The 55,382-nt window shown below is 73.7% G+C and carries 52 protein-coding genes and 1 pseudogene (1 of these 53 running past the window's edge); 26 read left to right on the top strand and 27 right to left on the bottom strand.

Going from position 1 to position 55,382, the window contains the following annotated elements; all coding sequences use genetic code 11:
- On the bottom strand, window positions 1-407 hold the 5' portion of the coding sequence (locus ACIHEI_RS29240) for a DIP1984 family protein (RefSeq protein ID WP_396608776.1). It extends 67 nt beyond the left edge of the window; 407 of the gene's 474 nt are visible here — the first part of the coding sequence; it begins with the start codon at window positions 405-407; its stop codon lies beyond the left edge, outside the window.
- A gap of 40 nt (window positions 408-447) precedes the next feature.
- Here ACIHEI_RS29240 and ACIHEI_RS29235 point away from each other — a divergent pair, with 40 nt between their 5' ends.
- The 12 genes from ACIHEI_RS29235 (at window position 448) to ACIHEI_RS29180 (ending at window position 14,900) form a co-directional block, all read left to right on the top strand.
- Window positions 448-660, top strand: coding sequence for a hypothetical protein (locus ACIHEI_RS29235; RefSeq protein WP_392955039.1), 213 nt, complete (start codon window positions 448-450; stop codon window positions 658-660).
- Between the two features lie 81 nt (window positions 661-741).
- The gene (locus ACIHEI_RS29230; protein WP_396608775.1) at window positions 742-1,875 is read left to right on the top strand and encodes a glycosyltransferase family 4 protein; all 1,134 of its coding nucleotides are present in this window, start codon (window positions 742-744) and stop codon (window positions 1,873-1,875) included.
- 259 nt (window positions 1,876-2,134) lie between these two features.
- Window positions 2,135-4,009, top strand: a complete 1,875-nt coding sequence (locus ACIHEI_RS29225; protein ID WP_396608774.1) for an AAA family ATPase — start codon at window positions 2,135-2,137, stop codon at window positions 4,007-4,009.
- Entirely contained in the window at window positions 4,006-5,091 is a 1,086-nt protein-coding gene (locus ACIHEI_RS29220; protein WP_396608773.1) for a glycosyltransferase, read from the top strand. Before ACIHEI_RS29225 ends, ACIHEI_RS29220 begins: the two co-directional genes overlap by 4 nt.
- A gap of 22 nt (window positions 5,092-5,113) precedes the next feature.
- Window positions 5,114-6,148 carry a GNAT family N-acetyltransferase gene (locus ACIHEI_RS29215; protein WP_396608772.1) on the top strand — a complete coding sequence of 345 codons (1,035 nt, stop codon included), beginning with the start codon at window positions 5,114-5,116 and terminating at the stop codon, window positions 6,146-6,148.
- The gene (locus ACIHEI_RS29210) at window positions 6,148-7,662 is read left to right on the top strand and encodes a hypothetical protein (protein ID WP_396608771.1); all 1,515 of its coding nucleotides are present in this window, start codon (window positions 6,148-6,150) and stop codon (window positions 7,660-7,662) included. The genes ACIHEI_RS29215 and ACIHEI_RS29210 overlap by 1 nt, the downstream gene beginning before the upstream one ends.
- Window positions 7,659-8,861 carry a DegT/DnrJ/EryC1/StrS family aminotransferase gene (locus ACIHEI_RS29205; protein WP_392955049.1) on the top strand — a complete coding sequence of 401 codons (1,203 nt, stop codon included), beginning with the start codon at window positions 7,659-7,661 and terminating at the stop codon, window positions 8,859-8,861. Before ACIHEI_RS29210 ends, ACIHEI_RS29205 begins: the two co-directional genes overlap by 4 nt.
- A gap of 151 nt (window positions 8,862-9,012) precedes the next feature.
- A complete protein-coding gene (mscL, locus tag ACIHEI_RS29200) occupies window positions 9,013-9,465 on the top strand; it encodes a large conductance mechanosensitive channel protein MscL (RefSeq protein ID WP_396608770.1) in 453 nt (150 codons plus the stop codon).
- Window positions 9,466-9,653: 188 nt separating this feature from the next.
- On the top strand, window positions 9,654-10,424 hold the full coding sequence (locus ACIHEI_RS29195) for a hypothetical protein (protein ID WP_396608769.1): 771 nt from the start codon (window positions 9,654-9,656) through the stop codon (window positions 10,422-10,424).
- A 166-nt stretch (window positions 10,425-10,590) separates the two neighbouring features.
- On the top strand, window positions 10,591-11,235 hold the full coding sequence (locus ACIHEI_RS29190; protein WP_392955053.1) for a hypothetical protein: 645 nt from the start codon (window positions 10,591-10,593) through the stop codon (window positions 11,233-11,235).
- A gap of 219 nt (window positions 11,236-11,454) precedes the next feature.
- Window positions 11,455-12,357 carry an MOSC domain-containing protein gene (locus ACIHEI_RS29185; RefSeq protein WP_396608768.1) on the top strand — a complete coding sequence of 301 codons (903 nt, stop codon included), beginning with the start codon at window positions 11,455-11,457 and terminating at the stop codon, window positions 12,355-12,357.
- Between the two features lie 131 nt (window positions 12,358-12,488).
- Complete coding sequence (locus ACIHEI_RS29180; RefSeq protein ID WP_392955057.1) at window positions 12,489-14,900, top strand: right-handed parallel beta-helix repeat-containing protein; 2,412 nt, start codon at window positions 12,489-12,491, stop codon at window positions 14,898-14,900.
- A 17-nt stretch (window positions 14,901-14,917) separates the two neighbouring features.
- Here ACIHEI_RS29180 and ACIHEI_RS29175 read toward each other — a convergent pair whose 3' ends face one another.
- Window positions 14,918-15,637 (bottom strand): SDR family oxidoreductase, encoded by a 720-nt coding sequence (locus tag ACIHEI_RS29175; RefSeq protein ID WP_392955059.1) that lies wholly within the window; start codon window positions 15,635-15,637, stop codon window positions 14,918-14,920.
- Window positions 15,638-15,737: 100 nt separating this feature from the next.
- Here ACIHEI_RS29175 and ACIHEI_RS29170 point away from each other — a divergent pair, with 100 nt between their 5' ends.
- A complete protein-coding gene (locus tag ACIHEI_RS29170; RefSeq protein WP_396608767.1) occupies window positions 15,738-16,634 on the top strand; it encodes a LysR substrate-binding domain-containing protein in 897 nt (298 codons plus the stop codon).
- A 68-nt stretch (window positions 16,635-16,702) separates the two neighbouring features.
- Window positions 16,703-16,984, top strand: coding sequence for a hypothetical protein (locus ACIHEI_RS29165; RefSeq protein WP_387648567.1), 282 nt, complete (start codon window positions 16,703-16,705; stop codon window positions 16,982-16,984).
- A 25-nt stretch (window positions 16,985-17,009) separates the two neighbouring features.
- Here ACIHEI_RS29165 and ACIHEI_RS29160 read toward each other — a convergent pair whose 3' ends face one another.
- The 3 genes from ACIHEI_RS29160 to ACIHEI_RS29150 form a co-directional block, all read right to left on the bottom strand.
- Window positions 17,010-19,343, bottom strand: coding sequence for an ATP-binding protein (locus ACIHEI_RS29160; protein WP_396608766.1), 2,334 nt, complete (start codon window positions 19,341-19,343; stop codon window positions 17,010-17,012).
- A gap of 610 nt (window positions 19,344-19,953) precedes the next feature.
- On the bottom strand, window positions 19,954-20,223 hold the full coding sequence (locus ACIHEI_RS29155; protein WP_396608823.1) for a hypothetical protein: 270 nt from the start codon (window positions 20,221-20,223) through the stop codon (window positions 19,954-19,956).
- A 488-nt stretch (window positions 20,224-20,711) separates the two neighbouring features.
- Window positions 20,712-21,284, bottom strand: coding sequence for a TetR/AcrR family transcriptional regulator (locus ACIHEI_RS29150; RefSeq protein ID WP_396608765.1), 573 nt, complete (start codon window positions 21,282-21,284; stop codon window positions 20,712-20,714).
- Between the two features lie 122 nt (window positions 21,285-21,406).
- Here ACIHEI_RS29150 and ACIHEI_RS29145 point away from each other — a divergent pair, with 122 nt between their 5' ends.
- The gene (locus ACIHEI_RS29145; RefSeq protein WP_387648583.1) at window positions 21,407-21,814 is read left to right on the top strand and encodes a DUF4267 domain-containing protein; all 408 of its coding nucleotides are present in this window, start codon (window positions 21,407-21,409) and stop codon (window positions 21,812-21,814) included.
- Between the two features lie 7 nt (window positions 21,815-21,821).
- On the opposite strand, the gene ACIHEI_RS29140 is transcribed toward ACIHEI_RS29145, so the two are convergent.
- The 6 genes from ACIHEI_RS29140 to ACIHEI_RS29115 all read right to left on the bottom strand — a co-directional run bounded on the left by ACIHEI_RS29140 (window position 21,822) and on the right by ACIHEI_RS29115 (window position 28,647).
- Window positions 21,822-22,928 (bottom strand): PLP-dependent cysteine synthase family protein, encoded by a 1,107-nt coding sequence (locus ACIHEI_RS29140; protein WP_396608764.1) that lies wholly within the window; start codon window positions 22,926-22,928, stop codon window positions 21,822-21,824.
- 152 nt (window positions 22,929-23,080) lie between these two features.
- Window positions 23,081-25,645 (bottom strand): FtsX-like permease family protein, encoded by a 2,565-nt coding sequence (locus ACIHEI_RS29135; protein ID WP_396608763.1) that lies wholly within the window; start codon window positions 25,643-25,645, stop codon window positions 23,081-23,083.
- Window positions 25,642-26,409, bottom strand: a complete 768-nt coding sequence (locus tag ACIHEI_RS29130; RefSeq protein WP_396608762.1) for an ABC transporter ATP-binding protein — start codon at window positions 26,407-26,409, stop codon at window positions 25,642-25,644. Before ACIHEI_RS29130 ends, ACIHEI_RS29135 begins: the two co-directional genes overlap by 4 nt.
- A complete protein-coding gene (locus ACIHEI_RS29125; RefSeq protein ID WP_396608761.1) occupies window positions 26,406-26,681 on the bottom strand; it encodes an SHOCT domain-containing protein in 276 nt (91 codons plus the stop codon). The genes ACIHEI_RS29130 and ACIHEI_RS29125 overlap by 4 nt, the downstream gene beginning before the upstream one ends.
- Before the next feature lie 113 nt (window positions 26,682-26,794).
- On the bottom strand, window positions 26,795-27,457 hold the full coding sequence (locus ACIHEI_RS29120; protein ID WP_387648595.1) for a response regulator: 663 nt from the start codon (window positions 27,455-27,457) through the stop codon (window positions 26,795-26,797).
- Entirely contained in the window at window positions 27,454-28,647 is a 1,194-nt protein-coding gene (locus ACIHEI_RS29115; RefSeq protein WP_387867534.1) for a sensor histidine kinase, read from the bottom strand. The genes ACIHEI_RS29120 and ACIHEI_RS29115 overlap by 4 nt, the downstream gene beginning before the upstream one ends.
- A 150-nt stretch (window positions 28,648-28,797) precedes the next feature.
- Here ACIHEI_RS29115 and ACIHEI_RS29110 point away from each other — a divergent pair, with 150 nt between their 5' ends.
- Window positions 28,798-29,703 (top strand): UTP--glucose-1-phosphate uridylyltransferase, encoded by a 906-nt coding sequence (locus tag ACIHEI_RS29110; protein WP_396608760.1) that lies wholly within the window; start codon window positions 28,798-28,800, stop codon window positions 29,701-29,703.
- Between the two features lie 23 nt (window positions 29,704-29,726).
- Here ACIHEI_RS29110 and ACIHEI_RS29105 read toward each other — a convergent pair whose 3' ends face one another.
- Complete coding sequence (locus tag ACIHEI_RS29105; RefSeq protein ID WP_396608759.1) at window positions 29,727-30,593, bottom strand: PhzF family phenazine biosynthesis protein; 867 nt, start codon at window positions 30,591-30,593, stop codon at window positions 29,727-29,729.
- 169 nt (window positions 30,594-30,762) lie between these two features.
- On the opposite strand from ACIHEI_RS29105, the gene ACIHEI_RS29100 reads away from it, so the two are divergent.
- Window positions 30,763-31,491, top strand: coding sequence for a polyprenol monophosphomannose synthase (locus tag ACIHEI_RS29100; protein ID WP_387648604.1), 729 nt, complete (start codon window positions 30,763-30,765; stop codon window positions 31,489-31,491).
- A 72-nt stretch (window positions 31,492-31,563) separates the two neighbouring features.
- Here the strand turns inward: ACIHEI_RS29100 and ACIHEI_RS29095 are convergent, their stop codons facing one another.
- Window positions 31,564-32,772 carry an ROK family protein gene (locus ACIHEI_RS29095; RefSeq protein ID WP_396608758.1) on the bottom strand — a complete coding sequence of 403 codons (1,209 nt, stop codon included), beginning with the start codon at window positions 32,770-32,772 and terminating at the stop codon, window positions 31,564-31,566.
- Window positions 32,773-32,828: 56 nt separating this feature from the next.
- Here ACIHEI_RS29095 and ACIHEI_RS29090 point away from each other — a divergent pair, with 56 nt between their 5' ends.
- Window positions 32,829-34,043 (top strand): MFS transporter, encoded by a 1,215-nt coding sequence (locus tag ACIHEI_RS29090; RefSeq protein ID WP_396608757.1) that lies wholly within the window; start codon window positions 32,829-32,831, stop codon window positions 34,041-34,043.
- Window positions 34,044-34,055: 12 nt separating this feature from the next.
- Here ACIHEI_RS29090 and ACIHEI_RS29085 read toward each other — a convergent pair whose 3' ends face one another.
- Window positions 34,056-35,447, bottom strand: a complete 1,392-nt coding sequence (locus ACIHEI_RS29085; protein ID WP_396608756.1) for a sporulation protein — start codon at window positions 35,445-35,447, stop codon at window positions 34,056-34,058.
- A gap of 218 nt (window positions 35,448-35,665) precedes the next feature.
- On the opposite strand from ACIHEI_RS29085, the gene ACIHEI_RS29080 reads away from it, so the two are divergent.
- Window positions 35,666-36,979, top strand: a complete 1,314-nt coding sequence (locus tag ACIHEI_RS29080) for a UDP-glucose dehydrogenase family protein (protein WP_396608755.1) — start codon at window positions 35,666-35,668, stop codon at window positions 36,977-36,979.
- Here ACIHEI_RS29080 and ACIHEI_RS29075 read toward each other — a convergent pair.
- From ACIHEI_RS29075 to ACIHEI_RS29060, 4 genes are all read right to left on the bottom strand, one after another.
- Window positions 36,900-37,586 (bottom strand): hypothetical protein, encoded by a 687-nt coding sequence (locus tag ACIHEI_RS29075; protein ID WP_396608754.1) that lies wholly within the window; start codon window positions 37,584-37,586, stop codon window positions 36,900-36,902. The two genes, ACIHEI_RS29080 and ACIHEI_RS29075, sit on opposite strands and share 80 nt — an antisense overlap.
- Window positions 37,587-37,618: 32 nt before the next feature.
- Window positions 37,619-38,266: an HAD family hydrolase gene (locus tag ACIHEI_RS29070; RefSeq protein ID WP_396608753.1), complete on the bottom strand. Its 648-nt coding sequence runs from the start codon at window positions 38,264-38,266 to the stop codon at window positions 37,619-37,621.
- A gap of 364 nt (window positions 38,267-38,630) precedes the next feature.
- Window positions 38,631-39,398 carry an acyltransferase gene (locus tag ACIHEI_RS29065; protein ID WP_387867554.1) on the bottom strand — a complete coding sequence of 256 codons (768 nt, stop codon included), beginning with the start codon at window positions 39,396-39,398 and terminating at the stop codon, window positions 38,631-38,633.
- Between the two features lie 122 nt (window positions 39,399-39,520).
- Window positions 39,521-40,285: an enoyl-CoA hydratase family protein gene (locus ACIHEI_RS29060; RefSeq protein WP_387867557.1), complete on the bottom strand. Its 765-nt coding sequence runs from the start codon at window positions 40,283-40,285 to the stop codon at window positions 39,521-39,523.
- A 277-nt stretch (window positions 40,286-40,562) separates the two neighbouring features.
- On the opposite strand from ACIHEI_RS29060, the gene ACIHEI_RS29055 reads away from it, so the two are divergent.
- A complete protein-coding gene (locus ACIHEI_RS29055; RefSeq protein ID WP_396608822.1) occupies window positions 40,563-41,696 on the top strand; it encodes a glycoside hydrolase family 19 protein in 1,134 nt (377 codons plus the stop codon).
- 69 nt (window positions 41,697-41,765) lie between these two features.
- Here the strand turns inward: ACIHEI_RS29055 and ACIHEI_RS29050 are convergent, their stop codons facing one another.
- Complete coding sequence (locus ACIHEI_RS29050; protein WP_396608752.1) at window positions 41,766-43,025, bottom strand: MFS transporter; 1,260 nt, start codon at window positions 43,023-43,025, stop codon at window positions 41,766-41,768.
- Window positions 43,026-43,106: 81 nt separating this feature from the next.
- Between ACIHEI_RS29050 and ACIHEI_RS29045 the strand changes: the two genes are divergently transcribed.
- Window positions 43,107-44,093, top strand: coding sequence for an ArsR/SmtB family transcription factor (locus ACIHEI_RS29045; protein ID WP_387648627.1), 987 nt, complete (start codon window positions 43,107-43,109; stop codon window positions 44,091-44,093).
- 7 nt (window positions 44,094-44,100) lie between these two features.
- On the opposite strand, the gene ACIHEI_RS29040 is transcribed toward ACIHEI_RS29045, so the two are convergent.
- Window positions 44,101-44,739, bottom strand: coding sequence for a hypothetical protein (locus tag ACIHEI_RS29040; RefSeq protein WP_396608751.1), 639 nt, complete (start codon window positions 44,737-44,739; stop codon window positions 44,101-44,103).
- Window positions 44,740-44,934: 195 nt separating this feature from the next.
- Here ACIHEI_RS29040 and ACIHEI_RS29035 point away from each other — a divergent pair, with 195 nt between their 5' ends.
- From ACIHEI_RS29035 to ACIHEI_RS29025, 3 genes are all read left to right on the top strand, one after another.
- Entirely contained in the window at window positions 44,935-45,270 is a 336-nt protein-coding gene (locus ACIHEI_RS29035; RefSeq protein ID WP_396608750.1) for a hypothetical protein, read from the top strand.
- A 120-nt stretch (window positions 45,271-45,390) separates the two neighbouring features.
- On the top strand, window positions 45,391-45,735 hold the full coding sequence (locus ACIHEI_RS29030; RefSeq protein ID WP_396608749.1) for a hypothetical protein: 345 nt from the start codon (window positions 45,391-45,393) through the stop codon (window positions 45,733-45,735).
- 82 nt (window positions 45,736-45,817) lie between these two features.
- A complete protein-coding gene (locus tag ACIHEI_RS29025) occupies window positions 45,818-46,330 on the top strand; it encodes a SigE family RNA polymerase sigma factor (RefSeq protein ID WP_396608748.1) in 513 nt (170 codons plus the stop codon).
- Between the two features lie 113 nt (window positions 46,331-46,443).
- Here the strand turns inward: ACIHEI_RS29025 and ACIHEI_RS29020 are convergent, their stop codons facing one another.
- On the bottom strand, window positions 46,444-47,832 hold the full coding sequence (locus ACIHEI_RS29020) for a geranylgeranyl reductase family protein (RefSeq protein ID WP_396608747.1): 1,389 nt from the start codon (window positions 47,830-47,832) through the stop codon (window positions 46,444-46,446).
- 199 nt (window positions 47,833-48,031) lie between these two features.
- Between ACIHEI_RS29020 and ACIHEI_RS29015 the strand changes: the two genes are divergently transcribed.
- Window positions 48,032-48,577 (top strand): carboxymuconolactone decarboxylase family protein, encoded by a 546-nt coding sequence (locus ACIHEI_RS29015; RefSeq protein WP_392955098.1) that lies wholly within the window; start codon window positions 48,032-48,034, stop codon window positions 48,575-48,577.
- 78 nt (window positions 48,578-48,655) lie between these two features.
- Here the strand turns inward: ACIHEI_RS29015 and ACIHEI_RS29010 are convergent, their stop codons facing one another.
- The 5 genes from ACIHEI_RS29010 to ACIHEI_RS28990 form a co-directional block, all read right to left on the bottom strand.
- Window positions 48,656-49,060, bottom strand: coding sequence for a hypothetical protein (locus tag ACIHEI_RS29010; RefSeq protein ID WP_396608746.1), 405 nt, complete (start codon window positions 49,058-49,060; stop codon window positions 48,656-48,658).
- Between the two features lie 86 nt (window positions 49,061-49,146).
- Window positions 49,147-50,049 carry an aminoglycoside phosphotransferase family protein gene (locus ACIHEI_RS29005; protein WP_396608745.1) on the bottom strand — a complete coding sequence of 301 codons (903 nt, stop codon included), beginning with the start codon at window positions 50,047-50,049 and terminating at the stop codon, window positions 49,147-49,149.
- 6 nt (window positions 50,050-50,055) lie between these two features.
- Window positions 50,056-50,772, bottom strand: coding sequence for a DUF4184 family protein (locus ACIHEI_RS29000; protein ID WP_396608744.1), 717 nt, complete (start codon window positions 50,770-50,772; stop codon window positions 50,056-50,058).
- Between the two features lie 106 nt (window positions 50,773-50,878).
- Window positions 50,879-51,910, bottom strand: a complete 1,032-nt coding sequence (locus tag ACIHEI_RS28995; RefSeq protein WP_396608743.1) for an NUDIX domain-containing protein — start codon at window positions 51,908-51,910, stop codon at window positions 50,879-50,881.
- 119 nt (window positions 51,911-52,029) lie between these two features.
- Entirely contained in the window at window positions 52,030-53,448 is a 1,419-nt protein-coding gene (locus ACIHEI_RS28990) for an acyl-CoA synthetase (RefSeq protein ID WP_396608742.1), read from the bottom strand.
- 294 nt (window positions 53,449-53,742) lie between these two features.
- Between ACIHEI_RS28990 and ACIHEI_RS28985 the strand changes: the two genes are divergently transcribed.
- The gene (locus ACIHEI_RS28985; protein WP_396608741.1) at window positions 53,743-55,116 is read left to right on the top strand and encodes a S8 family serine peptidase; all 1,374 of its coding nucleotides are present in this window, start codon (window positions 53,743-53,745) and stop codon (window positions 55,114-55,116) included.
- Between the two features lie 77 nt (window positions 55,117-55,193).
- Here the strand turns inward: ACIHEI_RS28985 and ACIHEI_RS28980 are convergent.
- A pseudogene (locus ACIHEI_RS28980) lies at window positions 55,194-55,382 on the bottom strand (electron transfer flavoprotein subunit alpha/FixB family protein); the annotation flags it as partial.

The raw sequence follows: 55,382 nt of genomic DNA, 5'->3' as shown, positions 1-55,382 counted from the left end.
TTGGCCAGCAGGTCTGCCTGGGCGCGGAGTTCGGCGACCGGGAGGGCGGACAGGATCCGGAGTTCGGACCGCAGCTGCCGGACGGCTCCGCGCTGGTCGCGGCCGGAGGCGGCGTCGGCGGCGGAGGTGAGGACCGAGTGGCGCAGGCGCAGGACGTCGCGGCGGGCGAGGGCGTCGGTGAGGGTGCCGCCGCCTTCAACGACCACGGTGGCGTTGGTGCGGTTGATCCGGCGGATCAGCAGCTCCAGTTCGGCCAGCACCTCTGCGGCCTGGGCCAGGATCTCGGCGGCGTTCTCGGCCGGCTCCTCGCCCTCCTGGTAGCGGGCGCTGCCGACGACTCGGGCCCGCAACTGCTCCACCTGCCGCACCGCAGCCGCGCGCTGTGCGAGCGCTTCAGCCAGTTTCACCGCACCATCACCTCTACGTACGAATGATCGTCCGGTAAGTATGCACACCAGCACGACGGCGCAGCTCGCGGGGGGCTCACACAGACCGGCCGTCGGCGAGCTCGCGCAGCGCCGGAAGGTTGCCGGCGAGGAACTCGTCCACCGGAACGCCGCCGCGTGGAGGCGCGAGCACGACACCCCGGAACAGGCCGGCCGCCTGCTCGACCTCGCCCTGACCGGCATGCTCACCACCGCCCCGCCGGCGGCCAGCTGACCGGTTTCGCGGACGCGGGCCCGGCTGGGCTGGGATGCTGAGCGGCGGTCAGGGGGTGGCCTTGGCGAGGGGGTTGCTGCGGTGCGCGTGGTGTACGTGATCGACAGTGTGAGCCGGGTGGGTGGCGCCGAGCAGGGCCTGGCGGCGATGGCCCCGTTGCTGGTACGGGCGGGCGTGGAGCTGCAGGTGGCGTTCCTGAAGGAGTCGCCGGGCGGGTTCCAGGCCGAGCTGCGGGCGGCGGGCGCCGAACCGGTGCCGGTGCTGCGCGGCTCGCGTCCGGCCCGACTGGCCGCGCTGCGCGCCGAGTTCCGCCGCCGCCGGCCGGACCTGGTGCACACCACGCTGTACGAGTCGGACGTGCTGGGCCGCCCGGCGGCGCTCGCGGCGCGGGTGCCGGTGGTCTCCAGCCTGGTGAACTCGGCGTACGGGCCGGAGCATCTGCGGGCCCGCGGTCTGAGCCCGTGGAAGGTGCGGGCCGCGCAGGGCGTGGACGCGCTGACCGCGCAGGGCGTGCGCCGCTTCCACGCGCTGACGGATCACGTCGCGGACGCGATGGCGGCCCGTCTGCTGGTGCCGCGCCGCCGGATCGACGTGGTGCCGCGCGGCCGCGACCCGCTGCTGCTCGGCTCGGTGACGCCGCAGCGCCGGGCCGCCACCAGGGCGGAGCTGGGGCTCGCCGAGGACGTCCCGGTGGTGCTGGCCGCGGCCCGGCAGCAGTACCAGAAGGGCCTGGACGTGCTGCTCTCCGCCTGGCCCGCGGTGCGCGCGGCACGCGCGGACGCGGTGCTGCTGCTGGCCGGCAGCCGGGGCGCCGAGACGGCCCGGCTGGAGGAGCTGGCCGCCCGGACGTCGGGGGTGCGGTTCCTGGGGCCGCGGGACGACGTGTTCGACCTGATGGCCGCGGCGGACGCGTGCGCGGTGCCCTCGCGCTGGGAGGGGCTGGGCAGCGCGGCAATGGAGGCGATGGGCGTCGGGGTGCCGCTGGTGTGCGCGGACGTCCCGGCGCTGCGCGAGACGGTCGGCTCGGAGGACTACGCGCTGCTGGTGCCCCCGCAGCGGCCCGGCGAGCTGGCGGCCGCGCTGCTGCGGACGCTGGACGGGCGCGGCGAGGCGCTGGTGCGGGCGAAGGCGGCCCGGGCGCGTTTCCTGACCAGGTTCACGCTCCAGCAGGTCTCCGCCCGGATGGTCGAGTTCTACGAACGCGCACTGACCTGACGCGGGGCGGACGGTTCGCTCCCCCACCAACCCTTCACCGAATCTGACGATTCGTCACCTCGCCTTCGGGCGTCCGGAATACGTCCACAGCTTGGCACCGGAATCGCCAAAGTGCTTGCGCCGCAGGTCCGGGCCGGGAAGCATCGTTCGCCAGGGGATGTGGTCTGGGGGGACCGTCCAACTGTGCGCGGCCGCAGCCGCATGGACCGCCCGTCGGGCGGGGGCGCGGGCGTCGGGACGAGGCGAGGGGAACCAACCGGTGGAACCGGCAAATCTGTTCACCGTTCTGCGGCGGTACTGGCGGCTGCTGGCCGGCTGTACGGTCGCCGCGCTGATCGTGGGATTCGTGCTGACGCCGACCGGTGACACGGTGGACAACGGCAAGTGGCAGTGCAAGGTGGCGATAACTCCCGTCGCGGGCGCGGCGGACACCGTCCGGGCCGACCAGGTGCTGTCGTACGCGCAGGGCTCGGCGGTGACCACGGCGGCGGCGCAGAAGCTGCACATCACGGACGTCGCGGGCCTGTCGGCGCGCCGTACGGTGGCGGCCGCGTCCACCCAGATGCTGGTGTTCACCACCACCGGCCCGACCCAGCAGTCCTGCGCGGACCTGGCGGCGGCGCTGTCGGAGGCCACCATCACCGGCTACGGCCAGGAGTCGAAGAAGAGCGCCGACGAGTCGATCAAGCGGCTGCGCGCCCAGGCCGATGCCCAGCAGCAGCAACTCGACGATCTGCAGAAGCAGTTCAGCCGTGCGAATGCGACCGATCAGGCCAAGCTTCAGCCGCAGCTGTCCACCGCGACGGCGGCGCTGACCAAGACCCTGGGCGCGATCGCCGACCTGCAGAACTACAGCCAGACCGACGCGATCCAGCAGTGGGGGTCGATCGACGCGAAGGAGCTCGGCGGCAACCTGCTGACCTCGCCGACCCGCAGCGTCCGCCTCGTCCTGGCGGTGGTGCTGGGCCTGGCGCTCGGCGTGGTGGCGGCGCTGATGCTGTCCCGGATGGACACCCGGCTGCGCACCCGCGACGGCGTCGAGGAGGCGTTCAACCTGCCGGTGATCGGCGAGATCCCCCGGCTGTCGCGGCGCCTGCGCCGGCTGCGCGAGCCGCTGGTGACGGCCCGCCCGGAGGATCCGGCGACCGAGGCGTACCGCTCGCTGCGCTCCACCCTGCTGCTGACCGGCCCGCGCGCGCTCTCGGTGCAGCTCGGCCAGGGCGGTCTGGACCCGGACGACCGGCGGGCCCGGCGGGCCACCGGCCCGGCGCCGGTGGTGCTGGTGATGTCGGGGCGCTCCGGGGACGGGCGGACCACCACGGTGGCCAACCTGGCGGCGACGCTCGCCGAGACCGGACGCCAAGTCCTGGTGCTGGACTGCGACTTCCGCCAGCCGGGCCTGCGCGGCCAGTTCGGGGTGGACGAGGGCCCCGGCATGGCCGAGCTGCTGTCGGGCGAGCAGCTGCCGAACCTGGTGGACCTGATCCGCCGCACCAACGTGTCGGGCGTGGCGCTGATCACCGGTGGCAACACCACCGCGTACCCGGCGGCGCTGGTGCTGCGCGCCGGGGAGGTGCTGGAGCTGGCCCGCCGGCACGCGGACGTGGTGCTGATCGACTCCTCGCCGCTGCTGCACGCCAACGACGCCTACGACCTGGTGCAGCACGCGGACACGGTGCTGGTGACGGTGATGGCGGGCAACGTCCGCCCGGAGGAGGCGGACCGGGTCTCCGAACTGCTGGCCCGCACCGGCGTGCCGGTGGCCGGCGTGGCACTGCTGGGCGCCGAGGGCACCACAGGGCGGCGCAAGCGCACCCCGAGGCCGGGCCGGCCCGCCACGAAGGCCGCGCCCGCCGAAAAGACCGCCGGGAAGGCCACTGGGAAGGCCGCAGCGAAGACCGCCCCGCCCGTCCCCGAGCAGCAGCGCCGCGCCGAGCCGCCGCCCCGGGTGGAGCCGCAGCGCCGCGCGGGCGAGCACCAGCGGCCCGCCGACCCGCGTCCGGGCGCGCCGGTGTACGGCGAGGGCCCGGACCGCCGGGACGGCGCGACGAGTTGGGGCCGCCGGCCGGCCGAACTGCCCCCGGAGGAGCCGGCGGAGACCACCCTGCAGCTGCGCCTGGGCGAGGAGCGGTGACGGGGCGGCCGGCCCGGGTGCTCTGGCTGGCCAAGGGCCTGGGCCGGGGCGGCGCGGAGCAGCTGCTGGTCAACTGCGCGCGCCACGCGGACCGTTCGCGCTACGCGATCGAGGTGGCGTACGTGCTGCCGCACAAGGACGCGCTGGTGCCCGCGCTGGCGGCGGCCGGCGTCCCGGTGCACTGCCTGGGCGCGGCGCCGGCCCGGCGCTGGCCGCTGCGGCTGCGGGCGCTGCTCGCGGAGCGCCGGTACGACCTGGTGCACACCCACATGCCGGTGCCGGCGGTCGCGGCCCGGCTGCTGCCGGGCCGCCGGAAGCTCGTCCACACCGAGCACAACCTGTGGGAGCGCTACCGGCTGCCGACCCGCTGGGCGAACGCGCTCACGTACGGGCGCAACGACGCGGTGATCGCCGTCTCGCACGCGGTGGCGGCGGGCATCGAGCGCCGACGCCCGGGCGACTGGCTGACGGTGGTGCACCACGGCCCGGACCTCGGCGACGCCCCGTCGGGCCCGGCCGCCCGCCGCGCGGCCCGGGCCGAACTCGGCCTGCCCGAGGACGCGTTGGTGATCGGCACGGTCGGCAACCTGACGGCGAAGAAGGACCAGGCCACACTGCTGGCCGCGTTCGCCCTGCTGCGCCGCGAGCACCCGAACTCCCGCCTGGTGCTGGTCGGTTCGGGCCCGCTGGAGGCGCAGCTGCGCGAACGGGCGGGCGAGGGCGTGCTGTTCGCGGGCTCCCGGGGGGACGTGCCGGCGCTGCTGCCGGGCTTGGACGTGTTCTGCCTGAGCTCGCGCCAGGAGGGCCTGCCGGTGGCGCTGATGGAGGCGATGACCAGCGGCCTGCCGTCGGTGGTGACCAGGGTCGGCGGCATGCCGGAGGTGCTGGACGACGGCGTCGAGGGCCGCCTGGTGCCGCCCGGCGACCCGGCCGAACTGGCCGCCGCGTTGGCCGAGTTGGCGGCCGATCCGGGGCTGCGGGCGCGAATGGGCGCAGCCGCCCGGGAGCGGTCGAAGTCCTTCGACGTGGCGGGCGCGCAGCGGGCGATCGAGCGGGTCTACGCACGGGTGCTGGCCCGCTGAGTCCGGAGGGGACGAGCACGACGTGAGCGGTGAACTGACGTACCGCGGGCTGGAGTCGGCGGATGTGCCGATGGTCCTGGAGCTGCTGACGGCTTCGCTGGCGGGCGGGCCGACGGGGCGGCGCAGCGCCGAGTTCTTCGACTGGAAGCACCGGGCGAACCCGTTCGGGTCGAGTCCGGGGCTGGTGGCCGTCGCACCGGACGGGCGGATCGTGGGCGTGCGGCTGTTCCTGCGCTGGTCGTGGCTGAGTGCGCGGGGCCGCGAGGTGGCGGCGGTGCGGCCGGTGGACACCGCGACCCATCCGGACTTCCAGAAGCGCGGGATCTTCCGCCGGCTGACCATGGAGCTGCTCGAACAGGTCGCCGGTGAGGCCGAGTTGGTGTTCAACACGCCGAACGGAAACAGTCTGCCGGGCTATCTGCGGATGGGCTGGCGGGAGCTGGGCCGGGTGCCGGTGGCGCTGCGGGTGGCCCGGCCGCTGTCGTTCGCCCGGGGCGCGCGGGCGGCGCTGGCCCGCCGCCCGGGCCCGTCGGGGCCGCCGCGCTGCGAACTGCCCACCGCCGCCGACTGGTTCGCTTTCCCGGACCCGCGGCTGCCGGAGCTGCTGGCGGAGCGGGAGCTGGCGGACGCCGCCGAGCCGCGGCTGCGCACGGCGCGCACCGCCCGGTACCTGGCCTGGCGGTACGGGGCCGCGCCGGGCCTGGACTACCGGGTGGTGACGGTGGAACGCGGCGGCGAGCTGGTCGGGCTGGCGTTCGGCCGGCCCCGGCGGCGCGGCCCGCTGGCCGAGTTCACCCTCGCCGAACTGATCGTCCGCCCCGGCGACCGGGCGGCGGCCGCCGGGCTGCTGCGCGCCGCCGCCGCGTCCGGCTGCGACCACGCGGCGACCCACCTGGCGCCGGGCACCGAGGCGGCGGAGGCGGGCCTGCGGGCGGGCTGCCTGACGGCGCCGCGCACCGGCATGGTGCTGGCCGCCCGCACCCCGACCGGGCCGCTGCCCGCCGAACGCGCCCTCGCCGACTGGCGGTTCAGCCTCGGCGACCTGGAGGTCTTCTGATGGCGACGGCCCCCGTCGGCCCTCCCCGGCCGCTCCTCCGGTTGCGCGAGGCGGTGCGGCGCGGTCGGCTCACGGCGCTCGCCTGGACGCTGGTGATGGGCTACGTGACGGTGTTCGTGCTGGCGATGGTGCACACCACGTACGACACCTGGGGGGCGCTGCTGGTCGCGCCGGCGCTGATGGCGATCGGCACCCCGATCCTGGCCCGGATCGCGGCGAACAACCCCGAACGCGGCGTCTTCAAGCTGCTGATCATCGCGATGGGCGCCAAGCTGGCCTGCGCGTTCCCGCGCTACCTGATGGCGTTCGTGCTGTACGGCGGCGCGGCGGACGCCAAGATGTACGACCAGAAGGGCTCGGACCTCGCCCAGTACCTGACCACCACCGACCTGCTCGGCGGGCTGCACTACGACCTGGGCATGAAGGTCGCGGGCACCGGCTTCGTCATCATCGTCACCGGGGTGGTCTACGGGATCACCGGCCCGACCCTGGTCGGCGGGTTCCTGGTGTTCTCCTGGCTGGGCTTCTGGGGGCTGCTGTTCTTCTGGCGGGCGTTGCAGATCGCCTTCCCGGAGGCCGATTCGCGGCGCTACGCGAAGCTGGTGTTCTTCCTGCCCTCGCTGCTGTTCTGGCCGTCCAGCATCGGCAAGGACGCCTGGATGATGTTCTGCCTGGGCCTGACCACGTACGGCGTGGCCCGGCTGCTGGACCGCCGCTTCGGCGCGTTCGTGTGCATAGCGGTGGGCTCGCTGGGCACCGCGATGGTCCGCCCGCACGTCACGGTGCTGGCGGGCGCCGGGCTCACCGTCGCGTACGTGCTGCGCAAGCGGCCGCAGCAGGTGTCCGCGCTGGGGCCGCTGCGCACGGTGCTGACGGTGGCGGTGCTGGGCGTCGGCGTGATGCTGATGCTGCAACAGGTGTCGACGTTCTTCGGCACCAGCGGCACCGGCGGGGACGCCGTCAACCAGGTGCTGTCGGAGACCTCGCGGCGCACCTCGCAGGGGTCCTCGGTGATCAACGCCGCGACGGCGGAGGACCCGGCGCCCGCGTTCAGCCTGAACCCGGCGCGGCTGCCGATGTCGGTGATCAGCGTGCTGTTCCGGCCGTTCCCGTTCGAGGCGTCGAACATCCAGAACCTGATCCAGTCGGTGGAGTGCTTCGCGCTTCTGGTGATGTTCGTCCGGGCCTGGCCGCAACTCGCCCGGATCCCGAAGCTGTTCGTCCAGCGCTCGTACGTCGCCTTCGCGGTGGTGTACACCCTGCTGTTCTGCTGGGCCTTCTCCACCATCAACAACATGGGCATCCTGTCCCGCGAGCGGGTGCAGGTGCTGCCGCTGGTCCTGGTGCTGCTGGCGATCCCCCGGCCGGCCGGCTCCGGCCGGGTGGCGCGCCGCCGCCGCCCGCCGGTGTGGCGGGTGCAGCCAGGCCAGTGGGGCGGCGGCCCGGGGCCCGAACCTCCGGTCGCCGTCGGCGCACCGGACCCGTACCGAACCCAGGGGGGATCGACCACATGACCACCGACCAACTGCGCCCCGCCGTCCTCGACGGTGCCCCGGCCTTCCCCGACGGCCTGCCGCTGACCCGCGTCCGGGTGCCCGACCGCGAACGGCTGCTCGGCAAGCTCGCCGAGGTGCTCGACTCGGGGATGCTCACCAACGGGCCCACCGTCCGCCAACTGGAGGAGCAGGCAGCCGAGTTGCTGGGCGTGCCGCACGTGGTGGCGGTGTCGAACTGCACGGCCGGCCTGATGCTCGTCCTGCAGGCCGCCGGGGTCGGCGGCCACCGCCCGGTACTGATGCCCGGCTTCACCTTCTCCGCCACCGCGCACGCCGCGCACTGGGCGGGCGGCACCCCGCTGTTCGCCGAGGCCCGCGAGCAGGACATCACCCTCGACCCGGCGGACGCCGAGGCACGGCTGAAGGCCGCCGACGCGCCCGCCGCGATGATGGCCACCCACGTGTACGGGACGCCCTGCCAGACCGAGGAGTTGCAACGGATCGCCGACACGGCCGGCGTCCCGCTGGTGTACGACGCCGCGCACGGCCTCGGCTCGGCCCGGCGCGGCGTGCCGGTCGGCAACTTCGGCCTGGCCGAGGTGTTCTCGATGAGCCCGACCAAGGTCGCGGTGGCCGGCGAGGGCGGCCTGGTCGCCACCCGCGACGCGGCACTCGCCGCCACCCTGCGCACCGCCCGCGACTACGGCAACCCCGGCGACTACGACACCCTGTTCCCCGGCCTGAACGCCCGGATGAGCGAACTGCACGCCGCCGTCGGCCTGACCTGGCTGGCCGGCCTGTCCGCCCGGGTCGCCCACCGCGGCACGCTGGTCGCCGAGTTCGCCCGCGCCACCGCCGGCCTGCCCGGCCTGCGGCTCGCCCTGCCGGAGGACGGCGACACCTCCACCTTCAAGGACCTCACGCTGATCCTCGACGCCGGTGCGTTCGGTTTGAACAGCCGTGAGCTGGCCGCCGCGCTGAAGGCCGAGGGCATCGACACCCGCCGCTACTTCCACCCGCCCGTCCACCGGCAGCGTGCCTACGCCCACCTCGGCCAGGCGGAGGAACTGCCGCGCACCGACCGGCTCGCCGACTCGGTGCTGACCGTCCCGCTGTGGTCGCACATGAACGCCGCCACCGTCCGCCGGGTCGCCGACGCGGTGGTGCGGGTGCGGTCCTTCGCACCGGAGGTCCGGGCGGCACTGGGCGACGTCTGAGCTCCGCCGTGCGGCGTCGGCGCATCGCCGCGCAGCGTCCGCGCATCGCCGTGCAACACCTGAGCGGGTCTCGCAATCCGGTTCGGCGGATTCGTCGGATCAGGTGAACTCGGTTGGACCGCCCGGAGGTTGGCCCGCCAGGATGACGGTCATGTTCAAGGGATTCCGCAGCTTCCTGCTGCGCGGCAACGTGGTCGACCTCGCGGTCGGCATCGTCATCGGCGCCGCGTTCACCGCCGTCGTCACCGGTTTCGTCGCAGCCTTCCTGACCCCGCTGGTCGGTGTCGCCTCCGGCGCGGTCGGCGACTTCAGCAAGGAGGCGTTCACCGTCGCCGACGTCACCTTCCCGTACGGCGCCTTCCTCCAGGCGATGATCAGCTTCGTGCTGGTCGCCGCCGTCATCTACTTCGCCGTCGTGCTGCCCGTCGCCAAGCTCCAGAACCGGTTCAACCCGGTCAAGGACGCCCCGGTGGCCAAGGCCGACTGCCCCGAGTGCCTCAGCACCGTCCCGGCCGCCGCCACCCGCTGCGCGCACTGCACCAGCGAACTGGCCGGCCGCCCGGGCTTCCCCGTCCAGGCCACCGCCGCGAAGGTCGCCCGCTGAGCCACGCACGCCCCCGCACACCCCCGCACCACCCGGCCCGGACGGCACACCCGCCGCCCGGGCCGAAGCCTGTCCGGAACCCGCCGCCCCGCCCCCTCGCCGTTTGACCGCACCGGCCCGGTGCCGATAGTGATCCCCGTCGTCCCCGTGACAGTCGGGGGCGTCAACCACCGTGCGGGGAGGGCTCGATGGGCACACTCGGCTGGCTGCTCGTGGTCGCGGCGGTGGCGGCCGCGGCCGTGCTGTGGCGCTGGCTCCAGTACCCGGGCGCGTGGCGCTACGCGTTCGAGGCGCGGTACGCCGACCACCGGCGTGATCTCGGCACCCACCGCAGCCATCTCTGCGCGGTCCGGCGCGCCTCCCGCCGCACCGTCTCCACCGCCCGCGACGGCGCCGCCCGGGCCGCCGCCGCGCACCGTTCCCGGGTCGTCGCGGCCCAGGCCGAGGTCGACCGGCTGCGCGACCCCGGCCGCGGCACCGAGGGCGAAACGCTCGGCTCGCTGCGCCTGTTCGAGCACAAGCTGGTGCTGACCACCAACGGCCGCGCCGCCGATCACGCGCTCGACGCCGTCCTGCTGCACGCCGACCACACGGCCGGCGCCAGCCACCTCCACCTGGTGCTCCCCGACGGCGCCCAACGCGAACTGCCGTTCGCACACAGCGAGTTCGCCGAGGAGAAGATCCGCGCCTTCGTCATCGCCGCACGCGACGGCGTGGCCCGCGCGAAGACCGCCCGGCTGGAACGCGAGGCGAAACTTCCCGCCGCCGAGGCCGCCCTGACCGAGGTCCGCGCCGACACCGCCGAGGTGGACCGGGCCCGCGAGCGGCTGGACGAGATCCGCGCCGAGCAGGACGCCGACCCCGCCATCGCCGAAGCCGAACAGGCATTCGAAGCCGCCTGCGGCCGCTGGCAGAAGCTCACCGGCACCCGACCCCTCCGCCCCCGCGCCGCCCGATGAGATCGCGCACGGACCATACGTCTGGGATGGCCGAAATGAGCCGAACCCGTTCGCCCGACTAGCTCCGGGATTGTCCGATTTCGGCTCGCGAAGAGTCCGTAAACATGTGAACTCCGGGCCCTCCCGCTCTCCTCAGCAGGCATGTTGTGGGCTTACGGTAGGCCCCATGACCTCGCCCCGCTCCTACGACGGAGTCGGCTACCCCTCTCCGTCCTTCTCCTCCTCCTCCGGCACGCCCATCTACGACAGCCTGGTCGCAGAGCGTGGCATCCCGCAGATCGCACCCATCAACGTGCCCCCGGCCAACGCGGCCCCCACTTGGTCCACCGCCTACGGCGCCGGCTTCACCGGCGGGCTCGGCGGCGGCTTCGACTCCCCCGCGTCGAACCTGCCCGCCCTGCCCCCGGCCCGCCTCGCTCTCGGCCCCGGCCCGAGCAGCAGCCCGGTGCCCGCCCCGCACATCCCGGTGCAGCCCGGGTACGCGGCCGCGCCCGTGCCGCCGCAGCCGTTCATGCCCAGCCAGCGCCCGGCCGCCCCGGCCTACCCGCAGCCGGCGCCGGCGAACACCTTCGCCACCGCGCCGCAGAGCTTCGCCCCCCAGCAGCAGTTCGGCGGCCAGGCCCAGCAGTTCGGCGGCGGCCAGCAGTTCGCCCCCTCGCAGTTCGGCAGCCAGCAGCAGTTCGGCGCCCAGCCGGTCGCCCAGCAGCAGAGCTTCGGCGACCAGTCGTTCGGCGGCAACACCCTGCGCCCGGCCCAGCCCAACCCGCCGCAGCAGTACCCCCAGTACCGCCAGTACCCCCAGGCAGGCTGACGGGCAACACCCCTCCCCACAGGGGCAAGGTCTCATAGCAAGTAGTTGCAAGTAGTTCTTACTGAATCCCCGCGCCCTCGAGGGCCGGACGAATCGCACTCGTTCCCCGCGTCCCGCCAGGGGCGCGGGGAACTGCGCGAAGGGGAACGGGAACGTCGGTGAGGTCCGTCCGACCGGCAGGCCCTCGCTCCCCGGACGGCCTCTGGCAGGATGGGCCGCATGCCAACCCTCGCGTCCCTCCACGTGTACCCCGTCAAGTCCATGTACCGCCTCAGCCCGGCCACCGCCGAGGTGCAGCCCTGGGGCCTGGCCGGTGACCGTCGCTGGATGCTCGTGGACGCGGAGGGTGTCGCCCTCACCCAGCGCGACGAGCCGTCGATCGGCCAGTTCCGCCCCGTCCCGTCCGCTGATGGCACGTCACTCACCCTGACCGCCCCGGACGGTGACGCCCACACCGTCCCCGCGCCGTCCCTCACCACGGGTGCCCCCGAGGCGACCGTCGAGGTCTTCGGCACCCGTTTCTCCGCCGCCACCGCCGCGAAGGAGACGTCCGCCTGGCTGGCCGAGCACCTGCCCGCGAAGCTCGGCGAGGTGCGGCTGGTGCACCTGGACCGCCCGGAGGTGTCCCGTCCGATCAACCCGAAGTACGCGGGGCCGGACGAGACGGTGTCAATGGCGGACGGCTACCCGCTGCTGCTGACCACCAGCGCCTCGCTGGCCGAGCTGAACGCCCGGATCGCCGAGGACCACCCGGGCGACGAACGGAAGGGCGCGGCGCTGCCGATGGAGCGGTTCCGGCCGAACCTGGTGGTGTCCGGCACCGAGCCGTGGGCGGAGGACGGCTGGCGCCGGGTCCGGGTCGGCGGCCTGGAGTTCCGGGTGGCGAAGCCCTGCGCCCGCTGCGTGGTGACCACCACCGACCAGGAGTCGGGTGAGCGTCGCGGCCCGGAGCCGCTGCGCGCGCTGGGCCGGCACCACCGGTTCGGCCAGAAGCTCGTGTTCGGACAGAACCTGATCCCGGTCCGTCCCACCCCCACCGCGGAGGTGCTGGGAACGCTGACGGTCGGCGACGAGGTGGAGGTCCTGGAGGCGGTGGAGGCCCCGCTGCCGGACCGCCGCTGACGGGCACCCGGAACCACCCCCCTGCTCATTCGTTGAACCGGGCGACGGCCCGGTCGGCCTCTCGCGCTACGGTGGGGGTGATCGCGCAGCGTCTCGCACGCACTCGACGAAGGCGGGGATGACAGATCGTCATGGGTGAGCTCAGGGTCCGGGTCACGCAGGACAGCGCCTCCCGGTGGCGGCGGCGCAGCGGGGAGTACGCGACGCTCCGCGAGGCCCTGGAAGTGGCCGAGCCGGGTGACACCCTGACGGTGCGGGCGGGGACCTTCCGCGAGGCGGTGCTGGTCGACAAGCCGGTGACGCTGGTCGCCGAGCATGGTCCCGGCAGTGTGCGGATCTCGCCGCCGGAGAGCGCGGTGCGCGGGGGCACGGCGTTGACGGTGACGGCGGGCGCGACGATCCGCGGCCTGACCATCGAGGGTTCCGACCGTTCGATCCCGGCGGTGCTGCTGGCCCGCGCGGACGGCGCGGTGCTGGCGGACTGCCGGATCGAGACGTCCTCCGCGGTGGGCGTGGAGCTCGCCGACGGCGCCCGCGCGCAGTTGGTCAACTGCACGGTGGAGAACCCGTCCGGTCTGGGTGTCCGGCTGCGTGCGCAGGCCGATGCGGAGTTGGTGGACTGCGAGATCTCGGCGGCGGGCCAGAGCGGTCTGGCGGTGCTGTCCGGTTCTAAGCTGCGCGCGGAGCGGCTACGGGTGCACCACACGGGCGGCGCGGGTGTGCTGCTGGCCGACCCGGGGTCGCTGGCGGAGCTGATCGGCTGCCAGGTGTACGAGGTGCGCGGTTCGGGCGTGCAGGCCGAGGCGCAGGCGGTGGGGCGGCTGACGGACTGCACGGTGCAGCGGGTGTCCGGCAACGGGCTGAGCCTGGACACCGGTGCGGAGCTGGAGCTGACGTCCTGCCGGGTGCACGAGGTGCCGGAGAACGCGGCGGACCTGCGCGGCGGCGCCAAGCTGACGTTGCGGCAGGTGACGGTGCACGCGTTCGGCCGGGGCGCGCTGTCGGTGTGGGACGGCGGGACGAAGGTGTTCGCGGAGAGCAGCCGCTTCCACTCCGCGCAGGGCGACTACCCGGCGCTGTGGGTGAGCGACGGCGCGGCCCTGGAGCTCGCCGACTGTTCCCTCGACGATCTGCCGGACGCGCTGTTCGTCCTCGACCAGGGTTCGTCCGCCTCGGCCCGCGACTGCTCGTTCACGGCGATCCGCTCCTCGGCGGTCTCGGTCTCGGGCGGGGCGAGCGCGGACCTGTCGGGCTGCCGGATCCAGGGCGCGGGCACCGGCCTGTGGTTCCGCGACCACGGCTCGGGCGGCCTGCTGACGGACTGCGAGATCGCGGACGTCGCCACCGGTGTGATCGTCACCAAGGGCGCGGACCCGGTGCTGCGCGAGTGCACGGTGCGCGGCGCGAGCGAGGCCGGGGTGTACGTGTCGGCGCAGGGGCGCGGCGAGTTCGACACCGTGCGGGTGTCGCAGGGCGGCGGGTTCGGCTTCCACGTGATCGACGGCTGCCGGACGAAGCTGGTGCGCTGCCGGGCGGAACGCAACGACCGGGCCGGCTTCGAGTTCTCCGAGCCCGGCCCGATCGCCGAGGGCTGCACCTCGGACGACGCCGCGCCACTGCCCGCCCCGCGCCCCGCCGAGCCGGCCGCTCCCCCGCTGGCGACGCTGGCGCCCGCCGTCCTGACCTCGTCTTCGTCCGTTGGCCCCGCCCTCGCCGTGATCGCCCCTATCCCGGACTGCCGCCCGGCCGAGGAGGCGCTGGCCGAACTGGACTCCCTGGTCGGCCTGGCGACGGTCAAGCAGGAGGTGCGGACCCTGATCGACATGATCTCGGTCGGCCGGGCCCGGCAGCGCGCGGGCCTGAAGGCCCCGTCGCCGCGCCGGCACCTGGTCTTCACGGGCTCCCCCGGCACCGGCAAGACCACCGTCGCCCGCCTGTACGGCGAGATCCTGGCATCACTCGGCGTCCTCCAGCGCGGCCACCTGGTGGAGGTGGCCCGCCTCGACCTGGTCGGCGAGCACATCGGCTCCACCGCGATCCGCACGGCCGCCGCGTTCGACAAGGCGCGCGGCGGGGTGCTGTTCATCGACGAGGCGTACGCGCTGGCCCCCGAGGACGGCGGGCGGGACTTCGGCCGGGAGGCGATCGACACCCTGGTGAAGCTGATGGAGGACCACCGCGACGAGGTGGTGATCATCGTGGCGGGCTACACCGCCGAGATGGAGCGCTTCCTCGCCGCCAACCCCGGTCTCTCCTCCCGTTTCTCCCGCACCGTCACCTTCCCCGACTACACCGCCGACGAGCTCCTCGACATCGCCCGCGCCCAGGCCACCGAGCACGAGTACCACCTCGACGCGGCCACCGAGGCCGCCCTGCACGCCCACTTCACCACCCTCGACCGCGGCGTCGGTTTCGGCAACGGCCGCACCGCCCGCCAGGTCTTCGAGAGCATGATCGAACGCCACGCCTCCCGGGTCGCCCACCTCACCGACCCCACCACCGAGGACCTGCAACTCCTGGTCCCCGCCGACCTCCCGTCCTGAGTTCTCCGCCCAGGCGTTCAGACCAGCCGGCCGCCGCCGTCCACGTGCAGGACGGTGCCGGTGACGTACGGGCTGTCGATGGCGTACAGCACGGCCTTGACCAGGTCCTCCGGGGTGCCGACCCGGCGGGCCGGGTTACGGGTGGCGACTCCCTTCAGAAACTCCTCCTTCCCCGCCCCGAGACCGTCCCAGGAGCCGCTGTCGACGATGCCCGGCGAGACGGCGTTCACCCGCACCGGGGCGAGCTCCACCGCGAGGGCCTGCACCAGGAACGCCAGCGCCCCGTTGGTGGTGGCCATCACCGTCCGGGCGGGCGCGGGACGCCAGGCGGCGACACCGGAGAAGAACGTCATCGACCCGTCCTCGGCGAACTGCCCCGCCAGGTGCTTGGCCAGCAGCATCGGACCGATCACCTTCGCGTCGAACGCCCGCCGGATGTCCGCGAGTTCGAGCTCTTCGAGCGGCCCGTTGGCGGGCATCGCGGCCGTGGACACCAGGTGGTCGACCCGCCCGGCCCGGGCCGCCAGCGCCTCGATCGACGCCTCGTCCGCCAGATCGACGGGCACCACCGTGGACGGGCCGGCCAGCTCGCCCGCCGTCCACTCCAGCTTCCGCGGATCGGGCCCGGCGAGCACGAGTTCCGCCCCGGCGGCGGAGGCGGCGTGCGCGAGCAGCCGGCCGGTGCGCGAACCAGCACCGACCACGACGACGCGACGACCAGTAAGACCTTCAGACATGTGCGGAGCTCCTATCAGCTCGATCGGGACTCCTTCACCCTCCCGGACCTGCGCCGATAGGTCCAAGGCTTGTTCTTCACCCCACCCATAAACTGCGTGCATGGCAGCAACGCTCCGGCAGCTCGAATACCTGGTCACTGTGGTCGACACCGGCTCCTTCACCCGGGCCGCCGAACACCTCCACGTCACCCAGCCCGCCCTCTCCCACCAGATCCGGGCCCTGGAATCCGCCCTCGGCGGCCCCCTCCTCGAACGACTCCCGCGCGCCGTCCGCCCCACCCCGCTCGGCCGGGCCGTCCTGCCGCACGCCCGCGCCGTCCTCGCCGACGCCCAGCGCCTGCACGCCGCGGCCCGCCGCACCGCCGGCCTGGAGGACGGCGAACTCGAGGTCGCCACCGTCCACTCGATCGCCCTCGGCATCCTCCCGCCGGTCCTGCGCGCCTGGCGCCGCCGGCACCCCACCGTCCGCATCCGCCTGCGCGAATACCCGCACGCCGACCTGCTGCGCGCCGCGATGGCCGCCGGCGGCGCGGACCTCGCCATCGGCCCGGTACCCACCGACTGGGACGGCCCCGTACGGGAGTTGGGCATCGAGGAGTTCGCCCTCGTCCTCCCCACCGACGACCCGCTCGCCAACCCCCCGGACGGCACCCTCCCCCTCGCCGCCCTCGCCGACCGCGCCTGGGTCCACTACGCCCCCGGCCACGGCCTCGCCGAACTCCTCGACCAGTCCTGCGCCCGCGCCGGCTTCCTCCCCCACCCCGCCGTCCGCACCGAACAGACCGCCGCCGCCCCCATGCTCGCCGCCGCCGGCCTCGGCCCCGCCCTCGTCCCCGCCACCATCCTCCCCCCCACCCTCGACGCCGCCATCCTCCGCCCCCACCCCCCGATCCACCGCCCCCTGGCCGCCTACACCCGCACCCGCCCCGACCGCCTCACCACCACCTTCACCGAAACCCTGGCCACCCACGTCGGCCTGGCACCGCGCCCGGCATGATTGCTGTCACCTCCCGGACGCACCGACGCAACGGGCAGGCGACGAACGCGGCTTCGGAAGGATGCGGAATGAGCAACCTGGGCAAATATCAGGACATCGTGATGGAGGCGAAGCGCGCGGGCGGCGTCGACAAGTTGATCGAGATCATCGAGAAGAACGCTGCCGGCAAGAGCCACGCGAAGGGCGTCAAAGACGGCGCCGTCGGCACCGTGGCAGTGGCCGTCCTGATAGCCGGCGGAGCCGTCGCCAAGCGCGCCTGGAACCGCCGGAAGACCCGCCAGGCCGAAGAGGCCAAGGCACAACTGCGGACCATCGCCGAGTCCGGCTCACCTGACGGCTCCGGTCAGTAGAACCACTGACCCACCGGACCGGCCCTCAGCTCGCGAGGACGCGTTCGATCCGCTCCCGCTGCCGTACCGCTCGCGGGTCGCGGTAGCCGGCCAGCAGGGCGAGCGCGGCGGTCCAGTGGCGGCGGGCGGCTTCCGTGTCGAGGCCGTGCAGGGCGTGGGCCAGTCCGTCGAGGCTGAGGGCTTCGTGCCAGGGGTCGCCGAGTTCGTGGTGGGTGGTGGCGGCGCGGCGGAAGAAGGCGGCGGCCTCGTCGGGGCGGTCGAGGTGGAGGTGGGTCTGTCCGGCGCCGTGCCAGGCGAGGGCCTCACGGCTCCGGTCGCCGAGACGGCGGTACAGGACGGCGGAGCGGTGGTAGGAGTCGAGCGCTTCGGCGTACTGGCCGACGGCCTGTTGGCTGTCGCCGAGGGTGATCAGCCAGAACGCCTCCAGCCGGTGGTTGCGCAGGGCGAGTGCGATCTCGACCGCATCCTGAGCCGCCGCCAACCCGCCGACCAGATCGCCCTGTTCGCGCAGGATCTCGCCGAGCAGGCGCAGGGCGTTTCCCTCCGCGCGTCGGTCGCCCGAGGCGCGGTGTGCGGCGAGGGCCTGTTCGGCGGCGGCCCGGGCCGGTTCGGGCCGCCCGGCGTGGTGGTGGGTGCCGGCCAGGTTGGCGAGGGCGGTTGTCTCCCAGTGGGTCTCGCCGAGCTGCCGGAACGTGGCGATGGCCTGGTCGAAGTGGGCGGCTGCTTCGTCGAGTTGACGCCGCCGCAGGTGGCCCAGGCCGAGCAGGTTCAGCGCATGGGCCTCGTTGCCGCGGTCGCCGAGCTCGCGGAAGAGCGCGAGGGCGTCCCGGTGGTGCGCCTCGGCGGCGTCGAGGCGGTTGACCCGGGTGTGGGCTATCCCGAGGTCGATGAGCAGCAGGGCCTTCGCGGACCGGTCCTGCAACCGGTCGGCCGCTGCCAGGCCGAGGCGGCCGGCCGGAATCCAGTCAGCACCCGGCGCGGAGGGGGCGGGCGCGTTGAAGAGTGCGGCGGCCAACTGCCAGGTCGGGCGGTCGAGTCCGGCCGCGGCAGCGGCGCCGACGGCGTGCAGGAGGTTGGTCCGGTCCCGCTCGGCCCAATCGGCGGCGGCGTTGTGGTCGGCGAAGGTCAGCGGCTGCACACCGTCCGCCGGCGGATCGAGCGGGAGCCGGGCCTCGGCCGGGCTCAGCCACTGCTGGGCGGCGTCGGCGGTGTGCAGGTACCAGTCGAGCACCCGCCGGAGCGCGTCCTGTCGCTGCGCGGGCGACTCCTCCTGCTGGGCCTGGTCGGTGGCGTAGGCGCGCAGCAGGTCGTGGAACTGGTACCGGTCGGGGGCGGTCTGTTCGACGAGGTGCGCGCCGACCAGGGTGTCCAGGAGCTGCCGGGCCCGAGCGGTGGTCAGTTCGGCCAGCGCGGCGGCGGCGTGCAGCCCGAACTCCGGCCCGGGGTGCAGGCCCAGCCGCCGGAACAGCCGGGCAGCCGGCTCGGGCAGGGCGCGGTAGGACCAGGCGAAGACAGTGCGGACGGCGTCGCTCTCCTCCTCGTCGCCGACGCTCAGGACGTCCCACAGCGCGGATTCGTCCCGCAGGTCGGCGATCAGGTCGTCCAGCCCCAGATGCGGCAGGCTGGCGGCGCGTTCGGCCGCGATCCGCAGGGCGAGCGGGAGTTGGGCGCACAGCCGGGCGAGTTCGGCGAGTTCGGCGGGGTCGTCCGCCGGCCTGTGGTCGGCGGTGACGGCACGCAGCAACGCGACGGCCTCAGGCTCGGGGAGGGTGCCCAGGGTGAGGCGGCGCGCACCGTCGCGCACGGCGAGTCCGGACAGTCGGCTGCGGCTGGTGACGATCACCAGACAGCCCGCGCTGCCGGGCAGCAACGGCCGGACCTGGGCGACGGTGGCGGCATTGTCCAGCACCACCAGTACCTGGCGGTCGGCCAGCAGGGACCGGTAGAGCGCGGCAGCGGCGTCCTGGTCCGGCGGGACGGACGCGGCGGGAACACCGAGCGAGACCAGGAACCGGTCCAGCGCCTCGCGGGCGGTGACGGGCCGCCCGGGGTCGTAGCCGCGCAGGTTGACGTACAGCTGCCCGTCCGGGAACCGGTCCCGCGCCCGGTGCGCCCAGCGCAGCGCGAGCGAGGTCTTCCCGGCCCCGGCGGTACCCGCGATGACACACACCGGTGCGTCGTGGCCGTCCAGCACCGCGTCCAGCTCGCGCAGCTCCTCCGTCCGGTTGACGAATCCCCGGACGTCCGCCGGGAGTTGGCGTGGCGTGGGGGCAACGCCCTCGGGCTCCGGAAGGCCGTGCAGGTGGATACCGCCACTCACCGCCCCCGCCTGGACGGCCTGATGCGCGGTCCCGGACAACTCCTCGGCGCGAATCTCGCCGCTGCTGTGCGTGTCGATCGTCTACTCCTCTTCCACAGGGGTGATGCAGGAGTGTCAGTTCCCGGGGCGAACCCAGGACCCCACGTCCCAGGGCGGTGGAGCCGTGAAGGAACCCCTCCCAGGCGCCGCTGCCTTCCGAATCGGCGTGTCGGATCGCGCCGTTCGGACCGTCGGCCGCCCTCGCCCCGGCACAACGTGCGGCCGCCAGGTACAACGATCTCGGACACCGGACCGGGCACCTCAATTCGGCCAACCCTTCGGCGTGACCGCTGCACACCAGCTCCCGCCACCCGAACGCGCGTCCGCAGTGCGTTCAACTCCTCGTTCGTATAGCCGGTGAGCAGGCGCAACGCACGGCCACCCGGGCTCAGTGGCACGATCCGCGATCCGCGCCCTCCCGGATGCTCGCCTCCAACGTGCCGAGGGCAGCGCGCCCCAGCTCAGACTGTTCCGCTACTCGAAGTGCTGGCCGCGTTCGCGCCTCCCACAGGTCCGCCATCGGATCTACCTATTCCGCTGAAGCCGCGCCGAGACTCGTCCCCGGTCAGCCGGCAGCCATCCTCGGGGTTCCCGCGCCAGGACGCGACGCTCAGGCATCAGGTATGTCCGGCTTCGCCGCAGTGAGCATCGCCCCGGGGATGACGACCAGGCGTTCGCCCTCGCCGACCTGGACGCCTTCGGGCAGGCGGCCCCGGTAGGACTCGGTCGCGTCCGCTCCTATGACGGCGACGTCGCCGTTGGCGAGTTGCCAGATGTCCGGGCATTCGTCGCGGCCGTCGGAGGATCCCAGCTCTGCGGCCGACTTTCCAAGCCGCCTGGCGAACGGTGCGGACAGGTCAACGTGCCATGCGTTGCTCATGCTTGCCTCTTCCGCCGACGCAACAGTGGCCCACCACCGTAGTCCTGCCGGTCCGTCATGCCTACGGCCCGGGAAGCAGCCGTTCGTGCCCGCGCCCGTCAGCAGGGTGGCGAGGGCGGTGGCGGCGATGCCGAGGGTGGCGTCGGCGAGGCGGATGAACTCGGGGGCCTCGAGGTGGCGGCGGATGCCGCGGGAGAGGAGGCCGGTGATGGCGCCGGCGGCGGTCAGGAGGGCGAAGCAGAGGGGGGTGAAGAGGAGGAGGGTGGCTCGGCTGCCGGGGTCGAGGTGGGTGGCGCAGCCCATCCAGTTGTGGGCGATGGTGCGGACGGTGACCACCGTGGTGGCGGCGGCGAGGGCCGTGCCCAGGGTGGCGGTGGCGGGGCGTCCCAGCAGGTTCACGGTGTGTCTCCTTCGCGGGGCCGCGCCCGTCGCGCCCGCCCGCCAGGACGGACGGGCTGCACGGTGGGGCGGTTGCACCCGGCGGAAGGTCAGAAGACGGCGGTGAAGGCGGCCATCCGGCTGTCGTCGAGTTCGGGGCGGAGTCGGCCGCCGCGGGCGAGGGTGGCCATGCCGTGGAGGGTGGACCAGGCGAGTTCGGTGTAGCCGGCGGGGTCGAGGCCGGCGGCGGTGGCGCTTGCGGTGGCGGGGTCGGCGATGGCGGCGAAGGCTTCGCGCAGGGCGGCGGGGGCGTCGGGGGTGCCGAAGGGCAGGGGGTTGGCCATGGTGAAGATGGCGTCGTAGAGCGCGGGGTTGGCGGCGGCGAACGCCAGGTACGCGTGGGCGACGGCGGCGAACGCGGCCCGCGGGTCGTCGGATTCGGCGGCTGCGGCGCGGAGTTGGACGGCGAGTTCGGCGCAGCCCTCGACGGCGACGGCGGCGACGATCGCGTCCTTGCCGGCGAAGTGGCTGTACAGGACGGGCTGGCTGTATTCGATGCGTTCGGCGAGGCGGCGGGTGGTGACGGCGTCCCAGCCTTCGGTTTCGGCGAGTTCGCGGGCGGCCCGGACGATCAGCTGTTCGCGTTCGGCGCGTTCGCGCGCCCTGCGTTCCTTGATAGCCATGCCCGAAATCCTAGCAGCGCTAGACAACCGACGGACCGCCGGTCTAGCGTTGTTCACATCGCTAGCGCTGCTAACAGGCAGGCAGCGCAGCCCACTTCACGAGCAAGCCAGGGGGAACCACCATGTCCGCAACCACCATCAGCACGAGGGTCCACGTCGCCACCGTCGGCACGGTGCTGCTCGGCCTGTTCCCGCTCTGGTTCGGCCTCAGCTACATCCTCGCCCCGGAGTCCACCGCCCCGAGCTTCGGCCTCCCGGCGTGGCCGCACGGCGACGCGGCGATGTTCCTGATCACCAAGGGCATCCGCGACGTGGTCTCCGGCCTCGTCCCGCTGGCGCTGCTGCTGCTCGGGCAGCGCCGCGCCTCGGGCTGGGCGATGCTGGTCACGGCGCTCGTCCCGATCGGCGACGCGACCACCATCCTGACCCACCACGGCAGCGCCCTGACCGCGTTCACGATCCACTTCGCGACGGCCGCGGTCATGATCGCCGTCGCCGCCCTGGTCCTGACCGAGCGCAAGACCAAGTGACGAACCCTCAGCCGTCCACCCAGTCGCCGCCCGCGAGGAACGCCTCCAGGGCGGCGCGGTGCGGCCCGGGGTCGATGCGTTCGGCGGCGAGCCACTGGGCGGAGTAGTACTTGTCGAGGTAGCGGTCGCCCGGGTCGCAGATCAGGGTGACGACGCTGCCGGTGCGGCCGTCGGCCCGCATCTCGGCGACGATTTTGAGCGCGCTGTACAGGCCGGTGCCGGTGGAGGCGCCGGCCTTCTTGCCGAGGACGGCCTCCAGCAGGTGGATGGCGGCGACGGACGCGGCGTCGGGGACGCGCATCATCCGGTCGATCGCGCCGGGCACGAAGGACGGTTCCATCCGGGGGCGGCCGATGCCCTCGATCCGGGAGGAGGTGGAGACGGTGGCGTCGGGGTCGCGGTGCACCCAGCCGTCGAAGAAGCAGGAGTTCTCCGGGTCGGCGACGCAGATCCGGGTGTCGTACTGCATGTAGTGCACGTACCGGGCGATGGTGGCGGAGGTGCCGCCGGTGCCGGCGGTGGCGACGATCCAGGCGGGTTCGGGGTGCGGTTCCATCCGGAGCTGGGCGAAGACGGATTCGGCGATGTTGTTGTTGCCGCGCCAGTCGGTGGCCCGCTCGGCGTAGGTGAACTGGTCGATGTAGTGGCCGCCGGTCTCGGCGGCGAGGCCGGCGGCGGCCTCGTACACCTCGCAGGCGTTGTCGACCAGGTGGCAGCGGCCGCCGTGGAACTCGATCAGTTCGATCTTGGCGCGGCTGGTGGAGCGGGCCATCACGGCGATGAACGGGACGCCGATCAGCTGCGCGAAGTACGCCTCGGAGACGGCGGTGGAACCGCTGGACGCCTCGATGACGGGCTTGCCGGGGCGGATCCAGCCGTTGCACAGGGCGTACAGGAACAGCGAGCGGGCGAGGCGGTGCTTGAGGCTGCCGGTGGGGTGGGTGGACTCGTCCTTCAGGTACAGGTCGATGCCCCACTCGGCGGGCAGCGGGAAGCGCAGCAGGTGGGTGTCGGCGGAGCGGTTGGCGTCGGCCTGGACGCGGCGGACCGCCTCCTTCAGCCAGGCCCGGTACTCGGGGTCGGACCGGTCCACATCCAGAGTGGGAACACTCATCGCGGTCATCGCACTCTCCTCGCATCCGCCGGATACCCACTTACTGTAACAGGCAACTACGATAAGTGACGATTACGGCGGCCCCAGCTTCCACTTATGGGGAAACCGGGGCCGCCGCGTACGAAACGATCAACTCCGAAGCCGGCGACGGGTCATGAGGCGGCCACCGCCCCCAGAATGTCCAACCGGGCGGCCCGGGCGGCGGGCCGCAGTCCGGCCAGCGCCCCGGCCGCCAGGCCGACCAGCGCGACGATCGCGAGCCGCCCGGCGGGCAGCGCGAACGAGCCGGTGCCCGCGCTGTCCGCGGCCCGGGTGAGCGCCCAGCCGAGCAGCGCGCCCAGCGCCAGCCCGCCGGCCGTGCCGAACGCGGCGACCAGCACCGACTCCCAGCGCACCATGGCCCGCAGCTGGGCCCGGGTCTGGCCGACGGCCCTCAGCAGGCCGAGTTCGCGGATGCGTTCGTGGACGGCGAGGGTGAGCGTGTTGGCGATGCCGAGCAGGGCGATCAGCACGGCGAGCGCGAGCAGGGCGTAGACCACGGAGAGCATCATGTCGACGCCGGACGCGGAGCTCGCGGCGTACTCGGCGCGGGTCTGCACCTGCGGGTTGCCGTAGGAGTCGGCCACCCGGGCGATCGCGGCCTTTCCGGCGTCCAGGCTCACGCCGGGCCTCAGGGCGACGGCGACCAGGCTGTCGGAGTCCTGGACGCGGTGCGGCTGCCAGGCCGCGCGGCTGATCAGGTAGTCGCCGGTGACGCCCCCGCCGCGGTACAGGGCGCGGACGGTGAAGGTGGCGGGGCCGTCGGCGAACCGCATCGGGACGACGGTGCCGAGCTGCCAGCCGCGGGCGGCGGCCTCGGTGCGGGAGACGGCGAGGCCGTCGGTGCCGAGGTCGGCGAGCGAGCCGTCGATCCGTCCGAGGTCGGTGACCTGCGTCAGCTGGCCGGGGTCGGCGACGTCCAACTGCTTGCCGTGGCCGTCGACTTGGGCGACTCCCCGGCCGAGGCCGGCGGCCGCGCGGACCTCCGGCAGGGCGGCCAGCGCCGGCGCCAGCTTCGGGGAGACGCCGCTGCCGCCGGCCCCGGCGGCGGGGGCGGTGACGGCGAGATCGCCGGCGAAGGACCGGGAGACGGTGTCGTCCAGGGTGGCCTGCACGGAGGCGCCGAACACCGTGAACAGGGTGACCACGGCGACGCCGACCATCAGCGCGCTGGCGGTGGCGGCGGTCCGCTTGGGGTTGCGGGCGGCGTTGCGGCGGGCCAGCGCGCCGGTGACGCCCCGCAGCCGGGCCAGCGGCGCGCCGAGCACCCGGACGGCGAACGCGGCGGCAACAGGGCCGAGCACCACGGTGCCCAGCAGCAGGGCGAGCGCGCCGCCGACGGTCAGCGCCAGCGACGGCCCGCGGGTCGCGCCGAGGATCAGCGCGGGCAGTCCGCCGGCCACCAGCAGCGCACCGACAACCACACGCACCAGGGCACTTCGTCCGGTGGCGGCCTCGTCCACGGCGGTGTCGCGCAGCGCGGCGAGCGGGGCGGTGCGGGCGGCCCGCAGGGCGGGGGCGAGTGCGGAGCCGGCCGCGACCAGGGTGCCGACCAGCAGCGGCAGGAGGATGGTGGCGGCCTTGATGACGGTGCCGCCGGTGGGCAGGGTGAAGCCGATCGCCGCGAACAGCGCCTTGAGGCCGGCGGCGACGCCGAAGCCGCCGAGCAGGCCGAGCGCGGAGGCCAGCAGTCCGATCGCGAGCGCTTCGCCGAGGGTGGTGCCGAGCACCTGTCGGCGGCTCGCGCCGAGGGCGCGCAGCAGGGCGTTCTCGCGGGTGCGCTGGGCGGTGACGATGGCGAAGGTGTTGTGGATGGTGAAGGTGGCGACCAGCAGGGCGATGCCGGCGAACACCAGCAGCAGGGTGGTGAACAGTCCGAGGAAGCGTCCGGAGACGTCCGCCGTTGACTGCGCGGTGGCGTCCGCGCCGGTCAGCGCCTCGACGCCGCCGGGCAGCAACGGCCTTACGCGGTCCACCAGTTGGCGCTGGCCCAGGCTCTCCGACCGGAGCCGGATGCTGGAGACCTGGCCGCTGCCCTTGGGTGTCAGGTGGGCCTGGGCGTCGGCGAGGGTGAGGGCGGTGAAGGTGCTGGGGCCCATGCCGTCGGCGTCGGCGCCGAAGGTGGCGATGCCGACCACGGTGATCCGCACCGGGTCGGGGGTGCGCAGCACGGTGGTGTCGCCGACGTGCAGGTGGCCGGTCTTGGCGGCGCCCCGGTTGATCACGGCTTCGCCGGGGGCGGCGGGGGCGCGGCCTTCGGCGAGCCGGTAGGGGTTGAGTTTCGGGTCGGTGATCCAGTTGCCGGCCCAGGTGGGCGGGCCCTGGCCGCCGATCGGTTTGCCGTCCGCGCCGATGAGCTGGCCGGCGCCCTGGACGGACCCTTCGGCGGCGCTCACCCCGGACACGGCGCGCAGCTTGGCCGTCAGCGAGTCGTCGAGGGGGGCGCGGACGCCGCCGGGGACGCCGGTGGCGTCGAGCGAGTCGGCGCTGCGGACGACGGCGTCGGTGCCGGCGTTGGCGTCGGCGAACAGGGTGCCGAAGTTGGCGCGCAGGGTGTCGCCGAGGACCATCGTGCCGGTCAGGAAGGCGACGCCGAGGACGATCGACAGCACGGTGCCGACCAGCCGGCGGCGGTGGGCGAGCAGTGAGCGCGCCCCGATCCGGACGCTCGCGTTCACCGGGCGCCCGCCTCGGCCCGGCGGCCGTCGAAGGCCTTCATCCGGTCCAGGACCCGTTCGGCGCTGGGCTGTTGCATGGTGTCGACGAGGCGTCCGTCGGCGAGGAACAGCACGGTGTCGGCGTACGCGGCGGCGGCCGGGTCGTGGGTGACCATCACCACCGACTGGTGCATGGTGTCGACGGCGGAGCGCAGCAGGCCGAGGACTTCGCCGCCGCTGCGGGAGTCCAGGTTGCCGGTGGGCTCGTCGGCGAACACCACCTGCGGGCGTCCGGCGAGGGCCCGGGCGACGGCGACGCGCTGCTGCTGGCCGCCGGAGAGCTGGCTGGGGCGGTGGTGCAGGCGGTCGCCGAGGCCGACCACCTCGATCAGGGTGTCCAGCCAGTCGGGGTCGGGCGCGGTGGCGCCGAGGTCGAGCGGCAGGGTGATGTTCTCCCGCACGGTCAGGGTCGGCACCAGGTTGAACGCCTGGAAGACGAAGCCGATCCGTTCCCGGCGCAGCAGTGTCAGTTCCCGGTCGCCGAGCGCGGACAGTTCGGTGTCGCCGAGCCAGGCGCGGCCGCCGCTGAGCGTGTCGAGGCCGGCCGCGCAGTGCATCAGGGTGGATTTGCCGGAGCCGGAGGGGCCCATCACGGCGGTGAACCGGGCGGCGGCGAACTCGACGCTCACCCCGTCCAGGGCCCGCACCCGGGTCTCCCCCGCGCCGTACTCCTTCACGGCCTGCTCGACCCGGGCGGCGGCGCTCATCGCTTCACCCCCGCTCATCGCTTCACCCCCGGCGCGTCCTGGCCCTCGGTCAGGACGGCGCGGCGCTCCCGGTACTCCTCGGCGTCGATCTCGCCCTGTGCGTAGCGCCGTCCGAGCACCGCGAGCGGGGCGTGCTCGAAGGAGCTGCCGCCCCACCAGCTGCGGCGCCGCCACACCACCCGGCGCAGCACCAGCACCACGAGCACCACGACCAGCAGCCAGAAGAACGGGAACACCAGCACCCACGGCCCGGGCCAGTGCCCGTATCCATCGGCCAGCAGTCCGACCATCGGAACTCACCTCCTGGAGAGCGGGCCGGGATCCCGGCCACCCCTCCACCGTCCCGCCGCGGCCACCCCCGCCGCGTCCCCCACCGGGCGGCACCCCCGCTACTCCCGGGGGACTACCCCAGCCAGCCGGGCCGGACCAGGCCCGATTCGTAGGCGGCGACCACGAGTTGGGCGCGGTCGCGGACGCCGAGTTTGACCATGGTGCGGCTGACGTGGGTCTTCGCGGTGAGCGGGCTGACCACCAGGCGGCGGGCGATGTCCTCGTTGGTGAGGCCGAGTCCGACCAGGGCGAGCACTTCGCGTTCGCGTTCGGTGAGGACGTCCAGGCGGGCGGTGGACGGTTCCTTGGATCGGGCGGCGAACTCGCCGATCAGGCGGCGGGTGACGCCCGGGGAGAGCAGCGCGTCGCCGGACGCGGCGACCCGGACGGCGCGCAGCAGTTCGCCGGGTTCGGTGTCCTTGACCAGGAAGCCCGCGGCGCCGGCCCGCAGCGCCTCGAAGACGTACTCGTCGAGTTCGAAGGTGGTCAGCACAACCACCCGCACGGCCGCCAGTTCGGGGTCGGCGCAGATCCGGCGGGTCGCGGCGAGGCCGTCCAGCCGGGGCATCCGGATGTCCATCAGGACGACGTCGGGGCGCAGTTCGGCGGCCCGGGCGACGGCCTGTTCGCCGTCGTCGGCCTCGCCGACCACCTCGAGGTCGTCCTGGGCGTCCAGCAGGGCCCGGAATCCGGCCCGGACCAGCCGCTGGTCGTCGGCGAGCAGCACCTTGATCACGCTTCGACTCCGTTCGTGACGAGCGGCAGCCGGGCCCGGACCTGCCAGCCGCCGGTGCCGTGCGGGCCGGCGTCCACGGTGCCGCCGAACGCGGCGGCGCGTTCGCGCATGCCGATCAGGCCGGTGCCGCTGCCGCCCGCGTCGCCGCCGCCGGGCGGTCCGGGGTCGGTGACGGTCAGCTCCAACCCGTCCGGCTTCCAGGAGAGTTGAACATCAGCGGTGCGGGCGGTGGAGTGCCGCAGCACGTTGGTCAGCGCCTCCTGGACGATCCGGAACGCGGCGAGCCCGAGCCCCGCGCCGAGCGGGCCGGCCCGGCCCTCGGTGCGGACGGTGACGGCGAGGCCCGCGTGGCCGGCCTGCGCGACCAGTTCGTCCAGCCGTTCCAGGCCGGGGGCGGGGGTGCGCGGCGCGGCGGCCCCGGGGGTGCGCAGGGTGCCGAGCACCTGGCGGACTTCGCCGAGTGCCTCCTTGCTGGTCGCCTTGATGGTGGTGAGCGCGTCCCGGGCCTGCTCGGGGCGGGCGTCCAGCAGCTCCAGGGCGACGCCCGCCTGGAGGTGGATCAGCGAGATCGAGTGCGCCAGGATGTCGTGCAACTCCCGTGCCATCCGCAGCCGTTCCTCGTCGCTGCGGCGCGCCCGGGCCTCCTCCTCGGCGGCCCGCACGGCGGCGATCTGCTCGCGCCGGAACCGGGCCAGTTCGGCGCCGACGAAGACCAGCAGCAGCCAGGCGGTGACGCCGAGCTCCTGCCATCCCACCGCCTCGCGGGCCGGCGCCCGCAGCCAGGACGCCGGTACGACGTAGCTCAGCAGCAGGTGCAGCAGGTAGAACGCGCCGGCGCTCAGCCAGGCGGCCCGTCGCCGGCCGCGCTGCACGGCCGAGAAGAACGCCACCACCAGCGCCACGAAGGCCGGCCCGTACGGGTATCCGGCCCACAGGTAGGCCGCGGTCACGGCCGCCACGGCGGCGACGGTGAACGCCGGGTAGCGCGCCCGCAGCACCAGCAGCGCCGGGCCGAGCGCCAGCAGCAGGTATCCCCAGGCGTCCAGCGGCAGCCGCGCGCTCTGATGCCGGGCGGCGACCGTCGTCCCGGCCACCTGGACCACCGTCACCACGACGGCGGCCGCCACCGGCCATCCCGCCTTGCCGGCCCGCACCCAGACGGGCACCCACGGCTGCCGAACTTCTCCCATACCGGAAGGCTAGCGGCGCCTCCGGCCTGCACCATCGGCCCCACGGAGCAGACACACCTACTCCCGCCGCAGTACGGGGCCGTCACCCAGCGCGACGGCGTTGGTACGGTCGGTGCCGTCCGCGACCGCACAGGAACGAGAAGAGGCCCCATGCGTGCCACCCTCCGCCGAGCCGTCATCCCCGCGGCCGGCCTCGGCTCCCGGCTGCTCCCGCTCACCAAGGCCACCCCGAAGGAGATGCTGCCGGTCGGCGACCGGCCGGTGATCGAGCACACGGTGCGGGAGTTGATCGACTCCGGCATCACCGACATCACCATCGTGGTGTCCGGCGACAAGTCGCTGATCCAGGACCACTTCCGCCCCAACCCGTCGCTGGTCGCCCAGCTGCGCGCGGCCGGCAAGGACGCCTACGCCGACGCGGTGGAGGACGTCGCGGACCTGTCCCGGCGCGGCCACATCACCTACCTGTTCCAGCACGGCCCGTACGGCAACGGCACCCCGGTGCTGAACGCGGCCCGCGACTTCGGCGACGAGCCGTTCCTGGTGCTGTGGCCGGACGACGTGTTCGTGTCCCCGGTGCCGCGCGCCCGGCAGTTGATGGCCGCGCACGAGAGGACCAGCGCCCCGGTGCTCGCGCTGATGCCGATGGACCCGGCCGAGTCGCACCGCTACGGCGTCCCGGTGGTCAAGGAGGACCTGGGCGACGGCGCGCTGCGGATCACCGGCCTGGTGGAGAAGCCCGACCCGGCCGTCGCCCCGTCGCACTACGCGGCGATCGGCGGCTACGTGCTGACGCCCGGCGTGGTGGACGAACTGCGCGAGCAGCACCGGCGGTTCCGGGCCGACCCGGTCGGCGAGCTGTACCTCACCGACGCGCTGAACGCGTACGCGTCCCGCCGCGCCGTGTACGGCCAGGTCATCGAGGGCCGCTGGTACGACACCGGCAACCCGCACGCCTATCTGCTCGCCCAGTTCGCGCACGCCCTCGCGCACCCGGACTACGGCCCGCCGCTGCTCGACCTGGCCCGCACCCACCTCGGCCCCGACGCCGGCTGAACCACCGCCGGGGCGAGGGACTTTCAGGGGATGCGCACCGCCCGGCCGGTGACCCGCACCCGGGTGTCCTCGGCGGCCAGTTCGACGGTCAGCAGGCCGGGCCGGCCGAGGTCCTCACCCTGGTGCAGCGTCAGCCGGGCGGCGCCCAACTGCCGCAGGTGGCGCAGGTAGGCGCCGAACGCGGCGGCGGCCGCGCCGGTCGCCGGGTCCTCCACGATGCCGCCGACCGGGAACGGGTCGCGGACGTGGAAGGTGGTGGCGTCCTGCTCCCAGACCAGCTGAAGGGTCACCAGGTCCAGGCGCCGCATCAGCGCGGCCAGCGCGTCGAAGTCGTAGTCGAGGTCGGCCAGCCGGGCCCTGGTCGCGGCGGCCAGCACCAGGTGCCGGGCGCCGGCGTACGCGATCATCGGCGGCAGCTTCTCGTCCAGCTCCTCGGCCTGCCAGCCGAGCGCGTCGAGCGCCTCCAGGACGTCCTCCGGGGCGGCCTCCTCGACGTACGGCGGAACACTCGTCAACGTCGCCGTGAACTCTCCCGACCCGGTGCGCGCCACCTCGACCGGCACCGGACCGGCCTTGGTCTCGAACAACAGCTCGCCGGGGCCGATCCGTTCACCCAGCGCCACCGCCGCGGCAATGGTGGCGTGCCCGCAGAACGGCACCTCCGTCAGCGGGCTGAAGTAGCGCACGGTGCGGGTGCGCGGCTGGTCGGGCACCTCGGTGAGGAACGCCGTCTCGGAGTAGCCGAGTTCGGCGGCGAGGGCCAGTTGCCGCTCGTCGCTCAGCGCGGAGGCGTCCAGCACCACACCGGCGGGGTTGCCGCCGGCGGGGTCGGCGGTGAAGGCGGCGTAGCGCAGCGGCTCGGCGGGATCGGCCTGGGTGTTGTCGCTCATGCCCCGTGAACGGGCGGGCGGGCGCACCGATTCCCGGAGGCGGTCACCGTGCGCGAATCCCGTGCGGCTCCCGGGCGCTGGCCGGAGCGGCCCCCCGGAACGTACGTGCGGGGATCAACGCTAGACTGCCGCATCCGGCTCTCATAACCGTATCGAGGATAGAAGAAACATGGCTGAGGCCCACCCGAAGGTTGTTGTGGTTGTTCCGACGTACAACGAGCGGGAGAACCTCCCGATCCTGGTAGGTCGGTTGGGCGAGCTCGGCATGCCGAACCTGCACGTTCTGGTAGTGGACGACAATTCCCCCGACGGCACGGGCGACGTCGCGGACAAGCTGGGCGCCGAGTCGGGCGGCACGCTCACCGTGCTGCACCGCACCGACAAGGACGGCCTGGGCCGGGCCTACATCGCGGGCATGACGCAGGCGCTGGAGAACGGCGCCGACATCGTGATCCAGATGGACGCCGACCTGTCGCACCCGCACACCGCGATCCCCGCGATGGTGGAGAAGCTCACCACCACCGACGCCTCCGTCGTGCTGGGCTCGCGCTACGTCCCCGGCGGCTCCACCGCGTCCGAGTGGCCGTGGCACCGCAAGGCGCTGTCCGCCTGGGCGAACTTCTACGTCAACGCGATCCTGCGGCTGAAGGTCAAGGACGCCACCGCGGGCTTCAAGGCCTGGGAGGCGCAGGCGCTGCGCAAGGTCGACCTGCAGTCCGTGCGTTCCAACGGCTACTCGTTCCAGGTCGAGATGAACTACCGCGTGGTCCAGCGCGGCATGCGCATCGCCGAGGTGCCGATCCGCTTCGAGGAGCGGGTCGAGGGCATGTCGAAGATGAGCCTGGGCGTGCAGCTGGAATCGGCCGTCGCCCCTTGGAAGCTCCGCTTCGGCAAGTGACGTCCCAGTAGTGCGCCGGACGGCGCGGGTTGACTTTCCGTCAGCCCGCGCCGTTCGCGTTTCCGGATGCCTTCAGGGGGTTGCCACGGCCTGCGGGTCCTCCAGGTAGGGCTCCCAGGCGAGTTCGGCGGCCCCGACCAGCCCGGCGTGCACGACCTGCGCGGGGACGATCGGCACCCGTCCGCTGCGCCCCCACAGGCAGCGTTCGGCGACCACGGTGGCGAGCCGGTCGGGGGCGGCCGCCAGCAGCTCCTGGTGCAGGCCGCTGAGCACGATCCGGTCGGGGTTGAGGATGTTGACCAGCCCGGCCAGGCCCAGGCCGAGGCGCTCCACCAGGTGGTCGACGGCGTCGGCGGCCTCCGGGTCGTGGGCCAGTTCGCGGGCCTGCGCGAGCAGCGGCCTGCCCGGGTCGGGGCGGCGCTTGGCGGCGGCGAACAGCGCGTCGGTGTCGGTCTCGGCGTTCAGGCAGCCGCGGTTGCCGCACGGGCAGGGCCGGCCGAGCGGGTCGACGGTGAGGTGGCCGACCTCCAGGGCGAGGCCCGAACTGCCGGTGTGCAGGCGGCCGTCGAGGACCAGCGCGCCGCCGACGCCGCGATGCCCGGAGGTGACCAGCAGCAGGTGCCGGGCGCCCTGGCCGGCGCCGTGCCGGTGTTCGGCGAGCGCGGCCAGGTTGGCGTCATTGGCGACGGCGGTCGGGAGCGCGGTACGGGCGCGCGGCCCGAGGTCCGCGCCGGCCACCTGTTCGGCGAACAGCTCGGCGACGGGGGTGCCGGACGGCCAGTCGAAGTGCAGCGCGGCCAGCGCGGTGCCGTCGGGCTCGGTGACGGGGTTGGGCAGCGCGAGGGCGAAGCCGAGCACCCGGCGGCGGCTGCCCCGGGCGAGCCGCGCGCCCGCCTCGGCGGCCGCGCCGAGCAGACGGGCGGGCGAGGTGTCGGCGGGCAGCGGCAGGTGGACGGTCTCCAGCAGCCGGCCGCCGAGGCCCGCGAGCGCGGCGGAGACGCCGTCGGCGTGCAGCTGGGCGGCGAGCACGGCGGGGCCGGGGTCGGCGATCGCGAGCCGGTGCGAGGGGCGGCCTCGGCCGCCGCCGGCCGGGCGGGAGTCGACGCTGATCAGGCCGAGCGCCTCGAGTTCGGCGGTGACCGCGCCGGCGGTGGCGCGGGTGACGTCGAGGGCGCCGGTGAGCGCGGAGCGGGTGGGGGCCTGGCCGGTGTGGATCAGGCGCAGCGCCGGGCCGAGCAGGGTACGGCCGCGGTCGGGGGCGGTGCGGCGCGGGGTGCTCACGGCGGGGCTCCGGTTCGGGCTTGAAGGTGTGTGCGGCACTCCCCTATTCTGACTTTGTGCCGCTACTGAACAAAACAGAAGCCCGCTCCTCCTCCGTTGGCTCTCCGTCCGGCCGCAGCTCGACCTGGTCGGCGACACGCCTCGCCCTCACCGCCTTCTTCGCCGTCGACGGCTTCCTGTTCGCCGCCTGGGTGGTCCGCATCCCCGACATCCGCGCCCAGGTCTCCGCCACCCACAGCGCACTGGGCCTCGCCCTGCTCTGCATCTCGGCCGGCGCGGTCGCCACCATGGCCCTGGTCGGCCGGCTCTGCCTGCGCTTCGGCTCCCGCCCCGTCACCGTCGCCTCCCTCGGCGTCCTCTCCCTCGCCGTCGCCCTGCCCGCGCACACCCACTCGGTGCTCGCCCTCGGCGCCGTCCTGCTGCTGTTCGGCGCCGGATACGGCGCCGCCAACGTGGCGATGAACAGCGCCGCCGTCGACCTGGTCACCGAACTCCGACGGCCCGTCATGCCGAGCTTCCACGCCGGCTACAGCCTCGGCGGACTGCTCGGCGCCGGCGTCGGCGGCCTGCTCGCCGGCTCCGTGAGCACCGCCTGGTCGCTCGCCCTGGCCGGCGCCCTCGGCCTGGCCGTCACCGCCATCGCCGGCACCGCCCTGCTCCGCGCCCCGGCCGCCCGCCCGCGCCCCGCCTCCGCCCCTTCCGCCTCCCCCTCCCGTCAGCTCGGCCGTGCCCGCCTGCTCGTCCTGCTCCTCGGCCTCACCGCCCTGTGCGACGCGTACGGCGAGGGCGCACTCGCCGACTGGGCCACCCTCCACCTCACCGACGACGTCCACGCGAGTGCCGCCCTGGCCGCCGCCGGTTACGCGGCCTTCGCCTTCGCCATGACGGCGGGCCGCCTCTCCGGCACCTGGCTCACCGAACGCCTCGGCCCCACCCGGGTCGTCCTCTTCGGCGGCCTCGCCGCCGGCGCGGGCATGACCACCGCCGCCCTCGCCCCGTCCGTCCCCGCCGCCCTGGCCGGCTTCGTCCTGGTCGGCCTCGGCCTGGCCAACATCTTCCCCCTCGCCATCGCCCGGGCCGGCGCCGCGGCCGGCCCCCAGGGCGTCGCCACCGCCTCCACCCTCGGCTACGCCGGCATGCTCCTCGGCCCCCCGGTCATCGGCTTCCTCGCCGACGCCACCTCCCTCCCCCTCGCCCTCCTCACCGTCGCCACCACCTCCGCCGTCGCCGGCCTCCTCTCCCTCACCACCCGTCACCACCGCACCCCCTGACGGCCCGACACTTCAGGCCGCCACCCCCAGTTCGGAGCGGCTCCGCCGCAGAAAGTCCCTGACAGCGGGCTCCCGCTGCCAGGGGCCGAGGGCGGCGTCGAACTCGCGGACGTAGTCCAGGGCCCGGGCGGATCGCACCGCGCCGAGGACGTCGACGGCGCGGTGGCCGAGGGCGAGGCCCTGGTCGACGTCCCCGGCCTGGAGGTGCGCGGTCCCGACGATCGCCAGGCGCATGCCGACGGAGCGGGTGAACGTCCCGGTCGGCATGGCGGCGGCCCGGTCGTTCCAGGCCAGCGCGGCCCGGGGGTTGCGCAGGTCCCGGAACACTTCCACGGCTTCGGCCGAGAGCCGGGCGTGCTGGTAGAAGTCGATCCAGTCGGGCTCCTCGGCACCGTCGCGCGCCCGGTCGAGCAGGTTCTCGGACGCGGCCAGGGCGGCCGAGGCGGCCTTGGCGTCGTTCTCGCGGGCGTGGGCCCTGGCCTCGATCAGCTTGGTGAACGCCAGCACCCTGGGGGCGGCCGTGCCCTTGGCCCGCTGGTAGGCGCCCTGGGTCATGTCGATGGCCTCGCCGGCGAAGCCCCGCAGCAGGGTCTGCATCGCCATCGTGGTGAGGACGTAGCAGCCGAGCTGGACGTCACCGCCGGCCCGGGCCAGGCGGAGGGCCTGGATGAAGTGCCGCTGGGCCGCGTCGTGCTGCCCGGTGTCGAACGCGGTCCAGCCGGCCAGCCGTGACAACTCGGCCGTCACCGCGAACAGTTGACGGCCGACCTGGTCATCGAACGAGCCGTTCAGCAGCGGGACGGCCCGTTCCCGCAGGCAGGCGGTGACGGAGTTGGCCTTCCAACTCCCGCCGCCGTACCGGGAGTCCCACCGTCGGGCGTCGGCGGCGGCCTCCCGCAGTTCCGCGAGGTCGGCGACCCCGACCCGGCCGCGGCCGCGGTGCGCCGCGTCCTCGTCGGCGGGGGTGACCAGCCAGCGGGTGACCGGGGTGGTGAACGCGGAGACGGCGAAGCCCGTTCCGGTGAGGAAGTCACGGCGGTTCACGGAACTCCAGAACAGGACGGCGGCGCGGACGGCCTCGGCGGGCTCTCGCCGGAAATCCAACCCCGCCGAGGCGTCCGGTGTCTGCGCCCCCGCCATGCCGATCTCCGCCAACTCCACGGGCCGGCCGAGCCGTTCGCCGATCGCCTGGGCCAGCAGCCTGGGCACCGGCCAGTCGGGGACCATTCCGCGACGGCACCAGTTCGCGACCGAGGTGTGCGTGTAGCTGGTGCTCATCCCGGCCTCGAGAGCGAGTTGGTTCACCCGGTGGGCCAGCGACTTGTTGCTGGCCCCCGCGCACTCGCCGATCATCCGGGCCAGCGCGTCGTTGGGCGGCTTGGCCCGGCGGCTGGTCGACGCCACGGCACATCCCCTTCGTCCAGTGCGGCTCGGCGCGGACCTCGCACCTGGCCAAGTACGGGAGTTCGTACACCCGGTACCCGACGCCGGATCCACCGAGGGTAGTTCCGTCCCGCTCACGGTGGGCCGCTTCCGCGAGTTGTGAGCCCCCTTGCGAGCCCTCCCCGAACCCGCCGCCACCGCGCTTGCCTGGTGTCCCGCCCTCCCGGAAGGACACCTCCATGAAGCTCACCGTGATCGGCTGCGGCCACCTCGGCGCGACCCACGCGGCCGCACTGGCCGAACTCGGCCACCAGGTCCTCGGCATGGACACCGACCCCGCCAAGGTCGCCGCCCTGAACCAGGGCCGGGCCCCGTTCGTCGAACCCGGCCTGAACGACCTGCTCGCCAAACACACCGCCGCCGGCAACCTCCGCTTCACCACCTCCTGCACCGAGGCCGCCGCCTTCGCCGACCTCCACTTCCTGGACGTCGGCACCCCGCAGCAGACCGGCAGCAGCGCCTACGACCTCACCCAACTCCGCACCGCCGTCCGCCACCTGGCCCCCCTGCTCGACGACGGCGCACTGATCATCGGCCGGTCCACCGTCCCCGTCGGCACCGCCACCCAGCTCCGGCACCTCCTGGACGAGCACCTCCGCGACGGGGTCCGGGTCCGCCTGGCCTGGTCACCGGAGTTCCTGCGCGAATCCCTCGCCGTCCAGGACACCCTCCGGCCGGACCGCATCGTCCTCGGCCTCGAGGACGGCGACACCACCGGCGAAGCCCGCTTCCGCGCCGTCCACGCCGACATCCTGGCCACCGGAACGCCACTTGTCGTCACCGACCTGCCCACCGCCGAACTGATCAAAGGCGCCGCCAACGCCTTCCTCGCCACCAAGATCTCCTTCATCAACCTGATGGCAGAACTCTGCGAACACACCGGCGCCGACGTCCGCCACCTGGCCCACGCCCTCGGCCACGACCCCCGGATCGGCACCGCGGGCATGCGCCCCGGCCTCGGCTACGGCGGCGGCTGCCTACCCAAGGACCTCGCCGGATTCACCCACCGCGCCGAAGAACTCGGCACCGACACCGGCCTGCTCCGCGAGGTCGCCTCCATCAACCAGCGCCGCCGCGAACGCACCGTCGCACTCGCCCACGAACTCCTCGGCGGCGACGTGACCGGCCGACGGATCGCCATCTGGGGCGCCGCCTTCAAACCCGGCACCGACGACACCCGCGACTCCCCCGCCCTCGCCGTCGCCGACACCCTCCAGCGAGCCGGCGCCGAAATCACCATCCACGACCCGGCCGCCCTCGAGAACGCCCGCCGCGCCCACCCCCAACTCACCTACGCCGAAAGCCCGATCCGCGCCCTCACCGACGCCGACCTGCTGCTCCACCTGACCGACTGGCCCCAGTACGCCGCCCAGGACCCGTCCGCCCTCGCCCGGCACGTTGCGGCGCCCGTGGTCATCGACGCCCGCGGCACCCTCGACGCGAACCGCTGGCGGACGGCCGGCTGGTCCTTCCACGCCCTCGGCCGCCGCTGAACACCTCCGCGACACAGCCGGCACGGTGGGCATCGAGCCAACGCCGCCCGGCCGCGCCCGCTGCACGCCAGTCGCTCCAGCGGCCCCCGGACACGGCCGCCAGCAGGGCGAAGACCTCGCCGACCCGGTCGACCGCGACGGCCAGGGCGCACAGCCGGTCCACCAGCGCCGGATCCGGGACGTCTTCGGCGGCCGTGGCGTGCAGGGCCCGCACCAGTGCGACGGTGGCCGCGAGGCGTTCGGGGCCGGACAGTTCACCGGCGAGCAGCCCGTCGAGCGCGTCCGCGAGGAGGACGGCGATGCTCAGCAGGGGGCGCAGTGCGGCGGCGTCCGGGGCGGGCATCCGGTCCAGGCAGCGCTGCCGCCGGCCGGCGTCGAGGCGGGCCAGGGTACTCAGTGCGGCCCACTGCTCCGGCAGCCGCAGCCCCAGCCGGGTCTCCGCCTCCACCACCTCGGCCTCCGTCAACGCGGAGAAGCCGGTCCGCCACACCTCACCGTCGCCCGGCCGCAGGGCGGCCCATCGCGCGAACAGTTCACGTATCCGGGCCAGCCGCCGGTCGATCCGCTCGTCGTCCAGCGGCTGCCGGGACACGGGCTCAGCAGTCATCACAGGGTCCTTCGCCGTCAGAGCCTCTCGTATCAACAGGCCGCGGCGGCGAGGCCCAGCAGTTCCGAGATCCGTGCGAGGGTGTCCGGTCGGCCGTCGGCCAGCACGGTGGCGATGCCCAGCTCCTGCGCCGGCGCCAGGTTCGCCGGGTGGTCGTCGACGAAGAGGCAGGCTTCGGCGGGCAGGCCCATCCGGTCGAGCACCAGCCGGTAGATGGCGGGGTCGGGTTTGGCGAGGCCTTCGAGTTCGGAGATCACGGTCACGTCGAACAAGTCCCGGACCCCGCACGCCGCGTAGGGGTCGAACGGGTCGAGGCCGAAGCTGTTGGACAGCATCGCCACGGTGCGGCCGGCCTCCCGGGCCGCCGCAGCCAGTTCGATCATCTCGGTGGCCGGCGAGACACGTTCCCAGGCCCGGCCCATGAGGTTCTCGTGCTCGGTGAGTCCCAGGATCGGTGCGGTCAGCCGGTTCCACTCGGACTGGCTCAGCCGGCCGACCTCGAGTTCGGCGTACAGCTCCTTCACCACCGGGTGGGTGGTGAGCGTCCGGCGCCAGGCGTCCGCGTCCAGCCCCTGGCTCAGGCTCCACCGGCGGAGCATCGGCGCCGGGTCGGGTGTCAGCACGCCCACGAAGTCCAGGATCAGGCCTCGGTATGCCGCTGGGGCACCGGTGTCGGGCATGGCCGTCCTTCCGCTCGAAGCCACCCGTCACCGTACTGGGCCCGCACCTGCGGGAGAAGTGGACAGGCGGCCCGCACGCCCCCACGCGCACGGACCGCCGTCCCGTCAAATGGGCCCCGGTCAGGGCTTTGTGGAGCCGCGTGACGCTCTGCAGCGCGCCCTTCGGGTCGAGCTTCACCACGTACTGGTTGCCGTGGCAGCGACCCAAGATCCACGAGGGAGCATCCTGCCCCACTCGACAGCACTCACCACACCGATCCGGCCCTGCCGGTCGCCGGTGTTGTCCACCTGTGACAGTCGTTGCAGCCCGTGCCACCCACCGGGGTCATCTCCAGGCCCCGGCCCGCCCGTTCACATCCGACGGTTACGCCTCGGGGGCGGCGCTCTCGCCGGGCAGGCGGAGGTCCCAGCCGACCAGGGCGCGGAGCTGTTCGGCGGTGACGCCGTCGGGGACGGGGCGGGGGGCCTCGTGGCGGATGGGGGGCTGCCAGCCGGCTTCCGGGTCCCAGGTGCGGACCTGGCGGGCGGGGGCGCCGGCCACCACCGCGAAGTCGGGGACCTCGCCGGAGACCACGGAGTTGGCGGCGACCACCACGTTGCGGCCGAGCCGGGCGCCGGGCAGGATCACCGCGCCGGTGCCGATCCAGGAGCCGGCGCCGATCGAGACGGGCTCGTTGCGCGGCCACTGCTTGCCGATCGGCAGTTCGGTGTCGCGGTACTCGTGCGCCTGGTCGGTGATGTAGACGTTCGGGCCGGTCCACACGTCGTCACCGAGCACGATCTGCTGGTGCCCGACGATGTGGCTGCCGCGGCCGATCACGCAGCCGCCGCCGATCCGGACGATCGGCTCGGGGCCGAGGTCGAGCCCGGGCAGGAAGCCGGCCGAGATGGTGACGCGTTCGCCGATGATGGAGAACGGGCCGATGGTGATCCACTGTTCGTTGAACACCGTGCCGAGCGGGAACGCCAGCTTGGTGCCGTCACCGAGCTCCCCGAACCGGTACGGCCCGGGGTTGCGGTTGCTGACGGCGCCGGCGTCCTGCACCCAGCGCCAGCCGCGGTGCACCGCGCGCCCGGCCGCCCGGCGCGACCTCTCGCGGACGGACCCCAGCAGCGCGCGGACGATCGACATGCGCTCACCGTATCGGCCGGTGGCGGCCCGCGACGGGCAACGGGACCAAACTCACACCGGCCGGTAACTTGCGCCGAAAATCCAGCTCGGCGCACCCGGCCGACTCAGCCCGGCCAGAAGGCTCAGCGCACCCAGCGCGCCGGCCGCTTCTCCAGGAACGCCCGCATGCCCTCCTGCGCCTCCTCGGAGCCGAACAGCCGCGCGGACTGGGCGACCAGCTCCTCGGTGTGCCGCTCGAAGGACTCCCGGACGGCGGCGTTGGCAAGGTACTTGGACTCCGCGAGGCCCTGCGGCGAGCACAGCCGCAGCGCGTCCAGGATGGTCTTCAGCGCGGCGCCGGTGTCGTCGGCGGCCTCGGTGACCAGGCCGATCCTGGCGGCCTCGGCGGCGTCGAAGGTCTCGCCGGTGAGGTAGTAGCGGGCGGCGGCGCGCGGCTCCAGCTTGGGGCGCAGCGGCAGCGAGATGACGGCGGGGGCGAGGCCGAGGCGGGCCTCGGTGAAGGCGAAGGTGCAGTCGGGTCCGGCGACGGCGAGGTCGCAGGCGCCGACCAGGCCGAGTCCGCCGGCCCGGACGTGGCCGTCGAGGCGGGCGATGACGGGCTTGGGGCAGTCGACGATGGCGCGTTGCAGGGCGACCAGGCCGCGCGGTCCGACGGTGGGGTCGTCGCCGGTGGCCTCGGAGAGGTCGGCGCCGGCGCAGAACACCCGCCCGGTGTGGCCGAGGACGACGGCGCGGACGTCGGGGTCGGCGGCGGCGTCGGCGAGGCCCTGGGTGAGTTCGGCCATCAGCCGGGTGGAGAGCGCGTTGCGGTTGTGCGGGGAGTCGAGTTCGAGGGTGGCGACGGCGTCGGCGGTGCTGCGGCGCAGGAGGGGCGCTTCGCTGGTCATCTGGGCTGGTCTGCCTTCCGGCTGAGGGTGGGTCGGACGGTATCCGCCTGCACCCTGGCACGACAGCGCCCCCGCTGGCCAGTATCCGGTGCGTACACACCCTCAACTCTCTTAAGGTCTAGACCTATTGACTGTTAACCGTCAACCTGGGTTGAGTGCTCGGCACACCGCTCGTTCCCCCCACAAGGAGTGGCCGATGTCCCCCATCCGAATCACCCGAACCACCCGAACCACCCGACCCGTCCCCCACCGCCGCCCGCGCAACACCCGCGGCCGGATCGCCGCCCTGCTGACCGGCGCCCTGGCCGCCACCGGACTCGCCGTCATGGTGCCCGCCTCCTCCACCGCGGCCACCGCCTGCGCCACCCCGTACGCGGCCTCGCAGGTGTACACCGGTGGCATGACCGCCTCGTACAACGGCCACAACTGGAACGCCAAGTGGTGGACCCAGGGCGAGACCCCGAGCACCGCCGGCGGCGGCGTCTGGGCCGACCAGGGCGCCTGCGGCACCGGCGGCGGCACCACGCCGAGCCCGAGCCCGAGCCAGACCGGCGGCACCGCGAGCCCCAGCCCGAACCCCACCGGCACGGTCTGCGCCTTCCAGATCTGGGTCGCGGGCACCCAGTACACCACCGGCACGGTGGTCAAGTACGTGCCCAACGGCCAGTTCTACGTCGCCACCCACGACAACCCGGGCTACGACCCGACGATCTCCACCTGGTACTGGAGCCCGTCCAACTGCGCCACCGACACGCCGTCCCCGAGCCCGACCACGACGACGCCCAACCCGGGCGGGTTCGTGGTCTCCGAGGCCCAGTTCAACCAGATGTTCCCGAGCCGGAACCCGTTCTACACGTACAGCGGGCTGGTCGCGGCGCTGAGCGCCTACCCGGCGTTCGCGGGCACCGGCTCCGACACCGTGAAGAAGCAGGAGGCGGCGGCCTTCCTCGCCAACATCAGCCACGAGACCGGCGGGCTGGTGTACGTCGTCGAGCAGAACACCGCCAACTACCCGCACTACTGCGACACCACCCAGCCCTACGGCTGCCCGGCCGGCCAGGCCGCCTACTACGGACGCGGGCCGATCCAGCTGAGCTGGAACTTCAACTACAAGGCGGCGGGCGACGCGCTCGGCATCGACCTGCTGAACAACCCGAACCTGGTGCAGACCGACGCGGCCGTCGCCTGGAAGACCGGCATCTGGTACTGGATGACGCAGAACGGCCCGGGCACCATGACCGCGCACAACGCCATGGTCAACGGCAAGGGCTTCGGCGAGACCATCCGCTCCATCAACGGCTCGCTGGAGTGCAACGGCGGCAACCCCGCGCAGGTGCAGAGCCGGATCAACGCCTACACCAGCTTCTCCGCCATCCTCGGCGTCCCGACCGGCTCCAACCTGAGCTGCTAGGACGACGAACGGCGCGGGTGACGGTCCTCGACGAACCGTCACCCGCGCCGCTGCGGCCCCGACAAGAACTCAGCGCCGCCGCACCACCAGCGTCATCCCGAAGCCCGCCGCGGCGAACAGCGCGCCCAGCAGCAGCCAGCCGACCGTCCCGTTGGCGATCACCACTGAGGTGATCAGCACCGGGCCGAACATCATCGCGCCCGACATGCCGGTGTTGAACACGCCCTGGTAGGCGCCCTGCGAGTGCTCCTTCGCCAGGTCGTAGCCCAGCGCCCACGCACCGGCCTGGCTGTACACCTCGCCGAGCGCCTGGAGTCCGACGCCGGCCGAGATCACCAGCGCCGCCACCCAGCCGGGCAGGCCCGCGGCCAGCGCCAGTACCGCGCAGGAGCCGGCCACCAGCAGCGCGCCGCGCCGGAAGACCCGGGCGGCCGCGCCGATCTCCTCGGTGCCCCGGGTGGCCCGCACCTGAAGGGCGATCACCAGCACGGTGTTGACCAGCAGCGCGCCGGCCGCCATCCAGCGCGGCGCGTCGGTCTCCCGCACCACCCACAGCGGCACGCCGACCTCGATCATCACGAACTGCAGGGTGATCACCGCGTTCAGGCCGGTCGCCGCCAGGTAGCGCCCGTCCCGCAGCACCGCCAGCATCCCGCCCTCGGCCTTCGCCTGCGCGGCCTGCTCGGCGCTGCGCCGCGGGCCGGGCACCATCAGCAGGTACATCACCGCGATCACGCCGTACGTCACGCCGTCGAACAGCAACGCCGTCAAGTACGCGCCCCGGCTGTCGAGTTGGAGCACCGCGGCGGCGGCGACGGTGCCCAGCCCGATGCCGATGTTGGTGACCGAACGCAGGTACGCCCGGCCCGCCACCCGGCCGTCCTGCGGCAGCACCTCGGCGAACAGCGCGCCGCGCACCGCCATGCCGCCCCGGTCGGTGGCGGCCACCAGGCAGGCCAGCACCGCGAACACCGCCAGGTCGTGCACCAGCACGTACCCGACCGAGCACACCCCCTGCGCCACCAGCAGCACCACCAGCACCGGCTTGGGCCCGAACCGGTCGGACAGCCAGCCCGCCGGCATGCCCGCCGCCAGCCCGAACGCCCCGGCGACGGTCAGCACCACGCCGACCTGCGCGACCCCGAACCCGAGGATGCGGGTGAAGAACAGCACCGACAGGGTCATCGACAGGCCGTTGCCGGCCGTGTTGATCAGGGTGATCACGGACAGCCGGCGCAGCACCGGGTCCTGGGGCAGCAGCCGGGCGAACCGGCTGGGGGCATGGCTGGGCAACGCGGCCTCGTCGGCCGCGACTTCAGTGGCGGTCATGATCCGATCAGACCGGGTACGGAGCGCTCGTGGTATTGATTTAGCCCGGGTCTGAATCCACGGCCCGGACGGGGGCACACCATGACGTTGCGGTTCCGGCTGGGCCTGGCCGATCTGGCCGGCACGTACTTCACCTGCTCGCCGCTCCAGGAGACGGTGCTCAGCCTGCGGATGTGGACGCACCCGGGCCAGTACCCGCACGGGGCCGCGTTCGAGGCGATGCGCCCGGCCTTCGAGGCACTGCCGGCGGCGCCGCTGCTGCGCGCCCTGGTGGCGAGCAACAAGTACGTGCCGGACTTCATGACGCCCCGCCCGAGCGTCCCGTTCCCGGACTTCGCGGCCGAGCTGGCCGTCGTCCGCTCTTTCGAACCGGCCCGGCTGCGGCGCGAGTTGGAGATCACCTTCCTGCCGCACGACCGCGCGATACCACCGCTGCTGGCCGCCTACGACGACCGCCCGGCGGAGCTGATCCAACTAATCGCGGACGCCCTGGAGCAGTACTGGACGCGGGTGCTGGAGCCCAACTGGTGGCCGCGCGCCCGCTCGGTGCTGCACGCCGACATCGTGCACCGCGCCCGGGTGCTGGCCGAACGCGGCGCGGCCGGCCTGTTCGCCGACCTCGACCACCGGCTGCACTGGACGGACGGGGTGCTGACCATCGACCGGAACTGGGGCTACGGCGACCTGGACATCGTGGTGGACCGGCGCGGCCTGGCCCTGCTGCCGACCTGCTTCGCGCGCGGCGCGATCACCGCGATCGGCCCCGACCTCACTCCGTCGATCAGCTACCTGGCGCGCGGCCAGGGCAACCTGACCGGCCCCGCCGACCCGCCGCCCGCGCCGCAGGCCCTGGAACAGCTGCTCGGCACGCCCAAGGCCCGCCTGCTCACGCTGCTCCAAGAACCCACCGCCACCACCGAGTTGGCCGTCCGGCTGGGCGTCACCCCGGGCGCCGTCAGCCAGCACCTCTCCGTCCTGCACGCCACCCGCCTGGTCACCCGCGCCCGGCACGGCCGCCGGGTGCTGTACGCGCGCAGCCCGCTCGCCGAACAGCTCCTCGGGCCCTGAGACCTCGTCAGCAGAACGCCATGACCGCGCCGGTCTCCACCGAGTGCCGGGCCGCCCGCATCAGCTGGAGGCAGATGAACGACTCGGTGCCGTAGCGCCGCCAGCCCTCGGGCACCGGGTCCTCGCCGTCGAGCACGGCGGTGACCTCGTCCGAGTGCGGGTCGAGCTCCTCGGGCAGACCGAGCGCAGCGGCCACCACCCGCAGCTCCGCCAGCAGCCGCACCGAGGACCCGAGCATCCCGCCGGACAGCTCCTCGTCGATCAGCACCGGCCCGAAGTCGACGGGCACGTAGTAGCCCTCGCAGTCGGAGTGGTGGATCAGGTGGTCGAACGGGCCGGCCGGGTCGTCCGGGATGTCGTAGTACGCCTCCTCCAACTCCCGGTCGTCGGTGGCGCGTTCGTCCTCCGCCAGCGGCTCGGGTAGCTGCCCCTTCGCGGCCAGGTGGGCCGCGACGCGGCGCAGCGTGTGCAGCCCCGAGTACCCCCACACGCGGTCGCTGAACCGCGGACCCGCCTCCGGCTCCTGCCAGGCCGGCAGGCCCTCGCGCTCCAGCACGGCGCGGATCGTCACGCACTCCGCGCGGAACCACTCCGCCACGTCGTCCTCGGCGCCGATCAGCGCCCCCACCATCACGTCGAGTCCCATGCCGAGGATGCTGCCAGCCAGCACCGACAACCGGCGGATCCCGTCGTCAACTCCCCTCCGGCACATCACGGTTGGGTAACGGCAGCTCCTTCGTGTGACCGCGCGCATCCCCGCACCCGTGTAGAGCTCAGAGCCGCGTTCGAGCGGGTCCGCATGGCCGGCGTGCGCAGATGACGACAGAAGGTGAGTCAGAGAATGAAGGACTTCCGTACGGACCTGAGTGACGAACTGACCGCGCTGACGCCGCCGCCCCTGGGTGACGTGGTGGCGGAGGCGACCAGGAAGGGCCGCCGCGCCCGCCGGGTGCGGACGGTCGGGCAGGTGGCCGGGTCGGCGCTGGCGATGGCGGCCGTCGCCGTGCTGGTCGGCGGCCAGTTGCACGGCGCCGGTGGCGGGAACGGGCTGGTCGGCCCGGCGGCCGGCGGCGCGCCCGCCCTGGCCGCCTCCGCGGCCTCGACCCCGTCGCCGGCGGCGTCCGGCGCCCTGGTCCGGGTGAGCGGCGCGGCCGTGCTCTCGACGGTGCTGGACTAGCTGCCCGTCGGCCTGGAGACCAGCGGATACGCGGCGAACGACGCCACCGAGGCGCACGGCAAGTACGCCGCCGACGTCCCGTTCGCCCAGGTCAACGTCCGGACTCCCAAGGGCCTGGGCATGATGCGGGTCTTCGTCGGCACCGCGTCCCCCGACGCCAAGTGCTCGACCAGCGACGGCTGCCAACGGGACAAGTACGGCCAGCAGGTCCGGGTCCAGCACGTGGACGACAACTGCATCCAGAACACCGTGGTCACCGTCCGCCACGCCGACGGCACCGCCGTCACCGTGCAGATGGCCAGCTGCCTGGCCTGGGACGGCAAGGCGAGCGTGCCCGCCGTCGTCCCGCTCAGCGAGGAGGCCGCCGCCGAACTGGCCGGAAACCCCGCTTTCCACAACATGATGACCCCCGCCCAGGGTGCGGCCGCGGCCGCCCGCTTCCCGGCACTCCCGCAGATCGGCTGACCTGCCCCAGTGCGGCCCCGGGCCTCCGGGGCCGCACTCCCTGCCCGGAATCCATCGCACGCACGATCGGGGAGCATCACTGGTGCGGAAAGAAGCAGAGTTCACCGCGTTCGCCGAGGCCGGGGCGGTCAGGCTGCGCCAGATCGCCTACCTGATGTGCCGCGACTGGCACCTGGCACAGGACCTCACCCAGACGACGCTGACCAAGATGTACCTCGCCTGGCCGCGGATCACCCGCCGGGACCTCGACCCGTTCGGCTACGCACGCAAGGTCCTGCTCAACAGCCTGCTCGACCACAAGCGCCTGCGCAGCACCGGCGAGGTGGCCGTCGATCAGATCCCCGACCGGGCCCCCGACACCGGCCACCACGGCGCCTCGGCGGACATCCGGCTCACCCTGATCGACGCTCTCGTGCTGCTCACCCCCAGGGACCGGGCGATCGTGCTGCTGCGCTACTGGGAGGACCACACCGTCGAAGCCACCGCCGAGATGGTGGGGGTCAGCAACTCCGTGGTGAAGACCCAGAGCATGCGCGCCCTGGCTACCCTGCGGGCCCACCTCGGCGAGGACCGCGCCGATCTCTTCGCTTCCTGAGGCTTCGTTCGGTCCCCAACCCCCGCGCCCGTCACACAAATGGGTCCGCCCGAGGAAGGGCTCTCCCCTCCCCGGGCGGACCCAGGACCACGTCAATCTGCGGACGCGTGTCCTCAACGTCCCGCGACCGACGCCAACTTCCGCGCCGCCCGGTGGTCCCGCATGATCTGCGCGAACGTCGTGTGACCCTGCGTGGTCCGCGCGAACGCCCGCCAGGCCGGGTTGATCAGCGAGACCGCCAGGTGGAACATGTGCGGCCGCTTCTCGAACGAGTCCAGCATGATCTTGCCGGCCCGCATCTCCACGCCCAGGCCCGCCTTGATCGCGAACGAGTAGTTGAGCGCCTGCCGCCGCACGTCCGCCGCCCCGTTCGCCTCGGCGACCTGCACGGCCCACTCACCGGCCAGCCGGCCCGAGCGCAGCGCGTACGAGATGCCCTCGCGGGTCCACGGCTCCAGCAGCCCGGCGGCGTCGCCGGCCACCAGCACCCGGCCGCGGGACAGCGGCGAGTCCTCGGCCCGGCAGCGCGTCAGGTGCCCGGACTCCACCAGCGGCTTGAACCCGGACAGGCCGAGCCGCCGAATGTAGTCCGCCAGGTACTGCTTGGTCTGCTCGCCCTGCCCGCGCGCCGAGATCACGCCGACCGTCAGCGTTCCGGAGTCGGTCTTCGGGAACACCCACCCGTACGAGCCGGGCAGCGGGCCCCAGTCCAGGTGGATCCGGCCGGCCCACTCGCCGGAGACCGCGTCGGGGACGGGGATCTCCGCCTCCAGGCCCAGGTCGATCTGGTCGAAGCTGACGCCGACGTGACGGCCGATCCGGCTGGCGGAGCCGTCCGCGCCGACCACCGCGCGGGCCTCCACCCGACGGCCGTCGGCCAGCGTCACGAACACGGTGCGGCTGTCGCCGCCCTGCTGCTCGACGCCGGTCGCGGTGACGCCGGTGAGCAGCACCGCGCCGGCCTGCTCGGCGGCCTGCACCAGGCGCAGGTCGAACTCGTCGCGGTTGACCACGCCGAACAGCATCCGCTTCGAGCGCCGGGTGCGGGTCCACTTGCCGTTCAGCGCGAAGGTGACGGCCGAGATCCGGTCCTGCAGCGGGAGCTTGAAGTCCGGCGGCAGCGAGTCCCGGGACGGGCCGATGATGCCGCCGCCGCAGGTCTTGTACCGGGGGTGCTCGGCCTTGTCGAGCAGCAGCACCCGCCGGCCGCGGGTCGCGGCCGCGTACGCCGCCGACGATCCGGCCGGTCCGGCGCCGACCACGACCACGTCCCACACCTCGTCGAGCAGCGCCGTCTTCTCGGCGTCCGCCTCCGCGTCGGTGCTCACGCTCTCCGCCGCCGCAACGTCCGACGCCTCGTCCGCCACAGCGTCCGACGGCTCGTCCGACGGCTCCGACGGCTCGTCCGCCACGGCGTCCAACGATCCGTCACCGGCGTCGTCGGCAAGGGCCGCGACCGGCTCGACGGGGTCCAGGTCCTGGGTGCTACCGGTGTCAGTCACGGTCGCCCATCCTAATCTGCCCACCCGGCTCTCCGGCCAGGACCCGCCCTTGCCGAACACCGGCCGAACAGCAGCTGAAAGACAGCCGGACGACGGCCGGAGGACGCGCCCCCAACCGGCCCGTCGCCTACCCGCTGTGACGGCACAACCGCAGGTCAAGGGCTTGCCAAGGACCTCCCGAACCGGTTCAGTAAGGGCCATGCCGCATATCGAGCTCCCCGCCCCCCACCCCGGAATCCGGGGCCTGCTCTCCTTCAACCCCGCGTCCGGCCTCCGCCTGAGCGAGCTCGCCGAACAGATCCTGCGCGGCGAATCCCCGCTGTCCGTCGGCGAACGCGAACTGATCGCCGCCTACGTCTCCTCGCTCAACTGCACCCGCTACTGCGCGGCCGCCCACGGCGCCACCGCCGCGCACCGCCTGGACGGCGACTACGCCCTGGTCGACGCCGTCCAGAACGACCTGGCCACCGCCCCCGTCTCCGACCTGATGCGGGCACTTCTCCAGCTCGCCGGCAAGGTCGCCGAGAGCGGACTGTCCGTCACCGAGCAGGACATCGCCGCCGCCCGGGCCGTCGGCGCGGACGACGCGACCATCCACGACACCGTGCTGATCGCCGCCGCGTTCTGCATGTACAACCGGTACGTCGACGGCCTCGCCGCCCTCACCCCCGACGACCCCGAGATGTACCGCATGATCGGCGCCCACCTCTCCGACCACGGCTACCTCCCCCAGCCCGGCGAATAAGCCCTCCCCCGCCGCCCGGACACCCCCCGCCCGGACACCCCCGCCCGGGCGGCGGCCCCACCCGGGCGGCGGCCCACCTCACAACTTGCCGAGGAAACGCTCCAGTTCGGACCGCGACTGGAACGACACCTTCACCCGCACCGGCCGCCGCCGCCCCGGCAGCCGCAGCCGCACCGAGTTCCAGGTCGTGCCGAGTTTCGCCTTCGTCACCATCGTGCCCGCCTCCGCGAGCGGCACCACGTGCAGCACCCGACTCGGCCCGTCCGCACTGGCCGCCCCGCTCAGCACGTACACCGAACGATCCGTCGCGACCAGGTAGTAGCCCTTGGCCAGCCACCGCCCCAGGAACGGGCCGAACGCCGCCATCAGCCAGTTGACCCCGCCGCTCACTCCCAGCACCACCAGCCGGGGCCGCTCGGTCTCGTCCATCCGCAACACGGCCCGCCGCGCCGCCGAGACCAGCTCCAGCTTTCGCTCCGTCACGCTTTCCCCACCTGTCCGCCGGCGCACGCACGTTCGTGCGCGCAGCGGCAGAGACTACCTCCCCCGTCCGTCGACCTGTGCCGGCGTCAAAGCCCCCGCAGGACATGGTCGAGCGCCGCCCGCCCCGCCGGCCCCCAGTTCGACTTCCCGCCGGGCAGGCCGCGATCCCCGTTCTGCCCCATCAGCATCAGGAACAGACTCTTCATCGCGGCCAGCCCACGCGCCCGCCGGACCGACCCTTCGTCCGCCTGCCCGTACCTGTCGAAGAACCGCGAAGCCCCACCCTCCGGAAGCAACAGCCAGGCCGACGCGAGGTCCCAGGCCGGATCCCCCGCGAAGACATCCCCGAAGTCGACGACGCCCGCCAGCGTCCCGTCCGCGACGACGACGTTCGCCGGATGCAGATCACCGTGCACCCACACCCGCGGCCCGTCCCACCCCGGAGCCGCAACCGCGTCCTCCCACACCGCCCGGACCTCGCCCTCGGCGAACCGGCCGCCGAGATCCACCGCCCCCAGGAAGTACTCGAACCCCTGCGTGCACTCCGCCGGGTGCCCCCCACGGTCCGACGACCCCGGCGCCTCCGCCGGCGCCGCCACGTGCAACGCCTTCAGGAAGCCCGCCAGCGCATCAGCCGCGTGATCGCCCCGGGTGATCACGCCGTGATCCAGCGGCGTGCCCTCCACCCACGTCATGACGGTCCAGATCTTCGGAAACCGCCCCGACGGCACCCCGTCCCGCACAGGCACCGGAATCGGCAACGGCAACCGCGCGGCGAGACCCGGCAACCACCGCCGCTCCTTCAGCTGCGACTCCGGACCGCTGTCCATCCGCTGCACCCGAACCGCCAACTCACCCCCGAGCCGCCACATCTGATTGCCCCACCCACCCGCCACCTCACGAATGGGCAACCCGGCCAGATCCGGATGCTGCTCCCGCAGCAGGTCGCGAACCAGGCCCTCGCTGATCTCAATCTCGGCTTCGGTCATGCGCAGTCACGGTACTTGCACGCCCCTGCCCGCCACCTCGCAGCCCCGCGCCGCACCCAACAGCGCCGCCCCGACCGCCAGCCCCGCGCCGCCACCGAAGCACGCCTCGTCCACGACGCCGCGCTCGCCGCGCCGCACCCGCTCGATCGCACCCAGCAGCGTCGCGGCGGTGAGCAGCCCGGCGGTGCGGCGGTCGGCGGAGCGCCAGGGCCCGGCGTGCCGGGCCAGCAGGGCGAGGCCGAGCAGTGAAGTCCCGTACTGCAGGCCGGTGTACAGCGGAACGCCGCCGACCCGCCGTTCCAGCACGGGCAGCGCCCGGACGCCGGCCCGGCCGTGGTGGGTGAACGCGTCCCAGGCCAGGTGGCTGACCGCGCCGACCGCCACCGCCCCGGCGGCGAGCGCGAGTTCGCCCGCCGCCGGGCGCCCCTCGGGCACGACGTCCGTCCACGCCCCGGGAACGGCCTCGCCGACCGGGCCCCGCCATGCCCCGTACCAGGCGGCGACCAGCCCGGCCCCGATCGCCACATCGACCGTCCCGGCGGCCCACCACCGGTGCGTCAGATCGCCGTGCCGGTACACCCCGGGCAGCACCGACTCGGCGAAGAACGGCACATCGGGCGCCATCGCCCCGGCCACCAGCCCGGCCGCCACCAGCGCCCCCTTCCGACGGGCACTCCGCAACCCGGGCAGCACGGCCGCAACATGACTCAACGTGAACGGCATGCCCGCATCCTCCCAGCACCCACCCCTGCCCGACCCGTCAACGCGCAGTCCCGGCCTCCGCCCGAGCGCCCGCCGCACCCGCCGGCAGCCGCCCCGCGAGGCCCTCTCATCGCGCGGGCGCAGCCCCCGTCGCCGCCCGCCGTCCGCCCTCCAGGTACCGCAACTCGCCTTCCGCGCGCGCCTCCAGCGCGGCAACGAGCCGGCGCAGCCGAGTGGCGGGCAGCATCTCCGCGGCTTCCCGCAGGGTGGCGAAGTGCCAGTCCCGGAGCTCCCCGGTCGGCAGGCGCAGCCGCAACACCTCGGACGGACCGAGCCGCCCGCCGTCGTAGACCAGCCGCAGGCCGCCGCGGCCGCCGCCCGCCCCGGGTTCCCAGTCGACGGCGAGCAGGAGCAGTTCCTCGGGGCGCAGCCGCAGGCCGAGTTCCTCCGCCGCCTCCCGAACGGCTGCCGCGGTCGGTGATTCGCCGCGTTCGACGACGCCGCCGGGGAACTCCCAGTGCGGTTTGTACGCGGGGTCGACCAGCAGCACCCGGTCCCGGTCGTCGAACAGCAGCACGGCGGCGGCGACGGTGTCGCCGTTCCCGCCCTCGGTGCGCACGATCGGACAGCGCGCGGCGCCGCTGCGCACCACTTCGGCGATCCGCTCGGCGGTCTGTCTCGGTGTCAGCAGACTGTTGTCGATCATCCGTGCGTCCCCGGCCAGCCAGCCCCGCGCGATCAGGTACGCGGGCAGCGCCTCCCGACTGCGCGCCCGAAGAGCCGCGTCCCCGGTGCCGATCCGGGCCCGCAGAATCGTTTCGACGGGGTCGAGGACGACGTGGTGGACGGGGAGGCCGCGCCCGGCCAGCGAGCCGAAGATCTCGTCGCGGTGTTCCTGGCGCAGCAGCGTCATCGGGACGAGTACGGGGCCGGTCGCCTCCTCGGCCAGCGCGGCGGCGGTCTCGGCGACCAGTCGCCGCCACGCGGGCAGCTCCTGCGGGTCGGTCACCTCGGCGAGGCGGCCGGGCGGCAGGGTGGCGCGCAGCAGCGCCCCGACGGTGTCCGGCTCGAACAGCACGCTTCCGGGCAGCAGCCCGGTCAGCTCCCGGCAGGCGGTGGTCTTGCCCGCACCGAATGCCCCATTGACCCAGACGATCACAGTATCCCTGCCCTCCGTGGCCGCCCGGCCGGTCCGCCGGGCAGCGCGGGGCCCGGGCCCCCACGCCATCCCAGTGGTACCCACTCCCCGCCGCCCTGAAAGGACCGGCCGGACAGGCTCTACGCGTCCGGTTCGAGCAGCCGCTTCTTCAGCACCTTGCCCATGGCGTTGCGCGGCAGGTCGTCGACCAGCACCACCCGCCGGGGGCGCTTGTGCACGGACAGCCGCCGCGCCACGAAGTCGACCAGCTCGCCCTCCGCCAAGTCGGTCCGCCCGGCGACCACGTACGCGACCACCACCTGCCCGAGGTCCTCGTCGGGGGCGCCCACCACGGCGGCGTCCGCGACGCCGGGGTGGTCGCGCAGCGCGGCTTCCACCTCGCCCGCGCCGATCCGGTAGCCGCCGCTCTTGATCAGGTCGACGGAGGCGCGGCCGACGATCCGGTGGAAGCCGTCGGGTTCGATCACGGCGACGTCGCCGGTGCGGAACCAGCCGTCGGCGGTCCACGCCTCGGCCGTCGCCTCCGGCCGTCCGAGGTACCCGTCGAACAGCGTGGGGCCCTGGATCTGGAGGTCGCCGACGCTCTCGCCGTCGTGCGGCAGCGGCTGCCCGCCCTCGCCGATCAGGCGGGTGCGGACGCCGGGCAGGGGCACGCCGACCGCGCCGGGCCGCCGTTCGCCGTCGGCGCGGGTGGCGACGGTGATCAGCGTCTCGGTCATGCCGTACCGCTCGGCGGGGGCCTGGCCGGTGAGCCGGCGCAGCTGTTCGAAGACGGGGACGGGCAGGGGGGCGCTGCCGGAGACCAGCAGCCGGGCGGCGGCCAGCTCGCGGGCGGCGCCGGTGTCGGCGGCGATCCGCGACCAGACGGTGGGGACGCCGAAGTAGAGGCTGCCGCGGGCGGCGGCGTACCCGGCGGGGGTGGGCCGGCCGGTGTGCACCAGGCGGCTGCCGGTGCGCAGTGCGCCGAGGACGCCGAGCACCAGGCCGTGCACGTGGAACAGCGGCAGGCCATGGACGAGGGTGTCGTCGGCGTTCCACTGCCAGGCGTCGGCGAGTCCGTCGAGTCCGGCGGCGACGGCGCGGTGCGGGATCAGCGCGCCCTTGGGGGCGCCGGTGGTGCCGGAGGTGTAGAGCACGAACGCGGTCCGGTCGGGGTCGTCGGCGGCGGGCCGCCACGTCCCGCCCGGGCGGTCGTCGAGCCGGACCGGAAGGGCCGTCAGCCCTTCGGTGTCCTCGGGCAGCCGGGTGCCCGCCAGCAGGGTGGCGGCGCTGTCGCGCAGGATGTGGGCGCGCTCCAGCGGCCCGGAGTCGGGCGGCAGCGGCACCACGGGGACGCCGGCCAGCAGTCCGCCGACCACGGCCACCACCGTCTCCGCCTCGGGCCGGGCGAGCACGGCCAGCGCGGGTGCCCCGGCGACCCGTTCGGCGACCGCCCCGGCAGCACCCAGCAGTTTCTCCCGGGACAGCGCCCGCCCGTCCACCACCACCGCGTCCGCGCGGTCGCCGTACCCGCCGTCCAGCGCCGTCAGCAGCCCCATGCCGTCACCCCGTACACATCGCCCAGTGCCCTCAGCTGTCCCATGCCGCCCGACTCTACGAGCCGGGGGCGCCGGAGTACACCTGCGGCGCCGTTCGCCTGGCGGCGCGTCATCGCCCGTGCTGAGCTGGGGCGTTACCGATTCTCTCCACTTCCTTTACCGAATCCGGTGGCCGATCGGAACCATCCCGACCGCCCGTCTCGGACTATGGCCCGGCCCCGCCGGGCCCGGTGGGATAGGGGTCGCCCCGACCGGTACGGCCGGGAACCGTCTCTTCGAGGAGTCTCCTTGGGCATGCACCCCGCCACCGCGGGTCCCCGACGCTCGAACGCGCTGCGTGCCGCCGCGCTGCTCGCCGTCGGGGCCACCGCCCTGACCGGCGCCACCGCGACCGCCCGGACGGCGGCCGACCTGCACCTGCCGGCCGCCTTCCACCTGCGCCCCGCCTCGGCCGGGCACATCGACGCGGTCGGCCGGACCGCGCCGATATCGACGTCGGACTGCGTGTCGCAGATCGGCATCCACTGCTACTCGCCGCTCCAGTACCGCCAGGCCTACAACCTGAACCCGCTGTACCAGCAGGGCGTCACGGGCAAGGGCCGCACCATCGTGATCGTCGACTCGTTCGGCTCGCCGACCATCCAGCACGACCTGGAGATGTTCGACAAGCAGTGGGGAATCCCGGACACCCAGGTCGAGGTGGTCAAGTGGGGCAACGTCCCGGTGTTCGACCCGTCCAACCCGGACCACACCGGCTGGGCCGGTGAGACCACCCTGGACGTCGAGTACGCGCACGCCGTCGCCCCGGACGCGCACATCGTGCTGGTGGAGACCGGCGTCGCGGAGACCGAGGGCGTCACCGGCCTGCCGGAGATGATGGACGCCGAGAAGTCGATCATGCAGCACCGCGACGTGGACGTGATCTCGCAGAGCTTCGGCGCCACCGAGAACACCTTCCCGGGCTTCGACAAGGGCGACTTCAAGTCCATCGAGAGCCTGCGGTACGCCTTCAAGTTCGCCGCCGCGAAGGGCGTCACCGTCCTTGGCGCCTCCGGCGACAACGGCGCCACCGACGCGATGGAGAACGGCACCGACCTGTACCCGTACCGGGTCAACTCCTGGCCGTCCTCGGACCCGCTGATCACCTCGATCGGCGGCACCCAGCTGACCCTGGACAACAACGGCAACCGCACCGCCCCGGACAAGGTCTGGCACGACGACTACGGCGCGGCCGGCGGCGGCGCCTCCGGCGTCTTCGACCGCCCCTGGTACCAGGCGGGCGTGGCGAACGTGACCGGCAACCACCGCGGCACCCCGGACATCTCGATGAGCGCGGCCGTGGACGGCGCCGCCTGGACGTACGAGTCCTACGACCCGACCCGGGTCGGCTGGCACCTGACCGGCGGCACCAGCGAGGCCACCCCGATCTTCTCGGGCATCGTGGCGCTCGCCAACCAGCTCGCCGGCCACCGCCTCGGCCAGCTCAACCCGCGCCTGTACGCGATGGCCGCGCTGCCCTCGCAGTGGAGCGGCATCACCGACGTCTCCGAGAGTGACAACTCCTGGAACGGCGTGACCGGCTACAAGGCCGTCAAGGGCTACGACCTGGCGTCCGGCCTCGGCACCATCGACGCCAACCGCTTCGTGCGCACCCTCGCCGGCCGCTGACACCCGGCCCCACCCGAAAAGGGCGCGGCCCCCGGGATCAACTCCCGGGGGCCGCGCCGCAGTTCAGCCTCGACAGGTCAGCCCTTGCGGGCCTTGACCTCGGCGGTGAGCTGGGGCAGGACGGCGAACAGGTCGCCGACGACGCCATAGTCGACGAGTTCGAAGATCGGCGCCTCGGGGTCCTTGTTGACCGCGACGATGGTCTTCGAGGTCTGCATGCCGGCGCGGTGCTGGATCGCGCCGGAGATGCCCGCCGCGACGTACAG

The organism is Kitasatospora sp. NPDC051984 (genome assembly GCF_044593455.1).
In the GTDB taxonomy this organism is placed as follows: Bacteria; Actinomycetota; Actinomycetes; order Streptomycetales; family Streptomycetaceae; genus Kitasatospora.
This window is presented reverse-complemented; position numbering and strand designations above follow the sequence as displayed.

Bases quoted from the DNA above. Each gene is read 5' to 3' on its own strand.
- ACIHEI_RS29170 (WP_396608767.1), top strand. From the start codon at position 15,738: ATGGCAGCAACGCTCCGGCAGCTCGAATACCTGGTCACTGTGGTCGAC.
- ACIHEI_RS29145 (WP_387648583.1), top strand. From the start codon at position 21,407: ATGTCCGCAACCACCATCAGCACGAGGGTCCACGTCGCCACCGTCGGC.
- mscL (WP_396608770.1), top strand. From the start codon at position 9,013: ATGTTCAAGGGATTCCGCAGCTTCCTGCTGCGCGGCAACGTGGTCGAC.
- ACIHEI_RS28985 (WP_396608741.1), top strand. From the start codon at position 53,743: ATGCACCCCGCCACCGCGGGTCCCCGACGCTCGAACGCGCTGCGTGCC.
- ACIHEI_RS29175 (WP_392955059.1), bottom strand. From the start codon at position 15,637: ATGTCTGAAGGTCTTACTGGTCGTCGCGTCGTCGTGGTCGGTGCTGGT.
- ACIHEI_RS29075 (WP_396608754.1), bottom strand. From the start codon at position 37,586: ATGACTGCTGAGCCCGTGTCCCGGCAGCCGCTGGACGACGAGCGGATC.
- ACIHEI_RS29040 (WP_396608751.1), bottom strand. From the start codon at position 44,739: ATGGGACTCGACGTGATGGTGGGGGCGCTGATCGGCGCCGAGGACGAC.
- ACIHEI_RS29030 (WP_396608749.1), top strand. From the start codon at position 45,391: ATGATGCGGGTCTTCGTCGGCACCGCGTCCCCCGACGCCAAGTGCTCG.
- ACIHEI_RS29205 (WP_392955049.1), top strand. From the start codon at position 7,659: ATGACCACCGACCAACTGCGCCCCGCCGTCCTCGACGGTGCCCCGGCC.
- ACIHEI_RS29105 (WP_396608759.1), bottom strand. From the start codon at position 30,593: ATGAGCGACAACACCCAGGCCGATCCCGCCGAGCCGCTGCGCTACGCC.
- ACIHEI_RS29180 (WP_392955057.1), top strand. From the start codon at position 12,489: ATGGGTGAGCTCAGGGTCCGGGTCACGCAGGACAGCGCCTCCCGGTGG.
- ACIHEI_RS29050 (WP_396608752.1), bottom strand. From the start codon at position 43,025: ATGACCGCCACTGAAGTCGCGGCCGACGAGGCCGCGTTGCCCAGCCAT.
- ACIHEI_RS29155 (WP_396608823.1), bottom strand. From the start codon at position 20,223: ATGAGCAACGCATGGCACGTTGACCTGTCCGCACCGTTCGCCAGGCGG.
- ACIHEI_RS29005 (WP_396608745.1), bottom strand. From the start codon at position 50,049: ATGACCGAAGCCGAGATTGAGATCAGCGAGGGCCTGGTTCGCGACCTG.
- ACIHEI_RS29140 (WP_396608764.1), bottom strand. From the start codon at position 22,928: ATGAGTGTTCCCACTCTGGATGTGGACCGGTCCGACCCCGAGTACCGG.
- ACIHEI_RS29100 (WP_387648604.1), top strand. From the start codon at position 30,763: ATGGCTGAGGCCCACCCGAAGGTTGTTGTGGTTGTTCCGACGTACAAC.
- ACIHEI_RS29190 (WP_392955053.1), top strand. From the start codon at position 10,591: ATGACCTCGCCCCGCTCCTACGACGGAGTCGGCTACCCCTCTCCGTCC.
- ACIHEI_RS29060 (WP_387867557.1), bottom strand. From the start codon at position 40,285: ATGACCAGCGAAGCGCCCCTCCTGCGCCGCAGCACCGCCGACGCCGTC.
- ACIHEI_RS29150 (WP_396608765.1), bottom strand. From the start codon at position 21,284: ATGGCTATCAAGGAACGCAGGGCGCGCGAACGCGCCGAACGCGAACAG.
- ACIHEI_RS29080 (WP_396608755.1), top strand. From the start codon at position 35,666: ATGAAGCTCACCGTGATCGGCTGCGGCCACCTCGGCGCGACCCACGCG.
- ACIHEI_RS29015 (WP_392955098.1), top strand. From the start codon at position 48,032: ATGCCGCATATCGAGCTCCCCGCCCCCCACCCCGGAATCCGGGGCCTG.
- ACIHEI_RS29125 (WP_396608761.1), bottom strand. From the start codon at position 26,681: ATGGTCGGACTGCTGGCCGATGGATACGGGCACTGGCCCGGGCCGTGG.
- ACIHEI_RS29045 (WP_387648627.1), top strand. From the start codon at position 43,107: ATGACGTTGCGGTTCCGGCTGGGCCTGGCCGATCTGGCCGGCACGTAC.
- ACIHEI_RS29130 (WP_396608762.1), bottom strand. From the start codon at position 26,409: ATGAGCGGGGGTGAAGCGATGAGCGCCGCCGCCCGGGTCGAGCAGGCC.
- ACIHEI_RS29065 (WP_387867554.1), bottom strand. From the start codon at position 39,398: ATGTCGATCGTCCGCGCGCTGCTGGGGTCCGTCCGCGAGAGGTCGCGC.
- ACIHEI_RS29195 (WP_396608769.1), top strand. From the start codon at position 9,654: ATGGGCACACTCGGCTGGCTGCTCGTGGTCGCGGCGGTGGCGGCCGCG.
- ACIHEI_RS29210 (WP_396608771.1), top strand. From the start codon at position 6,148: ATGGCGACGGCCCCCGTCGGCCCTCCCCGGCCGCTCCTCCGGTTGCGC.
- ACIHEI_RS29185 (WP_396608768.1), top strand. From the start codon at position 11,455: ATGCCAACCCTCGCGTCCCTCCACGTGTACCCCGTCAAGTCCATGTAC.
- ACIHEI_RS29235 (WP_392955039.1), top strand. From the start codon at position 448: ATGCACACCAGCACGACGGCGCAGCTCGCGGGGGGCTCACACAGACCG.
- ACIHEI_RS29110 (WP_396608760.1), top strand. From the start codon at position 28,798: ATGCGTGCCACCCTCCGCCGAGCCGTCATCCCCGCGGCCGGCCTCGGC.
- ACIHEI_RS29165 (WP_387648567.1), top strand. From the start codon at position 16,703: ATGAGCAACCTGGGCAAATATCAGGACATCGTGATGGAGGCGAAGCGC.
- ACIHEI_RS29070 (WP_396608753.1), bottom strand. From the start codon at position 38,266: ATGCCCGACACCGGTGCCCCAGCGGCATACCGAGGCCTGATCCTGGAC.
- ACIHEI_RS28990 (WP_396608742.1), bottom strand. From the start codon at position 53,448: ATGGGGCTGCTGACGGCGCTGGACGGCGGGTACGGCGACCGCGCGGAC.
- ACIHEI_RS29115 (WP_387867534.1), bottom strand. From the start codon at position 28,647: ATGGGAGAAGTTCGGCAGCCGTGGGTGCCCGTCTGGGTGCGGGCCGGC.
- ACIHEI_RS29000 (WP_396608744.1), bottom strand. From the start codon at position 50,772: ATGCCGTTCACGTTGAGTCATGTTGCGGCCGTGCTGCCCGGGTTGCGG.
- ACIHEI_RS29035 (WP_396608750.1), top strand. From the start codon at position 44,935: ATGAAGGACTTCCGTACGGACCTGAGTGACGAACTGACCGCGCTGACG.